General features: G+C 31.9%; 58 protein-coding genes (1 of these 58 running past the window's edge). 4 read left to right on the forward strand and 54 right to left on the reverse strand.

What is annotated here, in order from left to right:
• From JOC47_RS11385 to pcrA, 39 genes are all read right to left on the reverse strand, one after another.
• Positions 1-713 (reverse strand): hypothetical protein (locus tag JOC47_RS11385; protein ID WP_204702204.1); only part of this gene is annotated, 713 nt, incomplete at its 3' end.
• Positions 713-1477 (reverse strand): cytidylyltransferase domain-containing protein, encoded by a 765-nt coding sequence (locus JOC47_RS11390; protein ID WP_204702205.1) that lies wholly within the window; start codon positions 1475-1477, stop codon positions 713-715. The genes JOC47_RS11390 and JOC47_RS11385, both read right to left, overlap by 1 nt.
• 11 nt (positions 1478-1488) lie before the next feature.
• Complete coding sequence (locus JOC47_RS11395; RefSeq protein ID WP_204702206.1) at positions 1489-2661, reverse strand: sulfotransferase family protein; 1173 nt, start codon at positions 2659-2661, stop codon at positions 1489-1491.
• Between the two features lie 59 nt (positions 2662-2720).
• The gene (locus tag JOC47_RS11400; protein WP_204702207.1) at positions 2721-3245 is read right to left on the reverse strand and encodes a GNAT family N-acetyltransferase; all 525 of its coding nucleotides are present in this window, start codon (positions 3243-3245) and stop codon (positions 2721-2723) included.
• The gene (locus tag JOC47_RS11405; RefSeq protein WP_204702208.1) at positions 3238-4317 is read right to left on the reverse strand and encodes an N-acetylneuraminate synthase family protein; all 1080 of its coding nucleotides are present in this window, start codon (positions 4315-4317) and stop codon (positions 3238-3240) included. Before JOC47_RS11405 ends, JOC47_RS11400 begins: the two co-directional genes overlap by 8 nt.
• A 5-nt stretch (positions 4318-4322) precedes the next feature.
• Positions 4323-5240 (reverse strand): SDR family oxidoreductase, encoded by a 918-nt coding sequence (locus JOC47_RS11410; protein WP_204702209.1) that lies wholly within the window; start codon positions 5238-5240, stop codon positions 4323-4325.
• Positions 5241-5256: 16 nt separating this feature from the next.
• On the reverse strand, positions 5257-6537 hold the full coding sequence (locus JOC47_RS11415; RefSeq protein ID WP_204702210.1) for a DUF4910 domain-containing protein: 1281 nt from the start codon (positions 6535-6537) through the stop codon (positions 5257-5259).
• Positions 6538-6563: 26 nt separating this feature from the next.
• Positions 6564-7535 (reverse strand): UDP-N-acetylglucosamine 4,6-dehydratase (inverting), encoded by a 972-nt coding sequence (pseB, locus tag JOC47_RS11420; protein ID WP_204702211.1) that lies wholly within the window; start codon positions 7533-7535, stop codon positions 6564-6566.
• A gap of 23 nt (positions 7536-7558) precedes the next feature.
• Entirely contained in the window at positions 7559-8065 is a 507-nt protein-coding gene (locus JOC47_RS11425; protein WP_204702212.1) for a flagellar export chaperone FlgN, read from the reverse strand.
• Entirely contained in the window at positions 8052-8468 is a 417-nt protein-coding gene (gene fliS, locus JOC47_RS11430; RefSeq protein WP_204702213.1) for a flagellar export chaperone FliS, read from the reverse strand. The genes JOC47_RS11425 and fliS overlap by 14 nt, the downstream gene beginning before the upstream one ends.
• 26 nt (positions 8469-8494) lie before the next feature.
• Positions 8495-8917 carry a DUF8042 domain-containing protein gene (locus tag JOC47_RS11435; RefSeq protein WP_204702214.1) on the reverse strand — a complete coding sequence of 141 codons (423 nt, stop codon included), beginning with the start codon at positions 8915-8917 and terminating at the stop codon, positions 8495-8497.
• 31 nt (positions 8918-8948) lie between these two features.
• Positions 8949-10889, reverse strand: coding sequence for a motility associated factor glycosyltransferase family protein (locus tag JOC47_RS11440; protein WP_204702215.1), 1941 nt, complete (start codon positions 10887-10889; stop codon positions 8949-8951).
• 88 nt (positions 10890-10977) lie between these two features.
• Positions 10978-12759, reverse strand: coding sequence for a flagellar filament capping protein FliD (fliD, locus tag JOC47_RS11445; protein WP_204702216.1), 1782 nt, complete (start codon positions 12757-12759; stop codon positions 10978-10980).
• A 79-nt stretch (positions 12760-12838) separates the two neighbouring features.
• Positions 12839-13948 carry a flagellin N-terminal helical domain-containing protein gene (locus tag JOC47_RS15755; RefSeq protein WP_204702217.1) on the reverse strand — a complete coding sequence of 370 codons (1110 nt, stop codon included), beginning with the start codon at positions 13946-13948 and terminating at the stop codon, positions 12839-12841.
• A gap of 109 nt (positions 13949-14057) precedes the next feature.
• Positions 14058-15158 (reverse strand): flagellin N-terminal helical domain-containing protein, encoded by a 1101-nt coding sequence (locus JOC47_RS15760; protein WP_204702218.1) that lies wholly within the window; start codon positions 15156-15158, stop codon positions 14058-14060.
• 109 nt (positions 15159-15267) lie between these two features.
• The gene (locus JOC47_RS15765) at positions 15268-16374 is read right to left on the reverse strand and encodes a flagellin N-terminal helical domain-containing protein (protein ID WP_204702219.1); all 1107 of its coding nucleotides are present in this window, start codon (positions 16372-16374) and stop codon (positions 15268-15270) included.
• A 108-nt stretch (positions 16375-16482) separates the two neighbouring features.
• Positions 16483-17577: a flagellin N-terminal helical domain-containing protein gene (locus JOC47_RS11465; RefSeq protein ID WP_204702220.1), complete on the reverse strand. Its 1095-nt coding sequence runs from the start codon at positions 17575-17577 to the stop codon at positions 16483-16485.
• Positions 17578-17884: 307 nt separating this feature from the next.
• Entirely contained in the window at positions 17885-18121 is a 237-nt protein-coding gene (gene csrA, locus JOC47_RS11470) for a carbon storage regulator CsrA (RefSeq protein WP_239551158.1), read from the reverse strand.
• A 49-nt stretch (positions 18122-18170) separates the two neighbouring features.
• Entirely contained in the window at positions 18171-18611 is a 441-nt protein-coding gene (gene fliW / locus JOC47_RS11475; RefSeq protein WP_204702221.1) for a flagellar assembly protein FliW, read from the reverse strand.
• 25 nt (positions 18612-18636) lie between these two features.
• Positions 18637-19191 (reverse strand): DUF6470 family protein, encoded by a 555-nt coding sequence (locus JOC47_RS11480; protein ID WP_204702222.1) that lies wholly within the window; start codon positions 19189-19191, stop codon positions 18637-18639.
• 35 nt (positions 19192-19226) lie between these two features.
• Entirely contained in the window at positions 19227-20900 is a 1674-nt protein-coding gene (locus tag JOC47_RS11485) for a flagellinolysin (protein WP_204702223.1), read from the reverse strand.
• A gap of 129 nt (positions 20901-21029) precedes the next feature.
• Entirely contained in the window at positions 21030-21923 is an 894-nt protein-coding gene (flgL, locus tag JOC47_RS11490; RefSeq protein WP_204702224.1) for a flagellar hook-associated protein FlgL, read from the reverse strand.
• A 15-nt stretch (positions 21924-21938) separates the two neighbouring features.
• Positions 21939-23351 (reverse strand): flagellar hook-associated protein FlgK, encoded by a 1413-nt coding sequence (gene flgK / locus JOC47_RS11495; protein WP_204702225.1) that lies wholly within the window; start codon positions 23349-23351, stop codon positions 21939-21941.
• A 34-nt stretch (positions 23352-23385) separates the two neighbouring features.
• Complete coding sequence (locus JOC47_RS11500; RefSeq protein WP_204702226.1) at positions 23386-23838, reverse strand: flagellar protein FlgN; 453 nt, start codon at positions 23836-23838, stop codon at positions 23386-23388.
• A 13-nt stretch (positions 23839-23851) separates the two neighbouring features.
• Positions 23852-24142, reverse strand: a complete 291-nt coding sequence (flgM, locus tag JOC47_RS11505) for a flagellar biosynthesis anti-sigma factor FlgM (protein WP_204702227.1) — start codon at positions 24140-24142, stop codon at positions 23852-23854.
• A gap of 186 nt (positions 24143-24328) precedes the next feature.
• Positions 24329-24724, reverse strand: a complete 396-nt coding sequence (locus tag JOC47_RS11510) for a TIGR03826 family flagellar region protein (protein ID WP_204702228.1) — start codon at positions 24722-24724, stop codon at positions 24329-24331.
• A 274-nt stretch (positions 24725-24998) separates the two neighbouring features.
• The gene (locus JOC47_RS11515; protein WP_338035348.1) at positions 24999-25757 is read right to left on the reverse strand and encodes a ComF family protein; all 759 of its coding nucleotides are present in this window, start codon (positions 25755-25757) and stop codon (positions 24999-25001) included.
• Positions 25758-25784: 27 nt separating this feature from the next.
• Positions 25785-26135, reverse strand: a complete 351-nt coding sequence (locus tag JOC47_RS11520; RefSeq protein WP_204702229.1) for a four helix bundle protein — start codon at positions 26133-26135, stop codon at positions 25785-25787.
• A gap of 254 nt (positions 26136-26389) precedes the next feature.
• Positions 26390-28225, reverse strand: coding sequence for a DEAD/DEAH box helicase (locus JOC47_RS11525; protein ID WP_204702230.1), 1836 nt, complete (start codon positions 28223-28225; stop codon positions 26390-26392).
• 662 nt (positions 28226-28887) lie between these two features.
• Positions 28888-29046, reverse strand: coding sequence for a hypothetical protein (locus JOC47_RS11530; protein WP_204702231.1), 159 nt, complete (start codon positions 29044-29046; stop codon positions 28888-28890).
• 9 nt (positions 29047-29055) lie between these two features.
• Positions 29056-32382 carry a hypothetical protein gene (locus tag JOC47_RS11535; RefSeq protein ID WP_204702232.1) on the reverse strand — a complete coding sequence of 1109 codons (3327 nt, stop codon included), beginning with the start codon at positions 32380-32382 and terminating at the stop codon, positions 29056-29058.
• A gap of 20 nt (positions 32383-32402) precedes the next feature.
• On the reverse strand, positions 32403-33065 hold the full coding sequence (locus tag JOC47_RS11540) for a hypothetical protein (protein WP_204702233.1): 663 nt from the start codon (positions 33063-33065) through the stop codon (positions 32403-32405).
• A 16-nt stretch (positions 33066-33081) separates the two neighbouring features.
• Positions 33082-34134: a hypothetical protein gene (locus tag JOC47_RS11545; RefSeq protein ID WP_204702234.1), complete on the reverse strand. Its 1053-nt coding sequence runs from the start codon at positions 34132-34134 to the stop codon at positions 33082-33084.
• 655 nt (positions 34135-34789) lie between these two features.
• Positions 34790-35755 carry an Rpn family recombination-promoting nuclease/putative transposase gene (locus JOC47_RS11550; RefSeq protein ID WP_239551160.1) on the reverse strand — a complete coding sequence of 322 codons (966 nt, stop codon included), beginning with the start codon at positions 35753-35755 and terminating at the stop codon, positions 34790-34792.
• A gap of 78 nt (positions 35756-35833) precedes the next feature.
• A complete protein-coding gene (locus JOC47_RS11555; protein ID WP_204702235.1) occupies positions 35834-36058 on the reverse strand; it encodes a hypothetical protein in 225 nt (74 codons plus the stop codon).
• Positions 36059-36298: 240 nt separating this feature from the next.
• Entirely contained in the window at positions 36299-37873 is a 1575-nt protein-coding gene (locus JOC47_RS11560; protein WP_204702236.1) for a hypothetical protein, read from the reverse strand.
• 274 nt (positions 37874-38147) lie between these two features.
• Positions 38148-38447: a hypothetical protein gene (locus tag JOC47_RS11565; protein WP_204702237.1), complete on the reverse strand. Its 300-nt coding sequence runs from the start codon at positions 38445-38447 to the stop codon at positions 38148-38150.
• 120 nt (positions 38448-38567) lie between these two features.
• Positions 38568-39491, reverse strand: a complete 924-nt coding sequence (locus tag JOC47_RS11570) for a putative manganese-dependent inorganic diphosphatase (RefSeq protein WP_204702238.1) — start codon at positions 39489-39491, stop codon at positions 38568-38570.
• A 152-nt stretch (positions 39492-39643) separates the two neighbouring features.
• Positions 39644-41749, reverse strand: coding sequence for a DNA helicase PcrA (gene pcrA, locus JOC47_RS11575; protein WP_204702239.1), 2106 nt, complete (start codon positions 41747-41749; stop codon positions 39644-39646).
• A gap of 484 nt (positions 41750-42233) precedes the next feature.
• Here pcrA and JOC47_RS11580 point away from each other — a divergent pair, with 484 nt between their 5' ends.
• Entirely contained in the window at positions 42234-42671 is a 438-nt protein-coding gene (locus JOC47_RS11580; protein ID WP_204702240.1) for a TlpA family protein disulfide reductase, read from the forward strand.
• Between the two features lie 118 nt (positions 42672-42789).
• Here the strand turns inward: JOC47_RS11580 and JOC47_RS11585 are convergent, their stop codons facing one another.
• From JOC47_RS11585 to JOC47_RS11605, 5 genes are all read right to left on the reverse strand, one after another.
• Positions 42790-43047, reverse strand: coding sequence for an AbrB/MazE/SpoVT family DNA-binding domain-containing protein (locus JOC47_RS11585; RefSeq protein ID WP_204702241.1), 258 nt, complete (start codon positions 43045-43047; stop codon positions 42790-42792).
• A gap of 169 nt (positions 43048-43216) precedes the next feature.
• Positions 43217-44596, reverse strand: a complete 1380-nt coding sequence (locus JOC47_RS11590; protein WP_204702242.1) for an NAD(P)/FAD-dependent oxidoreductase — start codon at positions 44594-44596, stop codon at positions 43217-43219.
• Positions 44597-44913: 317 nt separating this feature from the next.
• Complete coding sequence (locus JOC47_RS11595; RefSeq protein ID WP_204702243.1) at positions 44914-45576, reverse strand: PrsW family intramembrane metalloprotease; 663 nt, start codon at positions 45574-45576, stop codon at positions 44914-44916.
• Between the two features lie 91 nt (positions 45577-45667).
• Entirely contained in the window at positions 45668-46687 is a 1020-nt protein-coding gene (locus tag JOC47_RS11600) for a hypothetical protein (RefSeq protein WP_204702244.1), read from the reverse strand.
• Between the two features lie 134 nt (positions 46688-46821).
• Positions 46822-47103, reverse strand: a complete 282-nt coding sequence (locus tag JOC47_RS11605) for a hypothetical protein (protein WP_204702245.1) — start codon at positions 47101-47103, stop codon at positions 46822-46824.
• A gap of 165 nt (positions 47104-47268) precedes the next feature.
• Between JOC47_RS11605 and JOC47_RS11610 the strand changes: the two genes are divergently transcribed.
• Positions 47269-47745: a hypothetical protein gene (locus JOC47_RS11610; RefSeq protein WP_204702246.1), complete on the forward strand. Its 477-nt coding sequence runs from the start codon at positions 47269-47271 to the stop codon at positions 47743-47745.
• 40 nt (positions 47746-47785) lie between these two features.
• Here JOC47_RS11610 and JOC47_RS11615 read toward each other — a convergent pair whose 3' ends face one another.
• From JOC47_RS11615 to JOC47_RS11645, 7 genes are all read right to left on the reverse strand, one after another.
• Entirely contained in the window at positions 47786-48133 is a 348-nt protein-coding gene (locus JOC47_RS11615) for a hypothetical protein (protein ID WP_204702247.1), read from the reverse strand.
• A gap of 5 nt (positions 48134-48138) precedes the next feature.
• Positions 48139-49353 (reverse strand): ParM/StbA family protein, encoded by a 1215-nt coding sequence (locus JOC47_RS11620; protein WP_204702248.1) that lies wholly within the window; start codon positions 49351-49353, stop codon positions 48139-48141.
• 37 nt (positions 49354-49390) lie between these two features.
• A complete protein-coding gene (locus JOC47_RS11625; RefSeq protein WP_204702249.1) occupies positions 49391-49579 on the reverse strand; it encodes a helix-turn-helix domain-containing protein in 189 nt (62 codons plus the stop codon).
• A 158-nt stretch (positions 49580-49737) separates the two neighbouring features.
• Complete coding sequence (gene queG, locus JOC47_RS11630) at positions 49738-50838, reverse strand: tRNA epoxyqueuosine(34) reductase QueG (protein ID WP_204702250.1); 1101 nt, start codon at positions 50836-50838, stop codon at positions 49738-49740.
• A 216-nt stretch (positions 50839-51054) separates the two neighbouring features.
• Positions 51055-51243 (reverse strand): ferredoxin, encoded by a 189-nt coding sequence (locus JOC47_RS11635; RefSeq protein WP_204702251.1) that lies wholly within the window; start codon positions 51241-51243, stop codon positions 51055-51057.
• Between the two features lie 63 nt (positions 51244-51306).
• Entirely contained in the window at positions 51307-52623 is a 1317-nt protein-coding gene (locus JOC47_RS11640) for a sodium-dependent transporter (RefSeq protein ID WP_204702290.1), read from the reverse strand.
• A 205-nt stretch (positions 52624-52828) separates the two neighbouring features.
• Complete coding sequence (locus JOC47_RS11645) at positions 52829-53623, reverse strand: carbohydrate-binding protein (RefSeq protein WP_204702252.1); 795 nt, start codon at positions 53621-53623, stop codon at positions 52829-52831.
• 222 nt (positions 53624-53845) lie between these two features.
• Between JOC47_RS11645 and JOC47_RS11650 the strand changes: the two genes are divergently transcribed.
• Entirely contained in the window at positions 53846-54697 is an 852-nt protein-coding gene (locus JOC47_RS11650; protein WP_204702253.1) for a mechanosensitive ion channel family protein, read from the forward strand.
• Between the two features lie 129 nt (positions 54698-54826).
• Here JOC47_RS11650 and JOC47_RS11655 read toward each other — a convergent pair whose 3' ends face one another.
• From JOC47_RS11655 to JOC47_RS15925, 3 genes are all read right to left on the reverse strand, one after another.
• Positions 54827-55252, reverse strand: a complete 426-nt coding sequence (locus tag JOC47_RS11655) for a CBS domain-containing protein (protein ID WP_369127967.1) — start codon at positions 55250-55252, stop codon at positions 54827-54829.
• 70 nt (positions 55253-55322) lie between these two features.
• Positions 55323-56162: a DMT family transporter gene (locus JOC47_RS11660; RefSeq protein WP_204702255.1), complete on the reverse strand. Its 840-nt coding sequence runs from the start codon at positions 56160-56162 to the stop codon at positions 55323-55325.
• A gap of 188 nt (positions 56163-56350) precedes the next feature.
• Entirely contained in the window at positions 56351-57361 is a 1011-nt protein-coding gene (locus JOC47_RS15925; protein ID WP_338035349.1) for an AEC family transporter, read from the reverse strand.
• A 140-nt stretch (positions 57362-57501) separates the two neighbouring features.
• Here JOC47_RS15925 and JOC47_RS11670 point away from each other — a divergent pair, with 140 nt between their 5' ends.
• Positions 57502-57671, forward strand: partial view of a hypothetical protein gene (locus JOC47_RS11670; RefSeq protein ID WP_204702256.1) — the 5' end (the start) only. The gene runs 733 nt beyond the window's last position; the window shows 170 of its 903 coding nt (coding positions 1-170); the start codon lies at positions 57502-57504; its stop codon lies beyond the right edge, outside the window.

Here is a 57671-nt window from a genome sequence, read left to right on the forward strand (position 1 = left end):
TTATTACTTTGTTTATACAATTCTATAACTAAAAAAGGAACAAAATATAAATTATCTTCATTAAATAATTTCCTTTTTAATTTATTATTCAATTTAAAATTTTCGTGTTTTTTTCTCTTAGTTAAAGCTACCATATCTTGTTTTTTAATTTCTTTATCAGTTTCAAAAACTATATTTTGGTTATTATAATGATACCTTTTCTTGACTTTTTCTTTTTTTAGTTCTTTATTAAAATCAAAATTAGTTAATTCATCAAAATATTTAAAGTTGTTATTAATCAATAAAAATTTAATCAATGAACTATAATTTTCAAAATCAATATTTATATATATATTCCCTTGAATATATTCATTATCAATTCCTATGAAATTTGATAAACGGTAATAAAAATCTGTATACATCTCTTTACCATTTAAAAAATCTTTATCTTCATCGATACAATAAACAAATTCATTTACTAAACTATTATAACAACGATACCAGGAAAAAATAATCTCTTTTACATTCGATAAAATAGTAATTCTTTCAACTTTATTTTTTACTTGTTCTTTAGCATGTTCTATATATAAAGGCAACTGACCAATATCAAATTCTGAATCGATACCATTAAAATTAACTATCCCATATCCTTCATTATCAAATTTATCAATTATTCTATTAAATTCTGTTTCATCTTTTACTTGATACGGAAAAACTAATAAAAGTTTTTTCATTATTCTATCTCCTCATTTACAGAAAGATTAGTCTTTTTTTGTTCTACATGCTCATTAATTTTTAATAGCTTCGGATTTTGATTCAACAAATCAATCACTTGTTCTAAATTAATTGGCTCATCTTCAATTCTAGTAATTATTTCTTTAATTAATTTAAAATCATCTTTTTCGTCTACAGTTATTCTAATATCTGGTCTTCTAAATTCACCTTCAGCTTCATAACTCATTATATTAAATTTATCGCGATGAGTAGTCTGAATATAGGGAACTACGTGTTCTCTTTCTGGCTGCTTATCAGCATTTTTATAAGCTTCTTCTAAAGCAGAAAATTTAAATACAGTAGTGTCTACTCCCCGAGGAAAAGTTCTTTTCAAATTATTAGCAACAAAATCTGCTTTTGGATTATCTAAAAAAGTTTCAATTACTTTATCTGTAATCTGATAATCAATCAAAGGACAATCACCTGTAACCCTCACTATTATATCAGCATCATATTCTTTAGCAGCATGATAATAACGACTTAATACATCTTCTTCACTACCTCTAAATAAATTAATCCCAAATTCAGTAGCAAACTCTTCTATAGCATCATCTTGGTCTAAAACTGAAGTAGCTAGCACAATCTGATCTATATATTTAGAATGTACTAGATTCTCTAATGTATATTGAATCATTGGTTTCCCTTTTATTTCTTTCAATACTTTACCAGGCAGTCTTGTAGATCCCATCCGAGCTTGAATAATACAAACTATTTTTGGACTCATTATTTCACCACCTATTTAAATTCTACTTTTTTAATTAGATCTAAAAAATCAGGTATTACAAATAACATTTCTAGAAATTCATCATCTATCTTTTCACTTTCACAATCTTGATAAACATAATAGCGAAGTAATTCATTTTTAATTGTAGTTAAATTTTGGTTTTCTTCTTTACTTTGAGCTTTAATCCAATCAGTATCTAATTTATCTTCAAATTTAACTTTAGAAAAAACAGATTCTTTTAAAGAAAGACTAGTTTGGCGCTCATAGCCTAATTTCATCATTTCTAAATGACACAAGTCTTCAATATATTGTAACTTAGCAGCAGGTAAAATTTCTTTCCATTTATCTTTAAATTTAGCTGTGATCTTATTTGTAGTAGAATAAGCGGAATTATCAGTCCAAGAATCACCTTTTCCATCACGATAAAAATTAGGATTAATCATCTTTTCCTCATAATCTATATTAATAAAATCACAGATATCTTTCATAGTTTCTTCTGGTTTAGAAGTCAAATTTTCATACTTAACTAACTTGAAATTATCACTATTATGATAAGAATTATATAATGCATAAGCAAAAGATTTCCTCCAATGCTTAATCATAAATAATAGCGGATAATTATGAGTCAATTGAGTAGTTTTAGTTCGCGAAGCCATTACTGCTCTAGGATCTCGAATAATCTGAACCACTTTCATTTTAGGAAAAGTATTTAATAGTGGTGTTACAAATTCTTCTACCCAAGTCTGTTTAAACCCTAGCATATTAGTATCTTGATCACCATAAGCTTTATCTACAACTTTCATCATTTCAGAAAATAATTCTTTATAAGTACTAGCTTCTATTTTTCTTACATAAGGAATTACTAACGGGGAATTAGGTTCAGCAAAATCTATGATTTTTTCTTTTATCTTTTGTAAATCTTGATTTTTTATCTCATGATTTAAAGCAGTATTGCTAATTTTATGTTTAGGCTCCAAATTAGAATCAAAAAAATGATCGTTTAAAGCCTTATCATCATCAAAACAATCTATATAATCCTTATAAATTTCATTTCTAAACTCCCTAAAAAAAGCAAAATAAGGGTCAGTCGGAACAGCAAGCTGAGAATGTGCATCAATAGCCCTAGAAATCAATGTAGTCCCTGAGCGCACCATTCCCGAAACAAATATATAATCTTTACTCATTTATATTCCCTCCATAATCTTTTAATAAATAAATTACAATCTATAAAGTAATCAAATAATTAAAATTCTGTTTCCAAAATAGATAACATTAAAGAATCCCACCATTGACCATCATAATAATTATTATCACGTAAAGCCCCATCCTGTTGAAAGCCTATATCAAAATATAATTCTTTCTTTTTATGATCATATTCATATATTTCTGTCCAAACCTTATGCAAATCTAAATTATTAAATCCATAATTTAATAGCAAATCGCATGTTTCTCTAGCATAACCTTGCTTATCAATATATAGATCATCATAACCTATATATAAAGATAAATCAGCATTACGATTAACCCAATCAATATAAGTTAACCCACAACAGCCAATAAGTGACTCAGTATCTAATTTTATTATGGCAAACATGATAATAGAATCATCATCATTAATCATACTAAACCATTCATTTTGCATAGTCGAATTAATTTCTCTGTATTCTCTAAAATATTTTCTGAATTCAGGCTTGTTTCTCCAGTACATCAACTTAGGTAAATCATTTTTTTCAATTGCTCGTAGACCTACCTTAGACCCTTTAATCATTGTCAAGATCACTCCATCTTACTAAATCATCTTCACTAACAGATTTATTAAGTTTTTGACCGACTACATCATCAATTTTATAAGGAGGAATTCCTTCTTCAGGAATAGGTCGTAATGGAAACAGATCTTCTTTTTTAATAACAGCACCGCTTTCTAGATTATTAGAATATCTAAGAGCTCTGCGTTGAACGATTACACTTTCTTTTTCATTATCCTCTATTTTCTTATTTCCATCACCAAGAGATTTATAAAGTTCTGTTGCTCTTTTTACCATTTCTGACCAACTGTCAGGAGTCATAGCAAATTTATGGTCTGGCCCTGTTCGATTATTATCATCAGTAAAGTGTTTTTCTATTACTCTTGCCCCCAAAGCAACTGCTCCCAATACTGCTGAAAAACCTTTAGTATGATCTGATAATCCTAAAATAGTATTAGGATATTTTTGAGCATACTTTTTTAATACATTCAAATTTATATAGTTAAAGTTCTTTGCATCAACCGTATAATTGGTATTACACTGCATTAAAACAATCTCATCAGTATGTTTTTTTATAGTTGTCATAGCACGCTCTACATCCTCCATCTCAGATGCACCTGTAGAAATTATAACTGGTTTGCCTTTTTGTGCTATATAATCAATAATATCCGTCCAAGTAATATCCCCCGAACCAATTTTATACGCATTTAAATAGTCTTCTACCTGGTCTACAGATTTAAAATCATAGGGACTAGTTAAATATTCTATGCCCACTTCATCACATTTTTCTTTTAATTTTTCTGTCCAATTATAAGGTACACTAGCTTCTTGGTATACTTCATAAACAGACTGCCCCCACGAAGACTGATGTGATAATTTGCCATTTAAAGAATTAAATCCTTTTTCACTTACGATTCTTTCAGCTTTGAAATTTTGAAATTTAGCAGCATCTGCTCCTGCTTCTTTAGCTAATTCAATTAACTTAAATGCTCTCTCTAATTCACCATCATGATTAGAAGCAATATCAGCAATAAAATATAATGGTTTCCCTTCACCAATAATTTTATCACCAATTTTAATTTCTGATTTGTTCATTTTTATTAGTCCTCCTTGCGATAATTTTTTAAATCATCTCTTAATTCTTTTAATCCCAAATCTAAATTAATATCTTCTTCGACATCCAAAGTTTGCTTTAATTTATCAATATTCAAAGTAGTATTTTTAGGTCGCTTCAAATTTGTATACAATCTTTCTATAGAAGAAGGCTCTATTAAATCTGAATTATAATCAAATAACTGGGCCAACTTTACTAAAAATTCATATTTGCTTATAAATTGGTCACTAGCAATATTAATTCGACCTTTATAATTGGTATTTTCAACTAGTTTCATTATTATTCTAGCTAATTGTTTAGTATAAACTGGATTAAAATAAGTATCTGTAAAACCATATATCGTTTCTTGGTTTTTCAAACTATCTAATCCCCATTCCACTAATGAAGAGCCCCAAGGAATATGAAATCCTACAATATTAGTTCTTGCTATAATCGCATTTTTATTTTGCTGTAAAATCTTTTTTTCTCCAGCCAACTTACTTTTAGCATAATTATTTAGAGGATTCTCTCTAGCAGCTTCATCGTAATTGCCCTTATCACCATCAAATATTGAATCAGTCGAAATATGTACTAATTTAGTTTTAGAAGGTTGATAAGAAGCTAATATTTTAGGAACATCAGCATTTATTTTAAATGCTGCTTTTTTATTATTTTCACACTCTTTAATATTAACATTGGCTGCACTATTTATTATTAAGTCAGGATTAATATTAGCTAAAACTGTTTCTAAATCTTGAAAATTAGTTAAGTCTAATGATATTAATTTTAATCCCTCTAAATAATTTGGCTTATCTCTAGCAATACCATAGATTTCATAATCAAAATTTTTTTTAATTATTCTAGCAATATCTTTACCTAACATCCCACTAATGCCTGTTATTAAAACTTTTTTATTAGATTGCATTATTCAGCCCTCCTTTTTATTTATCACTTGGAGGGTTTAATAATCCAGAATTAATCAGCTTATCTAGTGCCTCATCTAATTCATTAGCAACTACTCCAAGTTTATTGGCTATATCAATAATATCATTTTCTCCATCTGCATAAGCCCATAGGTGCATGATCTCTTTTACTCTATCTTCATTTTCTTTTTGACTTCCTAAAGTTGGATAGAGACCATATTTATCTAGTTTTGGCTCACAAAATTTATGATCAGTGGTATAAGTATCATTTAATTCCATTGTTTCAATAACATCTAAATAAGTCTTTATTGATTCTTTTAAAGCACTTTCAGAAATGAAATCTTTATTATCTAATGAGGTATGATATTCATCATAAGTACCATACATTGAACGCATTAAACTTCCTACTGGAAGATTAAAACCTAAACTACAATATTGTCGCTCATCACTACCAGTTGGAAACCAGTCTAAAACTTCATAATCTCTATTTGAATTTTCTAAAACATTTAATACAGCTCTATCAGCTAAGGTATCCCCTCTTCTACTCTTTTTATAGGTGAAAGGTGCATCATCTCCAATACAAGTTATAACATAACCAGCTACCAATTTTTCTTTCAATTGCTCACCATTTTTGCTCAAATAGGCTATAGATCCTATGGTTTCAGGTAAATATAAAAATCTATAATTATACTTTAAATCTTCTTTCTCTAGCAAATATTTATAAAGATAAGTTTGCACAATTGGCCCTGACAGTTCATTATTAGCCATAGAGGGATGACAAATATATGTTGAAAGTAATATTTCTTTATCAGATGTCCCTTCAATATAACCCTCACCAATCGTTAAATATCCATCTTCTAACGTTGAATCAATGGACACTTCATATTGATCATCTTCAAATTCTTCTAACCTATTATGTTCTACACAAAACCCCCATCTTTCTTCATAATAAGAGGTTAGATAAGGAATTGCATCAGGCATTTCTGGATTAGTATAAATATGGCCCATTAATTCTTCTTTAGATAAATTTTTATGAACAGGAGTACTATACCCTAACACATGTAAATTGCTTTCATTAAAATCTACTATTTTTTCTCCTTGACTATTTTTTATATATGCATCGTTTATATTCCATTCTTTTGGAATAGTCCAATCAAAACATCCCATCCCCGTCGGATATTCTTTCTGTTTAATAGGAGCAATCTCATCTAAAATATCCAAAGTTTTTCTTACTCCATCCCCAGTAATACTTCGACAAATTGGAAATAACCTATCTAGCAAATTCATAATCTTACTCATGTTTTAAATAATCCTCCCAAACTATACTATAATTTTTTTATTCGATTACGCATTTCTTCTATATCAAGCCATTGACTATTATTATCACTACTATATTTAAACCCTTCTTCTAATTCATTTCCACTTGCATTATTATCATCATTCCACCATTCAAAATCAGGTTCAATTACATAATGACTTTCAAATTCAATAGTATGTCGGGCATCTGATTTACTAATTAAGACCTCATGCAATTTTTCTCCTGGTCTAATTCCAATAGTTTCCTGCTCAGCTTCAGGAGCAATAGCTTTAGCTAAATCAGTAATTTTCATGCTAGGAATTTTAGGAACAAATATCTCTCCTCCTTGCATCTCATCCAAGGTTAAAAGTACCATTTCCACTGCTTCTTCTAAAGTAATCCAAAACCTTGTCATTCTAGGATCAGTTATTGTAATTTTCCCTTCTTTCTTTTGGTCTTGAAATAATGGGATTACACTACCCCTACTGCCCATTACATTCCCATATCTAACTACTGAAAACTTTGTCTTCTTACCCCCAGCATAAGCATTACCAGCAGTAAATAATTTATCTGAACATAATTTCGTAGCCCCATATAAATTAATTGGGTTAGCAGCTTTATCAGTACTTAACGCAACTACCTTTTCTACATTTTGATCAATCGATGCATTTATTATATTTTGGGCTCCTAATACATTTGTCTTTACTGCTTCAAATGGATTATATTCACATTCAGGCACTCTTTTTAATGCTGCTGCATGGATTACTATATCAACATCATCAAAAGCACGATATAATCTATCTTTATCTCTTACATTACCAATAAAAAATCTTAATTTAGGGTGGCCATTAAATTTTTCTTTCATTTGAGCTTGCTTCAATTCTCCCCGGCTGAAAACAATCACTTTTTGAGGATTACATTTATTCAAAATCAAACGAGTGAATTTCTTTCCAAACGAACCAGTCCCGCCTGTGATTAAAATAGTTTTATTATCTAACATAGCTATATCTCCTTTTAAATGATTTATCCCTTATTATCAAAGAATTTTCCTTCTCTATTATTATTCTTAATATTATAAGAATTATAAACTTTTTTTCCTTGCTTTAATTTATTCAATTCTTGTTGCAACTTATCTTTTTTCTCTTGTAATAGCTCCTGATTATCTTTATCTAATTTTTGCAACTTAGCAATTAATTCTACAATTTCATCTCTCAATTGTTTCATTTCTGACTTATAAGGAATATCCTCTTTTAATAAATTATGAATAAATTCTTCATTATTAACTAAATCAAATTCATCAGATAATTTTTTGCGTAAAGTATTAATCTTTTTCTGGATTTGTTCTATTTTAGTAATGATTTTCTGCTTTTGATCGGTGATTTCTTCTAAATTAATATAATCTTCATCAACAATTCTTTCATTTTGTTTTTGAGTTAAATTTAATAGCCTTTTATAATTATCATAGCAACTATTATATCGATCTAATAAATTAGATATCTCTTCTTCTAAGTTCAATTTATCCTTCAACACTAATTCCTTGGCCCCTTTCTTGTTTCTGTTTCTTTAATTTATTTGCTGCCTGCTGCCAAGTTTCTCGCAATTCTTTTAACATATCTAGTACTTCTTCAATTGGTTCTACATCATTTTCCACATTTGCCTCAATTAAACGCTGATTCATATAATCATACAAAGCATCAAGATTAGCTGTTAATTCAGGATCTTGGTCATGATCTAAAGTAGCTTGAAATTCAGATAGAATAGCTTGAACTCTATTTAAAGCATTGTTTTTTAATTCATAATTTTCTTCTTTGATTCCTTTAATAGCTTGTTTAGTAAATTTAATTGCTCCATTATATAGCATTAATAACAATTTTTCTTGACTAGCTGTTTCAATTTGAGTATTTTTATATTGTTGATATGAATTATTAACCATTATATATCCCTCCTATTTGCTAAAATCTAATTGTTGTTATTTAAATATTCTAAAAGAAAATTAAAAACTTTTTTATATTCTTTAATATGAATCTCTAATTCATAATTGATTAAATCAGAAATTCTTAAATAATCTTTATCCTCTATAGCAGTTATTAATTTATTAGATAAAAAGTCATTTAGGTGATTAATATAATTATCTAATTTTTCCCCTTGATATTCTAATTGACTATAGTCTAAATCTAAAATGCCTTCTATACTATATAACAAATTGTTTAGGGTTTCTATTCCATCAATTAAATTCTCGAATTCCTGCCAAGCAGTTTCATAATCTTCGCTATCTAATGCATCAGAAATTATTTCTTTCTTTAATAAAATTTTATCCAAATAATCTACTGCTCCTTTTAATGGATCAAAAATTTCTTCTTTTTCAACTTCTATATCTTCCATGACAAGTCAACTCCTCTAAATATGCACTTTATTATATTTCTTCAATTAAATTAGATAAATTATCTAATTTATTCTCGAAATTTATCTTACTAGAATCATCATATTCATTTAAGTCCTCTTTTCCTTGATCTAAAAGATTTATTAAAATATCTGTGATCTCTTTTATATCGTTTAATTTATCTATTTCATAATTACACCATTTTTTGAATTTATTTACTGTATTAATTGATAAATCCCCTAACTGTACTTTATATCTTTCTATTTGAACAATAATAGCTTGACAAATAAAGAACAGCACATTATCCATCTGAGACATTTTAGCAATTTCAGTATTTATATTACCAAATTCTTGTTCTACAAAACTTCCAGGTTCTAATATACTTTCTACTTTTTCTCTATCTTTTTTCAATATATCAAGTATGTCTTTTATCTTATCTTGAATTTTTTTCAAATTATCTATTTTCTTTTTTATTTTTCCGTTTAAATTACTTATTCGTTCTTTAATTTTATCTTCTGGAACTTCATTTATTTTATTACTAAAATTAGGTAGATCCTCTATAAAATATTTATTAGCAGTTTCTTGTAAATTTTTCACTTCAGTACCTTCAATATAAGCACCACCTTCAGTCGCATCAATACAATTAACATCAACTTCTACAATTCTATATTCAAACCACTCTTTAAAAACTTTCCACCATTTTCTTGTTTTTAGTTTTTCTCCATTATACCCTTCGACATCTACTATCTTCCATTTGTCTCTTTCTTCTCCTAATTCATCATAACCTGTTCCTGTAGCATGTCCTTCTCCATCATTAGAAAGAGCTAAATCTTGACCTATAAAAACAATTGGATCACATCCTAAACGCAAAGCAATACTGAAATTCAAATTAGCTACTGAATTACCTGTATCAAATGATGTAATATCTCCTACTGCTTTTGAAAACCAATCTTCAGAATGAACAGTATCTCTAAATACAGTCACCTTTTTTCCAGGATAATTATCAAAAATTTTAGGATGAATAACTCCCTCGGCTATTAACGTAGTTTCTTCAGGTAATCTATCTTCTTCAGCTAACTTCTTGAAAAAATAATTATAAACAGATTCTGTTCTTTCTAATACTCCTACAATATCAGGAGTTATTCCATAATTAAGCAATTTTTCTAAGATAGTATCAGCTGCAATAATTAATACTTTATCTTGATATTTCTTTAATATATCTATATTTTTATCTAGTGAAGGTCCAGCAGCTACACAAACAGCAGGCTTATTTTCAAAATAATCGATATTATCCAAAGTAGGGCTCTGGAGAACATATTCTAAATTCGAGAAAGCATGTTCTAAACCTAATATACTATCTCCAGGATCGTTACCCATTATTTGAATTATGAAATTAAGAGTAGAAAAAAACTTTTTCCTAAATTCAATATACTTTTCATTTTCTACATCTTGGAGTACTGGAGTTTTAAAAAAATCTACATTGCCTGCCACCAAAGCTAAATAATCTATTCTTCTCAGATTATTTTTCATTTTAGAAATGTATTTTTTATCTGAACCATCAAATATTTGTATATTTCTCTTTTGATCCAAAATATCAGTTAAATCTTTCTTTTTCATTACTTCTTTTAAAATATCAAGGCGATTTTCAATAATTACCACTTGAGATTCAGAATTGAATTCCTCTAAAATTTCTCTAATATAATGACCACAACCTATTCCAGCTACTCCAATTAAATTATAATAACCTAATTTCAATTTATTAATTGTTTTCTGAGCTTGTATTCTGGGATTATAGCAACTATGAACTAATCGTTCTTGATCATCTTCTATTATCTTCAAAGTATAATCTTGTCCATTTTGAATAGGTTCTACTACAAAATCATCTTGCCTTGTTTCTAATTCATTAACTTTTCGAGCTAAGTTGGGATTAATATTATTCAATGCTGCTAAATTATTCTTATAAATCTGATTCATTCCAATCTCCTTTCTTAAACTTTTAACATTTTTATTCTAGATATCAAATATAATTCCTATTGTGAATTTTATTTAAAAGTAGCAATAATTACTGACCTAATCCCATACTAGATATTTGAGAACTCAACCACGAACTTTGACTATTATATTGCTGCATTATCGTTTCCATTTGAGTAAACTGTTCTTTCATACGTTCCATTTTCATCTCTACATTATCTCGATGATCTTCAATATCTTCATTAATTCGATCAATTTCATCTCCTAATCTATCAGTTCGATTAGGAATAATTCCTTCTGATTCTATTAATGAATTAGTATAATCTTTTAATTTAGTTGCTAATCCATCATAAGTGTAATTATCATCTTCACTAGCATCAGGTGCCAAAAATTCATGAACTTGATCTGGTTTATTCTTAATTGCTTCTTCTAACTTTGAGCTATCAAGAGTTAATTTGTTATAATTACTATCATCAAACTCTAAACCAATTTCTGACATATAATCAATTTCATTACCTGTAGGAATAGTATCTAATAAGGTTGACTTCATCTTACCAGCAATTCTATTAGCTGTTCCATCTCCTTGTAATATATTTCCTTCTGCATCTTCACCTGAACCAGTTACACTAGTCTTGTTAGAAATAAAATCTACTACGCTATTATATTGATCTACTACTTTTTGAATTGCTTTTTTTGCTTTTCCTGTATCAGCATTAACATCTATTGTAACAGAATCACCAGCGTTAGCAGAACTCGCAATGTTGAAAGTTACACCATTAACTGCATTTTCAAAACTATTATCAGAACTAGTAATACCACTAATTCCATTAACAGTAATTTCAGCATCTTGAGCTGGTTGGTAACCATCTTCTGCATCATCAGCAGTAGTATCTTCTGTTCCATCAGTTCCCCAATTATTTACATTTCCAGGACCATCACCATAAACCCCTAAATCATCTAACAAATTACCACCATTTTCATTTAAACTCATCTCATTATCTTTCCCAGTTTTATTACTTTCTAAAACAAAGCGATTATCAACTATAGAAGCATTAACTTCCACATCACTTTCATTAATCTTATTTACTAAATCAGATAGAGTATCATTAGCAGTCATATCAATGGTTGTTCCATTAATTGTAGGGTCACTACCTACAGTATCATATAAACTATTTTGAGTTAAAGTATTTTGTTGGTCTCCATCAGTACCATGCATCTTTAAAGTAGTTCCAATACTGACTTGATAACCAAAATCATATTCTTCTGTAGTAAGATTAGAACTACTTATACTCCCATCATCAGCACTTGAAGATTCTAAAGAAGTATATTTATCACCATTTTCACTCACGGCAACCACATTACCACTATTATCTGTTAGACCATATTGATAGGTAGTTCCATCAATTGTAGCATCAGTAATATTTGTTACATCATAGGTCTTACCGTCCACCATAGCAATATCACTGGCATCACCATCAGCAGTTGTAGCATCTTCAGTGCCACTAGAAACAGCTTCTGCTATTTTAGTACTACCTACTACTCGCTGTGCTTGGGCCTTTTGATTTATGGTTATATCATAACTACCTGTATTAGCTTCAGGATCAGCACTAGCAGTCATTATTTCTTCATCATTTGAAGAAGTTGTCATACTATTATAAGTTTCTTGGTTTTTAAGATTATCAAGTAAATTATCAAGCTTAGATATACGAGAATTAACGTCTCTCCAAGCATCTTTTTCTGTTTTAATTTGAGAAATATCATCTTCCATATTCCGAATGGGTCTTTGTTCTATATATCTCATTTGAGCTATGATCTGATCTGTATTAACACCACTCGAACTCATACCTAATTGAGTTAAACTAGTATCAACCATTTTAACTCACCTCCTGTTTGAATTTTAAATAAAACAGCCAGCCGGAAAACCGGCCGGCCATTCTGTAAATTTAATATAATTACCCTAGTAAAGAAAGTACTCCCTGTGACTTCTGATTTGCTTGTGCTAACATAGAAGTACCTGCTTGTTTTAATACTCTAGATTTACTCATTTCCATCATCTCTTTGGCCATATCTACATCTTTAATTCTTGACTTTGCTGATGTCAAGTTCTCTTCTGATGCACTTAAGTTATTAATTGTACTATTTAATCGATTCTGTTTAGCACCTAACTTAGAACGCTCTCCTGATACTTTTCCTATTGCTTTATCTATAACACCAATTGCTATTTCTGCTGAAGATTGGCTTTTTACATTAATATCACCAGTTGCTACTTTTAAATCATCTTTACCCATTGCTTGAATATCTAAGTTAGTATCTTGTCCACCGTTCGCACCTATTTGGAAAGTCAAGGAATTATCAGCACCTGCACCTCCAGAAGTACCACTAGTTACATTAACATCAAGAGTAGTACCCGAAGCACTAGCAGTAAATTCTACATTATCAAATGTAACACTAGTTCCACCTGTATTACTTGCTACAACTTCATCATTCTCGTTTAAAACTTCTACAGTACCACTAGTCTTTGTTCCATCACCGTCAACATCCATTGCTTGCACAGTATAATCACCATCAAATTCCACTGCTCCACTTCCAGTACCATAAGAACCAGCAGCACCAGAAACAGTATATTGAACAGACTTATCTTCTTGTGAACCATCAAGTAAATTTTTAGTGTTAAATTCAGTTGTATCAGCAATTCTTTCGATTTCATCACCTAATTGAGTCATCTCTTTCTGTATTTCTTCTCGATCAGCATCTGTATTACTATCGTTTGCTGACTGAACAGACAATTCTCTCATCCGCTGCAGAATGGAGTGTGTCTCCTTCATTGCCCCCTCTGCTGTCTGGATCATTGAAATACCATCTTGAGCATTTCTCTGTGCCTGCGCTAACCCTTTAGTCTGTGACTTCATCTTTTCACTAATTGCTAAACCTGCTGCATCATCTGCTGCCTTATTAATTCGTTGACCAGATGATAACTTTTCTAATGAATCATCCATCGCTTGATTTGTCTGTTTCAATTGATTATACGAATTCAATGCTGCTACATTTGTATTTATTCTCATTATAAATTCCTCCTTGAGGTATTGTATTCTCCAGCTTCCTTGCTGGAATTTATCTTATAGCGTTTAGCTAGTAAATTTACTAGCTAAACGCTATAATTAATATTAATTATTATCCTAGTAAAGAAAGTACTCCCTGCGACTTCTGATTAGCTTGAGCTAACATAGAAGTACCTGCCTGCTTTAAGACTCGTGATTTACTCATTTCCATCATCTCTTTGGCCATATCTACATCTTTAATTCTTGACTTCGCTGATGTCAAGTTCTCTTCAGATGCACTTAAATTATTAATTGTACTATTTAATCGATTCTGTTTAGCACCTAACTTTGAACGTTCTCCTGATACTTTGCCTATTGCATTATCAATAACTCCAATTGCTATTTCAGCTGAGGATTGACTTTTTACGTTAATTGTTCCTGTTCCTACATTTAAATCTTCAGATTTCATAGACCTAATGCCTAAACTTGTATCTTGACCGCCATTTGCACCTATCTGAAATGTTAAAGAATCATCAGTGCCACTAGTATCTGCTCTACCTGCTTCAATAGTTACAGTTCCACTTTGAGCAGTAGCATCAAAAGTCATACCATCAAAACTAGCAGTACCACCTGTATTTTTGGCAACTACTTCATCATTTTCATTCTTAACAATAGTTCCTGTACTAGAAACACTTTCAAGAGTATAAGTTGCATTAAACTCTACTTCTTCATTAAAAGCTACTGCTCCACCACTAATACCACTAGTATGGTTAGAAGCTGCTGTATTAATACTTCGAGCTACACTTTTATCCTCTTGTGAACCATCAAGTAAATTTTTAGTGTTAAATTCAGTTGTATCAGCAATTCGGTCAATTTCTTGACTTAATTGTCCCATTTCTTTTTGTATCTCTGCTCGGTCAGCATCTGTATTACTATCGTTTGCTGACTGAACAGACAATTCTCTCATCCGCTGCAGAATGGAGTGTGTCTCCTTCATTGCCCCCTCTGCTGTCTGGATCATTGAAATACCATCTTGAGCATTTCGCTGTGCTTGCGCCAACCCTTTAGTCTGTGACTTCATCTTTTCACTAATTGCTAAACCTGCTGCATCATCTGCTGCCTTATTAATTCTTTGACCAGATGATAACTTCTCTAATGAATCATCCATCGCTTGATTTGTCTGTTTCAATTGATTATACGAATTCAATGCTGCTACATTTGTATTTATTCTCATTATAAATTCCTCCTTGAGGTATTGTATTCTCCAGCTTCCTTGCTGGAATTTATCTTATAGCGTTTAGCTAGTAAATTTACTAGCTAAACGCTATAATTAATATTAATTATTATCCAAGTAAAGAAAGTACTCCTTGCGATTTCTGATTAGCTTGCGCTAACATAGAAGTACCTGCCTGCTTTAAGACTCGTGATTTACTCATTTCCATCATCTCTTTGGCCATATCTACATCTTTAATTCTTGACTTCGCTGATGTCAAGTTCTCTTCAGATGCACTTAAGTTATTAATTGTACTATTTAAGCGGTTCTGCTTCGCACCTAACTTTGAACGTTCCCCTGATACTTTTCCTATTGCTTTATCTATGACACCAATTGCTATTTCTGCTGAAGATTGACTCTTTACATTAATATCACCAGTTGCTACTTTTAAATCATCTTTACCCATTGCTTGAATATCTAAGTTAGTATCTTGTCCACCGTTAGCCCCTATTTGAAAAGTCAAGGAATTATCAGAACTTATATTTCCTGAAACTTGACCAGCAGTAACTTCTACTTCAGATGTAGCAGTTCCTCCAACACCACTAGCATCAAATACAACTTCATCAAATTCAACTGTAGCGCTACCACTAGCTTGAGCTACAATTTCATTGTTTTCATTTTTCACTATTACTCCATTACCTGCCGTATCAAATCTACTTACTTCATAAGTACCATCAAATTCTACTGTAGATGCTCCACTAAAAGATGCTGCTGCAGCACCAGTGTCAGATATAGTAGCACTTATACTTTTATCCTCTTGTGAACCATCAAGTAAATTCTTAGTATTAAATTCTGTTGTTTCAGCAATTCTCTGGATCTCATCACCCAACTGAGTCATTTCTTTCTGAATTTCTCCTCGATCAGCATCTGTATTACTATCGTTTGCTGCTTGTACAGATAACTCTCTCATGCGCTGCAGAATGGAGTGTGTCTCTTTCATTGCCCCCTCTGCTGTCTGGATCATTGAAATACCATCTTGAGCATTTCTTTGTGCTTGGGCCAAACCTTTAGTCTGTGACTTCATCTTTTCACTAATTGCTAGACCTGCTGCATCATCTGCTGCCTTATTGATTCTTTGACCAGATGATAACTTTTCTAATGAATCATCCATCGCTTGATTAGTCTGTTTCAATTGATTATACGAATTCAACGCTGCTACATTTGTATTTATTCTCATTATGAATTCCTCCTTGAGGTAGTTTGTATTCTCCAGCTTCCTTGCTGGAATTTATTTTTCTAGCATTTAACCATTTAACTTGCTAAATGCTAGTAGTTAACATCATAATTATCCAAGTAAAGAAAGTACTCCTTGTGACTTCTGATTTGCTTGAGCTAACATAGAAGTACCTGCTTGCTTCAAGACACGCAACTTACTCAATTCCATCATTTTTTGTGCCATATCTACATCTTTAATTCTTGATTTCGCTGCTGTCAAATTTTCTTCTGAAGCACGTAAGTTATTAATTGTACTATTCAAACGATTCTGTTTAGCTCCTAATTTAGCACGTTCACCTGATACTTTTCCAATTGCATTGTCAATAACTCCAATTGCTTTTTCTGCTGCAGATTGAGTTTCTACATTAATTGTTCCTGTTTGTACATTTAAATCGGCAGCTTTCATTGATCTAATACCTAAACTAGTATCTTGACCACCATTAGCTCCAATTTGAAAAGTTAATGCATCATCAGTACCACTAGTATCTGCTCGTCCTGCTTGAATAGTGACTGTTCCAGTATTTCCGCCGCTGCCATCAAAAGTCATGCCATCAAAAGTAGCAACGCCACCTGAAACACCACCTTCACCTTGAGCTACTATTTCCCCATTATTATTTAAAACAGTGGTAGCACTAGCAGCACTATCATACTTTACAGTATATGTGGCATTAAATTCTACCTGCCCATTAAATGTTACAGCAGCAGATACACCATCAGTTACATCTCGCTGAATTGATTTGTCTTCTTGCGATCCATCAAGTAAGTTTTTAGTGTTAAATTCTGTTGTATTAGCAATGCGATTGATTTCCTGCGTTAATTGACCTATTTCTTTTTGAATTTCCTCTCGGTCTGAATTTGTATTACTATCGTTTGCTGCCTGCACAGATAACTCTCTCATCCGTTGTAAAATTGAATGAGTTTCTTTTAATGCACCTTCAGCAGTTTGAATCATTGAAATACCATCTTGGGCATTCCGCTGCGCTTGGGCCAACCCTTTAACCTGTGATTTCATTTTTTCACTAATTGCTAAACCTGCTGCATCATCTGCAGCTTGATTAATTCGCTGACCAGAAGACAACTTTTCTAGTGAATCATTCATCGCTTCGTTAGTCTGCTTCAACTGATTATAAGCATTCAAAGCTGCTACATTTGTATTTATCCTCATATATATCAGCCCTTTGTTTAACTTGAAGCAAATACCTAACCTGAAACGATTCTTTTCAGCTTCTTTGCTGAAAATTTAGACTTAAAATCAACCTTACCCGGCCGGGATAAAATTGATTTTAGTAATCACTGCTACCTTGAAAATAGATTCAAGGCACCACCAATTACTAAAATTTTTCTTTCTATTTTAATTATCGACAAATAACTTGATCTTTTAAAATTGATTAAAACCCAAATAATCTAATTAAATCTATTTATAGAGCTTTAACACTCATTTACTAGCTTATTACCCCTTTTGACTTAAAATCTCATTTTTCTTGCTTAATACTTTTAGTTAAATCTTTTAGATTATCAACATTTATAGCAGAAGCTTTCTTATTCTCTTCTTTAATCTGCTCATATATTTCTTCGCGGTAGATATCTATATCCCGCGGAGCTTCTATCCCTAACTTTACTTGTCCGCCGCTATCTTCTAACACCATTATTTTAATATCATCACCTATCATGATACTCTCTTCTTCTTTACGAGTTAAAACCAACATCATTACATCCCTCCTTGGATGATTAAACTTCCCTGTTTATTATTTTTGTTAATTAAGCTAAAGCTTCTTCATCATCTAATAATTTATACTTAACTGGATAATCTCCTTCATTTAAAATAATTTGTTTAGCTAATTTATCATCTTTATTAATTATTATTGGAGCTTTTAAATTCATTGTCATTTCTCTTGGTTTATTATTAGGTACTGTAATCATATTAACTACTAAAACTTCTTCTTTGTTATCTAAATTCAATTTTTCTTTAACATTATCATTAAGGTCAAATTCATAGTCTTCATAAAATGTCCATGGTTCACTAACTACAAATGCTAAATCTTCGTCTTCAACTGACTGCAACCAAAATAACGATGAATCTTCCTCGGCTAATAAAACATAATCAGTTAGTTCTTCAAAACCATAAGGCCCCACTATAAATTCAACAATCTCTTCTTTATTTATTTCTATTTCACCAAACTTATTTGTTCCTATTTTCACTTTACCGCCTCCTACTTAAAATAATTTATGCTTTAACATCAACTGCTTGTACTTCTAATTTAGGCTCAGGGTCTAAATAGCCTTCTACTTTCCCCCAATTTAATTTACTTTTCGGCCAGCTAGATTGCGTGTTAACTTTTAATTTTGCTGGTGTATAATCGGTCTTAACCTCGCCAAGAGATGCTTTTATTTGAGGACTAGGCTTCCACTTTAAGGTTAGTTCTTTCTTGCTATCTTTATAGTTAGATTTTATCTGACTAATTAAAGGGTTACCATTGTTTTCAATTCTAGCTAGTTGGTCTCCTTGCTGGGCATACCTCTTAATCCCTTGCATAGACTTTTGATAACCTTCTTTAGCAATTTTATCACTATACATAGGCTGAGTTCTATGATTAAGTACGGCTCGAGTTTGATCATAATTGATCTCTACTTTAGCATGTCTAGTATTAATCTTTAATTTACCCTCTTGTTTATCAATACTAAACTCAGCTGAAGTATCAGTCTGTAAAGACATTTCAGGAGGCTTAATATTTAATTTAAGCTTAGCAAACTGTTGATTAATCCTTAACTCAGTAGACATACATCACACCTCCTAAAAAGTTATCCTCTCTAATATTAACTTAATAATTGCAAAACTCCTTGTGATTTTTGATTAGCTTGACTCAACATTGATGTTCCCGCCTGCTTCAAAACACGACTTCTACTCATATCAACCATTTCCTGTGCCATATCAGTATCTTTAATTCGTGATTTACTAGCAGTTAAATTCTTAGCTGTATTATTATTCTGATTAAGAGCATGTCCTAATCTATTTTGCACTGCTCCTAATCTAGACCGAGTCGAAGAAATAGAACTAATTGCTGTATCAAACTTATCAATTGCTTCTGAAGCAGAGTTGACTACATCAATATCACTTATCGCTAAGCTATCTGAAGTAACACTAGTCATTCCAATCTCCATTGTCTGACCACCATTAGCCCCAATCTGCATTTTAAAAGGGTCGACTTCATCAGTTTCAGGATAGATCGCAGTAAAATTATTCATATTATTATCTGAACCATCCATTAATCCACTAGAAATATCTTCAGCCGAAGTATTATTATTACCTATAGCACCAACTCCAGTTTCAGAGGTCACATCACTACTATAAAAAGATGCTCCATTTGCCTGCAAATCTGAAGTAAAATCTGCCTGTGAAGAATAATTACTACTTTCAGCAACTATTGCTCCAATTGTATTATCAGTTGTATCATTGTTATCATCTATACCTGAAATAATGTTTTGCATAGAAGAACCATCACTTTCCTGCAAATACTTCACAGATAAATAAGATGCAGAATAATCTTCACTAGTGCCATTCCAAGATGCACCATTAATTAAGTCAACTGCTCTATCTACAATATTTTGAACATCTCCAGCATTTGCAACATCATTTTCTAATCGTTCATTGGCACCATGAGCATATTCTGCTGCTCCTTCTTTAAACCAAGTCGGCATATCAAAGAAATCATCACCCATATTATCAGCCATCACTGTATGCACCATTTCATGAGCAATAATACGATCGTTATAGACTGAACCTCCATTTTGAGTTATAGAGTTTTCACCACTATCACCAGTACTAGGGTCAAAATCAGCCAATTCGATGTCCAAGGTTAAATCCTGCAAAGTAGCTGAATCACCAGCAACACTCCACTGCTGATTAACAAGAGCAGCCACCCCACCTTCAGACCCTTCTCTAAAACTAACATTTAAGTCTTTTGTTCCGGTTCCACTTAGACCATAGGCACTAGACACTAAATCTTCGCCCTGCCGCAGCCAACCATCTTTTAATTTATCAGTAATTTTTTGCTGTAAATCAGCATTAGCAGACGTTTTATTTAATAGTTTCTGATTATTAAATTCAGTTGTATTAGCTATTTTAGTTACTTCTTCATTAATCTGGTCAACTTCTGCTTGGATTTCTTCTCTATCTGCTTTAGTATTAGTATCATTAGCAGCCTGAACTGCTAATTCCCGACCTCTTTGTAATAGTGAATGGACTTCTTTCAATCCACCCTCAGCCGTCTGAACCAATGATATAGAATCTTGTATGTTACGGGCTGATTGATTAAGTCCTTTAATCTGCGACTTCATCTTTTTAGAAATAGCAAGACCTGCAGCATCATCTGCCGCCTTATTAATTCTTTTCCCGGACGATAATTTTTCAAGTGAATCCTGCATCATATCATCTGTTTGCCGTAATTGATTATAAGAATTCAAAGCTGAAATATTAGTATTAATTCTCACTTCTCTATCCTCCCTTCAACTACATACTTTTCTTATTAGCACCCCCGAATTACTATCAAAACTTCATCTATTTTAGTGCTTCTATTCTCTCTTTACTCATTACTAATTTCTAATTACTGCTTTTTTATTCTATTTAATAAAGTCTACCAAACTAGGCTGAATAATTCTTCCCCCTGAAGATAATGCTGCTCGATAAACATTTTCACTCATCTTCAAATCCATAATTGTCTTAGCAATATCAACATCTTCATTTTGAGACAATAGCTTTTGGAATTTAATTTTATCTTCTTCTAATTTATTCTTAGTTAACTGCATTCTTTTTTGTCGTGCCCCATTTTCAGACCTCATTTGTAAAATTGTATCTAAATCTTCATCTAATTCATCAATTCTATTATTAGAAATAGATTTAGCATCATCATTACGCAGATCATTTTCCAAACTATTTAAGTGATCTAATATATCTTCAAAATTTTCTCCCGATTGGTTAATCTTAAGACTAGACTGAGAGGATATTTTTCTGTTAATATCTCCATTATCTCCATTATATCCATCTCCAGATGGATGAGCTGAAAAATCATTAATTCCTTTATAAGGTTTAATTTGTGTTTTTTGACCACTAAAAATATAGCGATCATTATAAGTAGTATTAGCTATCTCCACTACATTTTCTCGTAATTGATGAATTTCATCAGCTACGGCTTGACGATCAGCTTCATTTAAAGAACCATTAGCCCCTCGGGAAGCTAGTTCTCTAGCTCTCTGCACTACTTCAGTCATTTGACCTAAAGCAGAATCAGTAGATTCACTCCATCCAATTCCCTCATCAATATTCCTGATATTTTGTTTATTTTGCTCAATTTTAGAATCCAAGTTCATACTAGTAGCTACACCAGTTGGATCATCCGATGGCAAATCAAACTGTTTCCCAGTAGACAGCTGTTCATTATACTCATTCAATTTTTCTCTATTTTCATTCAAATTTTTTATTAAATTATTTGCCATATATTCATTACTAATTCTCACCAATCATCCCTCCTTCTATCTCTTTAAACCATTAATTACAGTTCCTAAAATCTCATCCATTGTAGAAACAACTTTCGCTGCTGCATTATAAGCATGTTGATATTTAATCATATTATTCATCTCTTCATCTAAAGAAACACCTGAGATTGATTCTTGTTTTTGCTCTAAAGAAGTTATAAGAGTATCTTGATTATCAATCATTCTTTGGGCTCGCTGACTTTCTACCCCTAATTGAGCAATATTAGAGGCATAATAATCACTAAAAGTGGTAGTCCCAGAATTCATAGTACCAGCATTACGCAATCCAGACAGAGCAGATGCATTACTACCATCACCAGCATAATCATTCGTTCCATCACCATTACTATCTGCCCATTGACTTGCTGCTGCAATCTTTTGAATTCCAGCATCTTCTTTCAATTCATCTATTAAATCAATACTACCTGCATCTGAACCAGTAAAAAAGTCACGTTGGACGTTATCAGTTAATCCATAACCTTGCTGATGCTGAGCATTAACTTCATCAATTAATGTTTTAGCCATTTCATCTAATTGAGATCTATACTTAGATATATCTTTATCCCGCACTTCCAACAATCCTTCTAATTTTCCATCTTTTAATGTAACATCATTTCCATCACTCCACTGAACTTTATATAAATCATCATTAGAAGGATTAGATTTCACTTCTAATTCTGTAACATTCTCACCTTGCACAAGTCCTCGACCACTGATACTGATCCTCATTGATCCAACCTCATTTTCACTGACTTGAATATTAGTTAATTCAGACAATTTACCAACTAACTGAGTTCTTTTATCTCGCAAATCATTAGCATCTTGATTATCGCTTTCCACTCTAACAATTTGCTTATTCAAATCTGCAATTCTTTTAGCATGAGAATTAATATCTTGAACTGTTGTTTGTACTCGCGAATCAACTGATAATTTATAATCATTTAACTGTTCATCAATATGATTAAAAGTATCAGTTACTGCTAAAGCACGTTGTCTAACTGTAGCCCGCACTGCTTTACTTTCAGGTTTATTATTTAAATCTTCCATTGCATTCCAAAAATCACTCATTGTCTGCTGTACACCTTGGTCAGAAGGTTCATTAAAAATAAGTTCCATTTCTTTAAGGGATTCTTCTTTAACTTCCCAATATCCTTTAGTCCGTTTTTCTTTTCTTACTTGTTCATCAACAAAGTCACTTCGCACTCTTCTAACTTCACTAACTTCTACTCCCGTTCCCATCTGTCCTGCCCCTGAAACACTAAGTGGGTTAGTAGCTGTTTGAATCGCTTCTTGCCGACTATAACTATCATTATTAGCATTGGCTATATTATGACTTGTTACTTCTAATGACTTTTTCTGAGCCCATAAGCCCTTTTTCCCAATTTCTAATCCACTAAAAGTTGATCCCATCTTATCACCTCGAATTCTTTTCAAATTTTCTAAATTATGCTTTATGATTCAACATTGATTCAGAGCCTTGTTCTTCTGCCATAGAACCTTTTTTACCATAAGTTCCTTGCTTGCTATTGTTAGTCAATAAATTTATATTCAAATTAGTTAACTGCAGAGCATTCTTTAATAATTTATTATTTAATTGATTAGTTTCTCGTAACTTAGTAGTTAGATTTAATAATTTATTTCTTAAATCTTCTAAACGCTCCTTAGACTGAGGGTTAGTATCATGTATAAATTCCGTTAAACTACGTTCCCCGGTCAAATGCTGTCGTTTAGCTTCTAACTGTTTTACTTGCTTAACTAATTTTTCTTCTTTAGCAATCACATTTTCTAACTTTTCTATTTCTGCATCTACTATTAAATCTGTTTTCCTATCTGCTAAATTATATAAATCTTGGTATAAAGTATACTCTCCCTTTAAAATATCAACCAACTGTTGCAATCACATCATCTCCTTAAACCAGTTTGTTTAATTTAGCCTGGTTTAACATCTTTTCTGCTACTTCTTCTCCCGAAACATTATAAGTTCCTTGTTCAACCTCTTTTTTTAGCCTTTTAACTTTTTCTTGACGTGCTTCTGAAATCTTATTCATTTCAGCCTTAGCCTTCTGTAATTGCTGCGCACTTTCAGAAATACTAAAACTATCTTTTTTAGAACCAGCCTCAGTTTTGTCTGTCTTATCATTTTTATTTTGATTATTATACTTACTCAATAATTTGGAAACTCCTACAGAATCGATTTTCATCTTCCCCACCTACCTCGATTTAAAATTTTATTAAAAGGGTTAAAATTACATAATAATATAATTTCACATTACTGTTATCGAGGAAAACAAAAATTGTTTAATTGTCATTTGAAATAAAAAAAAGGGTTTAAAACAGATTAAGTCTACTATAATCGACTATTCTGCATTAAACCCGTCATTTTATATTTAATCTCTTGTAAACATTTTTTCTTGTTTATTTCTTTTACTTTTATTTTTCTTCTTTTTAGATTTGCTTTTTTGAATATCATTAGCAAGTTCATTACTACACTCACTGCAGAATTTACCCTGGCTAATTGGCTTGCCGCATTTTTGACATTCTACTTTTATATTTGAACCCTGCACTTCAACTAATCGTCCTTCACGAACAAACTTCTTTATAATTGCTTCTCCCACATCTGTTGCCTCACTCACTTGAGGAATAGTTGCTCCTGGATGATCCCATAAATAATCTTTTACTCTTTCGAATTTAGCCTCTTCTTCAGCTAAACAGTCTGGACAAATTTTTTGTCCTTTTGCAGCCGCAAATATCTGCCCACAGTTAGTACATTTTTTTAAATCCATTATCCCACCCCCGGAAGCATTAAGACTAAGATTAAGGTTAAACAAAAGTAAAAACTCAAAAAAGAATTAATCTCAAATCTAGATCAAATTGATACTCAGTCTTAATCTTATTTTTTATTGCTGATTATTTTATTTACGATCTTAAATTTAATTCCAATAATCTACTTAAGCTCAAACTAATATTTTAACTTAAGTTTAAGATCTTAAACTTTTACTCAGACTCAACCTTATACTTAGCCTTAGACTTAAACTCATACTTATATTAAATTATTCGTCAAAATTCCGCAATTCCCTTGTTTAAATTTAAATCTTTTCCAGTGGCGAGAGTAATTACTTTTATTTCTTTTGCTTTTGCCCTCAATAAAACTTTACTAGCCTGATTAACTGTTGCTCCCGTAGTATAAATATCATCAACTAACAGTATCTTTTGCTGATTTATCTGCTGATGATTTATAACTTTAAACTGCTGTTTCAAATTTTTTCTCCGGGCCAACTTCGACAATTTGCTCTGCTTAACCGTAGCTTGCTCTCGCATTAACAAACTTAGCAAGGGCCAATTGAAATAATCGGCTATTTCTTTAGCCAACAAATAAGCCTGATTAAAGCCCCGCTCTTGCATCCGACTCTTATGTAAGGGAATATAAGTTATTAAATCAAACTCCCGTGGGTCATAGAAGCGCTCAATATAAATAATCATCAACTGGGCCAAGCTTTTTGCCAGCCGTCGCCGTTTCTGATACTTAAAGAACTTAATATACTCTTTTAATCCCCCATCATAAACTCCAACTGTTCTTGCTGTAGTAAAATATCGCTCATAGCTTTTACAGTCCACACACAATTCTGTATTCTCATCTACAACCTTACCACACTTACTACAGTAATCTTCATAGACAAAGTTTATCTTCTCAATACATTTTTCACATAATTCTACTTCCCGTGCTTCAAATTCATTCTCACAAACAGGACATTTAGGAAACTCAGGATAGATCAAATCACACAATTCATTAAATAATCTTGATAAAACATCAATCACCTCATTTAATGTTAATTGAAAATTGCTTTACAGCGCTTTTTTCATTCCACTTAAAATCCGATTTAATTGATTAATCCGGTGCTGCAGTCCGGCATGTTTTTGCTCCTCTAAATACTCTAAATCTTTAGCTAACATTAAATAATATTCTAACTGTCCTAATAAAATTTTTGACTTATTAACTGCTTCTTTATATAATTCCGGAGAGTTCAATTGACTCCCCGCTAATAAGTTAGCATTAATATCTTCAGCTCTATCACGAATTTTAGAACCTAAACCTTGTCTTTGCTCACCAACAAACTCCGCTGTTAATTTATAAATCTCCAAAGTCAGATCATGGGCCAATTTAAATGATTCCAAATCTTGTGCACAATTCATCATTATTCACCTCTATTTTATCAATTGATAATAGACAATCTAAAACCTTTAATCAAATTCAAAACCTGGACTTGGCATGCCAAGTCCCTACAATTTTTTATCTTTTTCCTTTTTGTTTTTCTCTTTTTTCTTTACTTCTTGCTTTTTAATTTTTATCTTTTATTTTTACTCTTTAATCTCTTCTCATCACTTTTTTCTTCTTACTTTTTTTCTCTTTACTGCTTTATTCTTGTTACTCTTCACTGTTTGTTTCCTCTTTACTCCTTATTATTAACTGTCCTTAAATACCCTTTTTTTCTGGCCTCTTCATTAAGCGTCATAATTTGTCTCTTAGCTATTTCCATCGCTTCACTAATTTCCTCTCCTATAAACCAGACTCTGCCTTGAGGATACTTAGCCGACCGACCTGAACGACCAGCCATTTGCACTAAAGTCTGCTCATTAAACACAAAATCATAATCAGCAAATAAAACCATCACATTCGCCTTTTCAACCGTAATCCCTCGTTCCATAATCGTAGTTGACACCAAAATCGGATACTCTCCGGCCGCAAATGATTCTCTTTTTTCATCACGATTCTTATCTTGAGAGTGGCTACCCTGCACCCAGCTTTGACCATTGACAACTGGAAATCGAGGTTCTAAAAACTGAGTCACTGACCGCACTAACTTCTTTGTCGGTACAAATAAAAACACCTGGGCCAAGTCTTGTTCCACAGATAATTTCAAGCGAGCAATTACTTCCTCTGTTATGTATATTTCCCCACTATCTTGATTATATTCTAAATCAGCCGTAATTAATTCTGGCTCCGGCAAGGGATGACCATGATAGCGCGAGGGTAATTTAACTATCGGCATTTGAGAATCAAGCTGCGCCTGCTTAGGAGTGGCTGTCATATAAATTAATTTCCCCAATTTCTTTTTGGCCTGATATAAAGCCCGCTGCAGCATTGCACTACCTTGATAAGGAAAGGCATCCATCTCATCTAAAATAACTAAATCAAAAGCTCGGTGATAGCGTAATAATTGATGAGTAGTAGCAATTACCAAATCCGCCTGTTGATAGCGTTCAGTAGTGCCCCCATATAAAGCCTTGATTTTAATATCTGGAAAAGCTTCTTTCAATCTTTGAGCTAATTCAATCACTACATCTTTGCGAGGAATGGCAAACAATACCTGCCCCCCTTGAGCTAAACACTCCACAATTACATTAAAACTCACTTCAGTTTTCCCCGCCCCACAGACCGCCCACAGCATCATCTCTTCTCCTGGCTTCCACAAAAAATCAACCAACTGCTCTGAAATCTTACTCTGTAGTTTTGTTAATTGAAAGTTCAATTGTAATTGAATACTCTTAAATTCAATTTGGTTGTCGCCTGGTATTAAATACAAACCCCGACAACCTCTGGCTTCACCTAATAAAGTACAATCTTGACAATAATAATCTTGAGCATAACAATAATTGCATTCTACTTCTATTATATTAGTACTACCACAACGTTGGCAGATTAATTCCTGACCTCGATACTTAACTGATGGAACTAAAGCTAACTTATTAGTTAAACGCAACTGCAGTAAGGTTTGATCTAAATTATCAATTACACTATCATTCTCTCTCACTAATTTTATAATTTCAGTCTTATATAATTTACGCCCCTGAATTAAATGATAAACTTGATTTAATTCTTCTCGCGCAGCTAAATTAACTTTTGTTACTTCTTCAGCAGCAATCTTTTGTAAAGCCAGCTTGTCCTCTAACTCTAATTGAGTTAATAACTTTCTGAGCTGTTTTTTCTTATGGTCTAATACTCCACCTAAACTATCCATTTTGATAAAAAAATTAAATATCCTTAATCCAAAAAAATCACTATCAAAATGCTTCCACTGCCTTTCTTCTTCAGTACTAAACTTTCTATATATATAATCAGCTTTCAATAAGCTTAATTTCTCAGTCAATAAAAACAAATCCCAACTATCTTCTAACATCCCTTGCTCTAAATAATACTTAGCGTCTAATTCTGGAAATTGTGAAACTCCAACTCTATATTTTTTCTTATCTCCTACTAAATAAATTATAAATCCAGGCATATTCATAATTCTCTCCTCCTTCCATTGATTATTTTACCATTATTTTGAATTTAATTCAACTATAGGAAACAAACGCAAAAAAAATAAAAAACAACCACTTAAGGTTGGTGAGATTAATCTATATTAAGTTTCACTTTATAGTTAAGCAGTAAGACAGTTAAAGTCAAACCCAAATGCACAATCAAAAATAAGCAACCCCAAAATGGTATCTCCCTGCTCCCACACTTAAAGTAAAACTATCATTAGATGCCTGAGTAAGTTTTTCGTAGTGGCATTAAATTTAGGATGCTAATGAGTCTTAATGAAGTGAAAGAAAAATCAATTCTGTATTACTTAATTTCCAATTTAAATTAAGTGGAATTGATTTTTTCTTGAACGAATTTTAGACGAATCATCCTAAATTTCTAAACGAAGAAATGCTTGCTCAGGCATCTCGAAGCTACACTTTATATAGATTATTCTTCAAGAATGCTCTGGCCGGGTCAACAATTTTAATCTGTCCACTATAAACACAAGTTAATTTTAAACTTTCCAATAATCTCATATAAATCCTAAACTACATAATTCAGACTAAACCATTGTCTCTTTTTTTGCTACAAAAAATAGTAAATGAGTCAACAGGATCTCTCCCACTAACTCAGTCTAATTCCTTTTGCTTCACACACTTGTCACCCACAAAAATTAATACTATCTTTTTTTAAGTTTTCTCTTGAATTCAATTCATCTGCTTGCTTATATTTTAATAGTTGCTCTTTAGCTTTCTCGATTTTTTCTTGGACTATACTCGCACCTTGATCATCATATTCACTCTTCTTTATATATTTCAATTCAATCTTTTAAACTAAAAATAAAAAGTCCTTCCAATACCAGTGTTTTGAATAATCCACTCCTGAGGTTAAAAGACTAATACTATCTTCAAGGTAATAATTCCAATTTGAATATACTTTATAAGATTTGGCTACCTTCTCATCTGCTAATTTTTTTAATAAATAATCATCAATATACCCATAGTCACCAATTCGTTTTTTTCGCCCCGCTAACCAACGATAGTTATTCCTCCAACTATAGTTCATTTTTCCCCTGAGTTTTAACTTATCGCGATCTACCATCTTTTCCAATACAAAACTGGCTTCAACAGTTAATCTAGATTGCTTTGATGGGTTTAAAAATTCTTCTATAGTGCTATTATAAGGATTAACTAACATTGATTCTTTAAGATCAAATGTTAGTCTTTCACCCGGCTTAAAATTTGGCTTAGAAAAAACTCTACGATTTATTTCCCAGACCAAATTTTTATCAATTTTTAATTTAAGTTCTACTTCAGCAGTCTTAACTGCATCTAACCCTCTTAATTTTTTAGCATCAACTCGCTTCTGATTATACATACCGGACAAGTAGTCTTCTAACATTTCTGCTATTATCGGCTTCTTTTTTCTCTTCGCTTCACTGATCACTATTTGGGCTGCTTCTTTGATTTCGTCAACTGAGCTTTTATTATTTAAAGAAATTATTATCTTTTTGTTCTTGCTAAATTTAGGGCTCGGTGTTGTTTTTTGAGCTGCAATAATTTTCTTTTCTCTTTCGGCTAACATTTCCTTTTGGATTTCTGAAATATTATTTTGGGTTTTAGGTTGTTCTTTACGAGCTGTATTAGCTATTTTTTCTTTATTTTCTTTTTCTTTAACATACAACTTTAAATTCCCGCCTATTATTTCATCACAAGGATTATATTTATACTCTAGTTTCTTTTTATAATCCCTATTAAAAGTAATTGAGTGAGTAGCGTTAGGATACTCTTTATTCCCTTGTACTTCTTTAATTTGATAACATTTTTCTAATAATTGAGGATTATTTTCTATCTGCTGCATTACTCTTTGATAGTAGTTAAAAAAAACTGTCTTATCAAATTTATTAATACTACCAGCATAAGCAGCATTTCTAATTTCCCTACACTGCACTTGATTAATTATTTTTAAAAATTCTTGATTAATCTTTTTCTTTTCTCCTGAAATATTCTTTAATTCTACCTCAAAATCATGTTTGTATTCTTTTTTATAGTCTTCTACACCATACTTAACTTTTGAAATTGCATTTTTATTTTTAGCCGTCGAGGTTGACCCTAACAGCGAAGGAGAAATAGAACGATCATAAGACATTGATTTATAATACCCTTCATCTTTTACTTCTTTATACTTCTGCAACATACTCTTAACCATACTTGCGATATAATCTTCTCTTATATTTTTTCCTAAATCCCCTGCTGCTTGGGAATTCTTATTCCCTTGTTTAATATAAGGCATAAATATAGATTCATTAACTGTTCCTAAATCATCAATTCTAGTATCTTCTTGCTCTACTGAAGAAATATTTTTCGCAATTTTTATCCCTTTCTCTATAGGAAAAATGATCTCGAAAATTTCATGCTGCATTTGATATACCCGCTGCATTTCTCCAAATAGACGTAAAGTCTTTCCTAGTAGTTCATACTCTTTTAATTTTTCTTGTACTCTTTTAAAATCATCTTTTTTTATTTTAAAATATTGCTCTAAGTCTTTCTTTTCCTGCTTATTCAAATCACTATTCTCTTTTAACTGCTTGATTTTTTTATTTATCTCAGATAAAGGTTCTAAATCAATTTCATAAAAAATCACAGTATCAGAAACACCTTGATTATCAATGATATCAGGATGCACTTCTGCTAAATATTCTTTATAGTTTTCTTTTGCTTTTTTAAGTTCTTTAGCTTGCGGAAATTCAGTAGCATAGTTTTTATTAGTTTTGATAATACTTTTTAGTTGATACACATTATTGTCTTCATTTTTAATAAATCTTAAAAAATTATTTCGCTCCCCTATCATTCTCACAAAAATTGTAGACTCGGCTGTGGATAGATCTAATTTGGATTGTAAATTTCTGTCAGTAATATAAATTCCATATTTGGCTTCAATATCTACTTTTACAGCCTTCTTTTCATAATTTTGCAATTGATAAGTTGTTAGCCTAGCTTTATTCTCTTTTAAAAAACAATCTGTAATATAGCCTTTAATTCCCTCTTTAGTTTCATCTCTGCTAAGTAGTTTAAGCTCTTTTAAAAGTTGATAATACTCCTGTAGCTGTTGATTATTCCAAATTTTCAGTCCTAATAACAAACCTAAAACAACACTGCTAAATATCAAACCCGCAATTGAACCCACCACCAACATATTTCCAGCTGAGGTAGCTAAACTTAAAGATTTCACTTTTAATATTGTTTCTAACAACGAACCTGGAATATATGAACAAGCTAATAAACTACTAAGACTATTATATCCTAATACTATAAAAGTCAGCAGCCTATTATTTCTTAGCGCATTATTAAATATTCTTCCCAACATAGAAGTAAGTAAAAGACTAACTGCACCTTTAGCAGTATTTTTAAGATTCCCTTTTACTCCTTTTATAGCAAATTGAATCCATGGTTGATAATCCGCATCTAAATTGTGCTTACTAAAACTCAAAAACTCTTTCATATTACTTGCTTGATCATAAAATAATGCAGCTTTAATTTTATTAGCTTCTAAAGGATCATAATACATTTTTTCGCCCGAATAAATCAAATTATCATCTCGGGTAAAAGCAGTTCCATCTTTCTTCTTTAGCTTCCCCTGCCAATCACTACCAATTAACTTTTTCCCTTCGTCTATGACAGTATCTCCAGACTTAATTTGATACTCCCTCCGCTGATTAGAAAACAAAGTATTAATAAAAGCTAAATCTGCTCCACCATTACAACCAGTAAATGTTATTTCTGCATGAGGATATTTTGCTGCCATTTGAGCATATACGATCTGCAAACCTGTGAATTCGTCCGGTAAAACTTTTTCAGAGCCTAATTTATGACCATTATAGGCAATTACTATTTGATCATTCTCCGCTAGTCTCTTTTTTAACACTAAAACTCTAAATTCCTGTCCATAATTTTCATCTTTGTATCTTTCTGCATCATATAAATCTATTTTCTCAGTTAAATTAATTCCTTCAACATTATCTTCAGCTAGAATTTGATTTAAATTTTGAAAATCATCATTATCTTCTACAAGTTTCTTATACTCTTGAACTACATTATGTAAGTTTTCTAAATTTTCAGGCGCTTCTAACAACTTTGCAATCAAATACAAATTCACATTAATCTCTTTAACCTCAGTTAAAATATTTTTTTAACAGCTTTCTCTAATTTAGCCTTAACCTTAGCTCCTAATTCTTCTAAAATTGTTACTCTGCCGCCAGGAACACTACTAGATATCATATCTGCTGCTACACTTATCCCTACTTTTTTAGTCAACGCTTTAAGACCCAACTTAGCTTCATGCTTTTCTTTTAAATCATCCCGCGAAGCATACGGTGGTTCATTTGGAACTTTCTGTCCTTCTTTCTCTAATATTTTCTTAATCGGTTCCCAGCGTTGGTCAATATATTCTTTCATAATTTTATATTTATCTGCTCCATAAATTACTTCCCAATCTCCTAAAAAGTCACCTTCTGCATTTCCCGCTTCCATCTTTTCTTTATATTCCATTGCTACTCCGGCTTGACTTCTCATTTGAACTAAACCGTTTTCAATATCTTCATTAGTTAATTCTTCCCTTTTTTTGACTTCTTCTATGTAACAGTATTGCTCTACTTCTCCTTCTTCATTTGTTTTTGCAAATTGTTCTGGGGTTAATAGGTCTTCGAGTTTATAATATTCGGGTTCTTCACTATCTAATTCCATATTGTTTTCCTGTTTCAATTTAACAAATTCCCATTCTAAATTTGTTAAATTGCTAAAAGTTAATAATTCTTTATGTTTTACTCTAACTTTATCCATTCTAATAATCTCCTCTCTAGTTTTTATAAATGTATTTTAAATTATTCCCTAATCTGACATGCTTTAACTTGCTATAGTCTCTATTCCTGTCTCTATCTTCTATGGATGAAGAATATTTTTCTTTAATCATACCCCAGGAATAAATATATGTTGCCTTCTGTCCATTATTTTCAATTAAATTATTTGCGTTACTTTTCTTAATTTGATTAATCTTCTCCACTAATTCCTTTTGACTCATTTCATCTATTTCTTTCTGTAATTTCTTTGAAAATTCTTTACGCAATTTCATTGGCGGGAGCACAACTTCTTTCTCATCTATCTCTTCCTTTACTTGATAAGTATTCTTTATTTCATATTTGAAATCTTCATAACTAGGTGCTAATACTCTCTCATCCACAAATATTATTCCTAATTCCAAATACTCAAAAAAACCTTCGTCCTTCAAATACTGCACGAATTCAAATATATCTTTTCTCCGTTTTTCTTTTTCGGTTTGATTTTCTATCCTATCAAACACATATACATCAAGGTTTAATTCAATTCTATTATGCTCAGGGTCATTATTTACTTCTTTTCTCATTTCTTTTAAGCTTTTTGATTTATAACCAGCCCACCAACTTCCGTCTCCGGTGACTTTGTGTTCTACATCAACTTTTAACAGAACTCTTTCTCCAAATTGACTTTTAACTTGCGGCAGTAAGTACTTTTCCAGATCTATATTTCGAGCTACATAGCTGTAACTATCTCCTACTTCTCCTAATCTACCATACGATAATTTATCTACTGTTGCACTAGCATAATAATAGTCATCCCACTGTTTCTTGCTTCCAATAATTGCTTTGGGATAAATTCTTGCTTGGTAAAATACTTGCCCTCGACTGCTTCTAGTTCCTATCCTATCTACCATAAACTCTTTACCATATTTCTGATAGAGATGACTCTTCATTTTTGCTCTCACATCTTCTTTATTATGATATCCAAAATAGCTAGTCACATCTCCTATAATTGAAGGAAGGATTAAAATGATTAATATAACATATATAGCAGGTTTTAAATTTAGTTTCCCCATTCCTTTTTCACCTCTACTAATTAATAATTTGCAGCCTTCTCTATTTATTATTATATAACTTGCTTACATTTTCCTGCTATTAATTGTTATATTTTTCTATCTTTTCATGGTTATTGCATTAGTTGTCAGAAAACCTTAATGGGCTTGCCTTTGGGCTGAATGACAACATTTTAGAAATAATTGAATATTATTTCTAAAATAAGATATACTAAATATAAGTCAAAAAAATGAACCCCTACGATAAAGAGCAAGCGACAACCAAGCTGCTCTATAAATTCACAAAGGGTAAAAAAAATATAATACATTACCGTCGGGCTGACGGGAATTAAAGCTTCTGGAGGCGTTGTAAGTTGCCTCAACCAGTCTTTTGGCTGGTCTAGAAACTGTAAGACCTGATTTGTCTTGCCATTTATGGTAGGTTCAGATTAGGCTCGTTTTAATGAATGAAGAAACCTGAACGGGCTTGCCCTTCAGGTAGGTCATTAGTCACCTTATTAGCACCCAAAAAATAGTAAATGAGCCAGCAGGACCTCTCCCACTGGCTCAATCTCATATTCTTTCTTCTTTTGTGATCTTGAAAATAGTACTACTCTCGGAAAACTAATTCTACTATCCTATTTCATTCTTGAGTTCTTTGACTTCTTCTTTTGATAGTTCACTTGATTTGACTATTATATCTACTGTTACACCATTCTTCAACATATTCTTGACCATCTCTCTTTTCTTTTTCTGCTTTCTTTCTCTCCTCTTTTCTACCTTCTTCCTTGCCTTTTTTTCTACCTTCTTTCCTACCTTCTTTCCTACCTTCTTTTCTACCTTCTTTCTTACCTTCTCTTCTGCCTTTTTCCTCTCCCTTTCGTTTTGCTTCTTCCAAATTACTGATATGGTCATGGATAGCCTTCTGCCTAGCCTCATATTCTTCTCTAGCATCTTCATCATGACTCAACACTTCTAGAGATTCGGCAGCTTCTTTCAGCTCTGCAACTCTTTCCTCAATCATCTCTACCACCTCACTCTCAGGATTTTTGAGAAATAGCAGCCAAGGTATTAGATCATTTTCAATCTCATCTAGACTCTCTATCTCTTGATACTCAGTATCATCAAATTTAGTCAATTCAATGAAATGTATCTCTTCTAAGTCAGTTAGAACTTGATTAGTATCCTTCTCTTTGAGTAAAAAAGCGTTATGATATCCATCCATCGCCTCTAGATAATCAAAGTTTAAAATATTGATTGCTACTGTCTTATTTAGTTTGCGATAAGGATCTCCACTCTTTATTTGAGAAGTATATAATCGCGCCCAGTAAAAAAGGGATCTTCTTTTCATATTAAATTGGTTCTCTAGCTGTATCTCTACATTGATCTTAGTTTTATCATTTGCAGTAGCCTTGACATCTAAACGGGATAGTTTATCATCATCCCAAGTCTTATTGATTTCAGCATTATCTATCTCTATTTTCACTATCTCTTTTTCTGTGTTTTTAGTTGCAAATACTGCATTCAAAAAAGCAATTAAAATATTAGGATGCTCTTCAGAACCAAATATATTCTTGAAGACAAAATCAACCTTCGGATCCATTAATTCTTGATCTTCTTTATCTTCTATTATAATCTTATTCATTAAATTCTCCTCGTATTTACATTATACCTTATTCTTAAGGGTTTTAAAAGGTCATTTACAAATCCTATATTCTTTATTTTACCTCAAAATATATTTTGTATACCTGAAAATCATAGCAAAAAATGAAAACTTCCGAGCGTTAACCTCAGTTAAAATATTTTTCTTAATAGCTTTCTCTAATTTAGCCTTAACTTTAGCTCCTAATTCTTCTAAAATTTTTACTCTACCACCCGGAACACTATTAGATACCATATCTGCTGCTACACTTATCCCTACTTCTTTAGTCAATGCTTTAAGTTCCAACTTAGCTTTACCCTATATGTTAGGATAGTTGAAAATTTATTGGCAGTAGATGTAGAACTGGATAAAATAGTTGAAGCCAGCGAATTATCAAAAGAACAAATAATGAGGATAAAGAAAAAATCTCAGCACTAATTATATATAAATAAGATCCCATTTTTGAAAAAATGGGATCTTATTTATTATCACAATTTACAATGTGCTCTAAAAAAGGTAGCAAGATTACTCCTACTAGCTCATTACTTATTCTTGATTCCTCTCCCATAAATGATTAAATAGTTTTAAATTATTTAATATTGCTTTACATGTTTTATTGATTGATTCATTAGTTGCTTTAATAATAAGCAATCCCCATACTCTATCATAAATATATTGCTTATCAATATTCTTTTCAATGAACTCCCAGGTGTTTTTAGATAAATAAAAATACCTATTATTTTGCATTAATAATCTCATTCTATCTAACTTAGAATAATCTTCAAATATCATATCATGTTTAGATACAGAATCTTCTACAAAATCCTTAATCTTCGTTAAGATTTTTTCGACTTTTGGATGAATCGTCTCTCCTGGTTCCCAAAGCATTAAACCATCTAAATCTTCAATGTCATATTCCTGCTTTTGACTCTCATTTTTCATTTCCTCCATCATCTCTAACATCTCATTATTAATTTCAACTTCATCATCAGAAGATACAACCTCATTGTAAATCTCTTCTAGATTACATAAATGATTAAGTTTCTTCTTAAAAACTTTCTTTGCTTCCTCTGAAGATATATCTATCTTAACACTATTACTGAGGCCAGACATCTTTAGAAAAGTCTTTCCAAAAAGCGAATCTATTGTCTCAGGCGCCTCAGAATCAGCATCATTAATATCAAGATTAACTCCACCGTCTTTTGTTTTCTCATTCTTATTAATAAATTTAAGCACTCTTTCAACAAAAGCAGCCGCATCATATTTACAGCCATCATCATCCAAAATACATATGTCGCAAAGCATCTCTAAATCAAAACCGAGCTCTAAATAATTTTCAAGATAATTACCAAAACCTATCTGCCCTATCTCATAACTATTCATTTTTGCAGTATAATATTTCCTGACTGCTGCAGTGGTGAAATGATTTCTAACAAAATCCCCTAATTCTTTATCTTCTTGATTGATAGTTAACTCAAAAAAAGCCTGTAATTTACTATATTCTCCTTCTAATTGTTTCTCTAATCTTTTTAAAAGTTTCTCATTATTAGCCCGCTCAGTCAGGTTAACTGGTTTCTTTAGTATGCTATTAACCCATTCTATAGACTTTTTCATTTGGGCTTTTGTCACATCTCCATTGACGTATGCATATTGAGGAAAACGACTTTCGATCAAACAAGCAATAGCTAAAATATACATATGATAAGGATAGCCCTGTGTTTTTGCATCAAATACATTTATCTTTCCCACAGTTAAATTTTGAATCTCTTCACTCATTTGTGACTGCCAGTTAATCCGTGAAATTAAAATATCATCACAGTCAGATTCTTCCCTAAATCTATCATAATAACTCAAATCTCTTAATAACATAAAATCTTCAGCACTCTTCATTGTAGTCATATCACCAAAAGTATACCAGCCTAATCGATTGTCATAAGAAGCAAACTCCCGTTCCTTGCTACGGGTAGTATAAGACCACTTATAATCATATTTTTCTTCATCTACTATTTCGTCCATAAAATCATATTCCTGCAGCAAAAGAAGTGTTTCTTCATACACACTTTCCCATTCATCATCATCAATTTCTTCTGGAATTATATCTAATGTGATTCTAACTCCCATACTATCTCTCCTTAATTAATTATTTGATTTTATTAGCTGTGATAATTATTAGTATACCATGATTAAATAAAAGATAGTATAGCAATTCTTAGCAATAATTTCCGATAATCTCATATAAATCCTAAACCATATAATTCAAACTAAAAAATTGTCTCTTCTTTTGGCAACAAAAAATAAAAAAGAGCCAGCAGGGTCTCCCAGCACTGGCTCAGTTTAATATCCCTTCTTCTTTTGTGGTCTTGAAAATAATGCTACTCTCAGAAAACTAATTCTACTATCCTATTTCATTCTTGACTTCTTCTTTTGATAGTTCACTTGATTTGACTATTATATCTACTATTACACCATTCTTCAACATATTCTTGACCATCTCTCTCTTTTCTTTTTCTGCTTTCTTCCTTTCTTCTTCCCTACCTTCTTCTTTTCCTTTTCGTTTTGCTTCTTCTAGATTACTGATATGGTCATGGATAGCCTTCTGCCTAGCCTCATATTCTTCCCTAGCCTCTTCATCATGACTCAACACTTCTAGAGATTCGGCAGCTTCTTTCAGCTCTGCAACTCTTTCCTCAATCATCTCTACCACCTCACTCTCAGGATTTAATACCACTATTTAAATACCTTATATGTTAGGATAATTGTCGCAAGGAATAAAAAAACCAGCCCTCATTACAAGGACCGGTCCTCATCCAATCATCTATTGTGTTAAATAATCTGATAATACAGGAATTACCTGTTTCTTTCTTGATAGCACATCATCTAAATAAACCTCATTATTCTCTACTGTCACATCAAAAGCATTTTCTACTACTTCAATCCCACTATCACTTACCATTAGCAGGCTACCTTCTGCTAAAATATCAGTTACTAATAGAACTAAGAATTTATAGTCATTCTCCTCTACCAATTCTTCAATACTAGCTAAGATATCATCTTTGATACCGTCTACTTCATCAACATCCATAACTTCAATTTGACCAACACCAATTGTATCGCCTGCAAATTGATATTCTTTATAGTCATTAGTCACTAGTTCTTTTGGCTCTAATTTCTTAACTACTGAGCCAGCTTTAAACATCCGCACACCATAGTTTTTAATATCTACTCCTAATTGTTCGGCTAACATTTCAGCAATTTCTTTATCAGTCTCTGTACAAGTTGGAGACCGGAAAATAACTGTATCAGATAAAATAGCAGATAATAATAGCCCAGCCATCTTATCACTAATCTCTACATCATTTTCTTGATATAACTTAGTCACAATTGTAGAAGTACAACCTACTGGTTCATTACGGAAATAGATTGGATTCCCTGTCTCAACATCACCAATCCGATGATGGTCAATAATCTCTAAAATTTCTGCCTCTTCAATTCCTTCCACAGCCTGACTCTTTTCATTGTGGTCGACTAAAATAACTTGATCATCAGCAGTTACCTCTTCTACTAACTCAGGTTCATCAACATCAAATTCATCTAAAATAAATTCCGTCTCTGCATTAATCTTTCCTACTCTAATTGCTTCTACATCCGCACCTAACTCCTGCTTCAAATTAGCATATGTAAGTGCTGCACAAATTGAATCCGTATCAGGATTCTGATGTCCTACTACATAAGTACTCATCTTTATTTCCCTCCATTTTTTAATTTATAATTGATTTATATTTTAATTGTCATTATTTTAACTGTTTCACTGTCTCCTCTTCAATTGTTTTTTCTCTTCTCTATTTTCTTTTTACTTGTTTTTCCATCTCTTTACTTCTTACTCTTTACTTCTTACTGTTTTTGCAAATTGGCAAATTCTAAGGCTAACTTTTTAATCCCTTGATTCGGAAAAGAAACCGTAACTTGTTTCATACCACTATCTTCATCAAAACCTACTACAGTGCCCTCACCCCAATGAGGATGATAGACCTTATCACCAGCTTTATAATCAACTGCATCCATCTCTTCAGACTCTGGCTCTTCTTCTCCTTTGGAAATCAATTTATCAGGTATATCACCTAAAAATCTAGACGGCAGCCTAGATTTAACTTGTCCATAAATTTTGCGCGTATTAGCATGAGTTAAGAATAATTTTTCTTCTGCTCTAGTAATCCCCACATAACAAAGTCTCCGTTCTTCAGCCAGTTCTTCTTCATCACCAATTGAACGACCGTGTGGTAGATACTCTTCTTCCATCCCTGCTAAAAAGACTACTGGAAATTCAAGTCCTTTAGCACTGTGCAACGTCATCAAGACTACTGCTTCTTGGGATTGATCTAAGTTATCTACATCAGCAATCAAAGCAACTTTTTCTAAGTATTCTCCCAATCCTGCTACATCATTATCTTCAGTAAACTCTTCCATATCAGATAATAACTCTTTAATATTTTCAATTCGATCACGGGCATCATCAGTATTTTTCTCACGTAAGTTCTGTAAATAACCTGTCTCATCTAATAGTTCTTTAGTTAGTTCTGCTACTGAAAGTTCCTCTTTTCTATCATCCAAATATTTAATCATCTCAGCAAATTGATTAACTTTATTGCTAAAGCGAGTACTAATCGTCTCAATTTGCTCCACTTGATAGACTGCTTCTAATAAATTAATATTGTGCAGACTAGCATAGCTCTTTAATCTCTCTAAAGTAGCCGGGCCAATGCCTCGGCTCGGTTCATTAATAATCCGCTCTAAACTAACATCATCATCAGGATTATATAACACCTTTAAATAAGACAATACATCTTGAATTTCCTTACGTTCATAAAATTTAAATCCGCCAATAATCCGATAAGGAACATTCTCATTCAATAATCTTTCCTCTAAATTTCTCGACTGGGCATTAGTGCGGTATAAAATCGCAAAATCATCAAGACTATGTCCTTCCTCATCTTGTAGTTCTTGAATCTTATTGACAATATAACGCGATTCATCTTTACCATTATTCGCCTGATAGACTTTAAGATCATCACCCTCAGGATTTTCAGTCCACAATTCCTTCTCCTTACGATAAGGATTATTAACTACTACATTATAAGCAGCATCCAATATCTTTTTAGTCGACCGGTAATTTTGCTCTAATCTAATCACTTCAGTATTCGGATAATCTTCTTCAAACTCTAAAATATTGCTAATATCAGCACCTCTAAATCCATAAATCCCTTGGTCATCATCGCCCACTACACAAATATTATTATACTTTTGTGATAAGAGATTAACTAATTTATACTGGGCATGATTAACATCCTGATATTCGTCTACTAAAATATATTTAAACTTTTCTTGGTAATGGTCAAGTACCATATCATTATCTAAAAACAATTCTACTGTTTTCATAATTAAATCGCCAAAATCAAAGGCATTATTAGCCTGTAGTCGTTCTTGATAGATTGGATAAACTCGCTTAACCTTCTTTTCCATAAAGTTTTCCGGGGTAAAGTCATCCGGGCCAACTAACTCATTCTTGGCACTAGCAATCCGATATAAGCAATCTCGAGCATACTTCTTAACATCAATATCTAAATCTCGCAAAATATCCTTGATCAACTGTTTTTGATCATTAGTATCGAAAATAACGAAATTAGAATCATAATCTAATTTAGGACTTTCCTTCCTTAAAATCCGCACACACATCGAATGAAAAGTACTCATCCAAATTGGGTCACTATCTTTTTCAATCAATTTATTAACTCGCTCTTCCATTTCATTAGCAGCCTTATTCGTAAACGTCACTGCCACAATATTCGCCGGATTAACCCCATAATTATGAATCAAATAAGCAATCCGGTGCGTTAAAACTCGTGTTTTTCCACTCCCTGCGCCTGCTAAGATCAACAGTGGTCCGTGATTATGTTTAACTGCCTTCTTTTGTTCAGGATTTAACCCCTTTAAAATATCCATCATTTGCCTCCTGTTACAGATTTTATTTTAGTCACTATCTGTAATTGAAATTTATTTATTCATCTACAGTTTCCAATACTTATACAGTCTTAATTATATATTAAATTACTACACTTGTCTAATCACACAAGAGCTTAATTTTAATTAAATAATCATATTTTTATCACTCATAAATATATCTATATAAAGTGTCACTATCGTGCCACTAGCTAATAGATGAAAGCTAGGAGCTAGTAGTAAATTCAAAACCAAAAAACAGTTCATAGCTTGGAATTATTGAATACTAGGTTAATGTTTTAGGTTTTGAATTTGATTTTATGTTTTTAACTACTAGCTCCTAGCTACTTACTTCTAGCTATAAAGTTGCACTTTTAGTGCAACTTTATATAGAAAAAGAGGTGATAATATCAAAAAGCTATTTATTTTCTTTTTCATCTTTATTTTAATCTCTTCCTTTTTAATTAGCAGTGCAGTTAATTTTGTTATGCATCGTCAATCAACTGCTGCTAAAAAAACAACACTACCCCAAATTAAATTAAAGACTTTAGAAGGCAAAAAAACATCACTCCATCAACTTTCAACGCCAACTCTAATTTTATTTTATCTACCTCAATCTGTTACTTGTCAGCAGCAGTTAAAGATTTTATCTGAACTTCAACAACAATCACCACAGCTTAAAATTATAGCAATTGCTATTGGAGATATTAAAACTGATAAACTACTACAATTAAAAAAAGAGGATGATATTCACTTTACATTTTTAATTGATACTACAGCTCAATTTTCCGAAAAATTACAGATTTCCACAATTCCTACTTTAGTTTTTTACCATCCCAGTAAAAAACTAAAGTTTAAGGAAGGATTATCTAAGGAAAAAGCTCTCAGTAAAAGCATTAGGCAGGAATTAATAGCAAACAATTAAAAAATATTTTATTACATTGTTCTATTTTTTTCGACAATTTTTTTAGACAAAAAAATAAAAAAAGTAGTGACTAGAAATTGCACTTCCCGGTCACTACTTTTAAGTACTGTTTTTAATTTTACGCTGATTCTTCAGAACTTTCTTCCATTTCGCCTAAGCATTCTTCACAAATAATCTTACCTTTAAACTCAATCGTGTCCCCCGCGTTACCACAGAAGATACAAGCCGGCTCGTACTTTTTCAAAATTATTTTATCTCCATCTACATAGATTTCTAATGGATCTTTCGTATCAATATTTAGCGTTCTTCTTAATTCAATTGGAATAACCATTCGTCCTAAACCATCTACTTTTCTTACAATACCTGTTGACTTCATGCTCAAAACCCCTTTCAACATTTATTTTTTTAGTTTGACATCATTCGACAATTGCTATAAATGAATTGTATCAGTTATGTCAACTTTTGTCAAGTTTTTTCCAAAATAAATATTAATTATGTTTAATTTGAGGCTTTAAGCAATTTTAAGCATATTAATCCTTAAATTGTTAATTAAGTAAAATATCTCTGGCAATTACAACACCTGAAGAAGAAGCCTGCATTAATCCTCTAGTAATCCCTGCTCCATCTCCGGCTACATATAAATCATCTATTTGTGTTTCTAGATTATCTTGAACTTCTAAGCGCGAAGAATAAAATTTAACTTCAACTCCATATAATAATGTATGACGCGAATAAACTCCTGGACAAATTTCATCTAAAGCTTCTAGCATTTCATCAATTGCTTTTAAATGTCTATATGGTAAGACCAAACTCAAATCACCAGGTGTCGCATCTTTTAAAGTTGGTTCCACAATACTTCTCTTAATTCGTTCTGGAGTAGACCTTCTACCATCTAAAAAGTCTCCCAAACGCTGCACTATTACTCCCGCTCCTAATAAGTTCGCTAATTTAGCAACATCTTTACCATAAGTAATTGGTTCTCTAAATGGTTCTGTAAAAGTTTTACTGACTAAGAGAGCAAAGTTAGTATTATCTGTCTTTTCTGTAGCATGACTATGACCATTAACAGTAATTAAACCATTATTATTTTCATTAACTACTTCTCCATTAGGACACATACAGAAAGTTCTAACTTTATCTTCAAACGTCGGAGAATGATAAACAAATTTGGATTCGTAGACTACATCCGTTAACTCTTCCATCACTGCTGCAGGAAGTTCAACTCTTACTCCAATATCTACCGGATTAATAGCCATTGGAATACCTAATCTTTCTGCCTCTCCTGATAACCACTCTGCATTTTCTCGTCCTGGTGCTACAACTACTTTATCACCCAAAATTTCCTCACCTTGGCCAGTTTTAATACCTGTAGTCCGGCCAGCTTCAGTTAAAATTTGCTCAGCTTTAGCTCCAGTTTTAATTGTTACACCCTGCTCTAATAAATGTTCTTTCATCTTAGTTAAAACACTTTTACTATGACCAGTTCCTAAATGTCTAATCTTCGAAGGAATAAAATTCAACTCTGCTAAAGCAGCATCACTTTTGATCTCTTCAATTTTTTCATCACTTGGACCATAAACTTTTTCTGGGGCTCCAAATTTACAGTATTTTTGGTCAGCATAACTAATTAACTCAATTAATCTTTCTCTGCCTATATATTCATCTAAATTGCCACCAATCTCAGGTGATAAAGTTAATTTACCATCACTATAAGCTCCAGCACCACCCCAACCACAAACAATAGAACAATTTTTACACTTAATACAATCTGTTCCCTGGGTCTTTTTAGGACATTCTCGATCTTCTATATCTCTACCTTTTTCTAAAATAACTATATCTAAATCACTCTTGTCTGTTAGTTCTAATGCTGTAAAAATTCCGGCTGGCCCAGCACCTACAATCACTACATCATAATTCTCTGACATCAAATCAGTCCTTTCTAGAATTAAATTTAAAAATTAAGACTAAGACTAAGGCTAAGGCTGAGTTTTATTCTGAATTTAAACTTATACTTAAGCTAAACTCAAACTTAATACTTATACTTAATCCCTCAACAAAGCCTTAACAATATTACCATATTATATAGTTAATATCAAGTTAAACCTGAACAAAATCTTATTAAAAACAAAAATAGTTCATTTTTATCGTATCTGAATCTTATTCCACCAAAAGAAAAAGCCAGCTCTTGCTGACTTCAACAAAGACAAAAAGACGGTTGCCCGCCTTAAGAAATAATTTAATTTTATTTAAAAGTAGAAACTTGCAAAGCTTTTTTTATCAACCTGGCTAAATAAAAGTAAAGTAGAACTACTAATACAACTACAAAAGAAGTAGAAATTAATCCGCCCATGACTAAAAAATCATATAAGCCATGCAGGACTATTACCTGGACTAAACCAATATAAACTAAATTGGGGCGAGATTCTAATTTACTTCTTCCTAAATAATAACCTAAAATCCCTGAAAAAGAAGCATGAACTAAGCTAGTAATAAATGCTCTCATAAGCCCTACTTTAAACCCCAACACAGAAGAATAGAGTAAATTTTCAAAGGCAGCAAAACCCAAAGCTGCTGAAACTAAATAGATAATACCATCTACAACTTCATCAAATTCATCCGATTTATAAATTGTATATCTAATCACTACATATTTCATTACTTCTTCTACTAAACCAATTACCAAAATAGTCAATACTAGCAACATCAATAAATTAGGTGGGTTGGCTATTAGATTATGAAAGGGATATTCAAATAAAACAGCTGGAAAAACTGCTAATATACCATATACAAATGACTTTAAAACTAAAGCAATAGGCTCTGGGTCATACTTATCTTTGCGGTAAAAGAAATAGACCCATAATAATCCCGGCACAAAAGAAACAACTAAGAGCCAAAACAAATTCATTGTTTTCCTCCTATCTATAAGTATATACTATATAGTATATACCAGCAGCAAATTTATTATTAATAATAGGAGTTTAAATCTAAATTATTAATTATAAATACAACAGAAGTAAAATAATAATTATAAGAAATAAACCTACTATAGTAACTATTAATTTAGTGTCATTATTATCTCTTGAGTTAGAACTTACTTCATTATTCAAATCACTTGCTGCCACATCGCCCTTAGCTTCAGGAAAAGACAGCATTACCTTCGGTCCTACTACTAACTGGCCATAAATTCTATCTCCCAATTCTACTAATACTTTATAACGGTCGACTTCTTCTTTATATTCAATCTTTTCAATAGTTCCTACTCCTAAACCATTAGAAACTTTAATCTTATTTTCTAATTCCCCAGTTAAATCACGTCTATCTGTAATTCTAACTAAAATTTCATCTCCAATATCAAAAGAAGTAATTAATTTTCCACTAATAGCTGAAATAACCGGCGAACAATTTAACTTAATTTCAGCATTTAGGCCTTCTTCCACTCCTTCATAATCACTTAAACCTTCTAATTCCTCATCAGATAAATCTCCTCCACTATCTTCAGCATCATCTAACTCAAAGCGATCAGGATAAATTTTTATCAACTCAGAACGAGATAAAAAGCCCCAATTTAACTCTAATTGAATTTCTTCTTGAACTTCATCTTCAATTTTTTCTTTAATTAACTCCTCAGCTTCTTCTTCCTGACCTTCAGTTAATAACTCCATCACTTCTGGAGCTGCTAATCTTTTTCTCATTTTCTTGGTTATATTCTTATCCTGGCTATTAGCAATGTCCACTAATTGCTGTAACTCATCGCGAAATTCTTGATTACTTAAATCAAGAAAAAGATCATAGATCTCATCAGTACTAGAAGAGCCCAAATCTACATAATTAAATTTAGCAGCAGCCGGCTCAGATATCAGTTCAAAAATTCCATAGGTCTTGTTTCTACCACCATACTTATAACGACCCCTAATCACCAAAAATTCTTCTTCTTGATTAGTGTCTATGTTATTATCTTGATTTACTTCTTGTTCTGTATTTGTTTGCTGTGTTGATTCTTGTTCTTGATCAGTCATTATTTTCACCTTCTTTATAAGAGGTTTTAATTAAATATCATGAAATTATCCTTTACCTGCTCCTTTAAATTGTTTCCACATCTAGGCTCTATTTTCCTGCACAAAAAGGTAGTAAATTTAAAATATTTGTAGAATTAATTAAGAATTTGCTTAGGCATTTGACTTGCTTGATCTAATGCCTGTAAGGTAGCATCAGCAGCTTCTAAATAAGTTTTAACATTATTAGCTTGTTGATTTAAAAACTGCAAATGTTCAGAAAATATATCTCGCTTAGAAAAAAATATTAATAAAATAAACAATAACAATAATAACTCTTGATCTATAAAACCATTCGGGATTATTCCTTGTTCTCGCGAGCTATTTCCCTCTTGCTGCTCTGTACCTTCTTCTTCATTTGAAAAATCTTCTTCAACCATTGCTTACCCCCCTCAGTATCATCTTCTTTACCCAGTCATTAATTAAATTTCTGATAGTTCTATTTATTATATCATACGAAAAAATCAAAAAAATGTTACTTTTTAATCAATATATCACCTTTTAATTAATATATTTAATAATATGATTGAAAGGGGGACGATAAAGTGGGGCAAGATAATGATTTATTTTTTCCTGAAGGTGAAACTGTAGATAAATTGCTGAGTGTCTTTAATATTCAATCAGAAGAACAACTACAGCCTAATAAAGTAATTAATATTTTAAGCTTATTAAACTTATTAAATATCACTAGCTCTAGTTCGCAATCAAACCCTTTAATGGACGATAATCAAACTATTAATACTTTAGTTAATAACCTCAAGTCACAAAATAATAATCAATTACAAGAGGCACTTAATTCTCTTACTAACAACTCCAATAATAATTCGGGCTTAAATAATTTGTTTTCTTCCGCAAATAACAGCCAAAATAATAGTTTAGACCCTACTCTAGTATTAAAATTAATGAATCTAATTAACCAATTCAAAAGCTCTTCTAGCTCAAAAAACAATACAGAAAAAAAAGAAGCAAATAATGAACCAGTAAAATCAGAACCTAATAATTCTAAGGAAGATGAAAAATAAAAAGTTATGCCAAACATATTGTTTGGCATAACTAAATTAATTAAAACTGTTCTAATAAACTAAGCGCCTGATTAGTTTTATTAGTTTGCTTTTCTCCTTGGTAGGCTGCTGTAGCCACCTGATTACTTTCAATTTTTTTTGTTCTACCACTGCTTATTTGCTGCAGCAGAAAATTATTTTCTTCTAACAGCTTTTTTAATTCTGCAGTGGAAACATTATTTTTTTCTAATTCTACATCACAATTATTATGCTTTAAATAAAATTTAATTATTTTACGCATGAATTCAGATTTACTATTAAAAGAGTCTAATTCCCGCTCTAAACATTCTATTTGAGCAGTTGAAAAATATTTCTCTGTAATTCTAACACTAAATAATAATTTAGTCATAATAATTAATCTCCATTACTGCTTGCTGCTTCTTTTTTACTATCTGCTATTTCTTTCTTACTTTTCTTTACTTGCTTTTTATCCTTAGCATTTTCTCTTTTTTGATCTAATTTTTCTTTTAATTTAGCTTTAACCTTACGCTGTAGAGCTTTACCCAATTTAACATAACCACGACAGTTACTAAACTGAGGCTCAAGATTTATCTGTTCACACGGAAATCCTGCTAAATGCTCCTCTAAAGAATCAAATAATAATATAGAAGCACCACCTGTAATCAAAATTTTATCAATCATTAAATAGGATTCCCACCTGTTTTGAATCTGTAGAGCAATATCTCGGGCCAACTTATTAATCTCTTCTTCTTTGACTTCTTTAAAATCATAAATTTGCCCTCGCACCTCAATATAATCTTCGCCTTTTAAAATCTGTTTTTTAATAATATCTTGCGATACATCAATATCTAAATAGTCTTGAATCTTTTTAAATATTCTTTTCCTAATGCCCTCACTAAAAGAAATAGGAGATCCTTTAATCAACTCTCCTTTATTAAAGGCTACACAATCAATAGTTAAGCCTCCTAAATCAACTATACCTAACCCACCTTCTATATTGGCAGTAACTTGTCCTTTCTCATCCATGATGAAATCATAATAAGATGCTAAACCTTGGGGAATAATTGTAGTTTTCTTGATATTGATCTTTTTAGAAACAAAGTTGTTATTAATATTTTTTAATTTTACTTTAAAGGTTTCAGTTAACTTATTTTTGAATGTATCTTTATGATTTTCATAATATTTAATCGGTAATCCCGTGACTAAATGGTCAATATTAATCATATCTGCTTTAGGGAATAAAAGACTAATTCCAGCTAACAATTTAGCAAACTCCTCTGGTTGCTCATACTTATCAACTGCTAAAGAGTATCCCACTGAAGAAGAATTTTGATTTAATACATAGTCTCCTACTCGATAAGCACTAAACTCTTCACTATCTTGTCCATTAATCAAATCTGATTGAATTTTAACTATCATCTTAGCAGGATCAAATTTTTCTACTAAATTGCTCTGTCTTTTTAATACCTCAAAAGAAGTATCAGATAAGACTCCCTCATCTTCAATTTCAGCTAGAGAGGGAAATAATAATTGCTGGCCATTAGCCAATATTTTGACTGAATCATAGCCTAAATCTACACCAAGTACATCAATTTTTTCTCCTCGCATCTCTCGCCCTCCTATAGAATATTCAAAACATTCCTAATTACATTGAACTCTGCTGCTCAGCCATTTTATTATCTAAAAAACTATCTAAATCCTGTTTTCTGACTATCCATTTCCCTCCTAATTTAATACCAGGAATTTCTCCCTGATTTAGCATATTATAAATTGTCGTCTCAGAACGATTTAAATATTGTGCGACTTCCCTAACTGTAAGATTAGAATTTTTCATCTTATAAATTCCTCCTAATTAGTTTTTATTTCTGCCTACAGTTATATAATATAAAAAAATACCATTTTTTTCAATAGGTTTTTGGAAAAAATTTCTTGTAGGTGGTATTAAGCCGTATTTTTTTTAATTTACTGCCAAAAAATAAAAAAAGACCAGATTTATCTCTGGCCTCGTTTGATTTCTGCTCTTACCTTTTTATCTTGCTCAAAATCTAATGCATCTTTTAAAGCTTGCTTAGCTTGAGCAGTCCCAATTTCTCCTAACGCCCAAGCCGCATGACCACGCACTATGGCCTGAGGGTCTTCCTTTAAAGTAGTTATCAAATCTGGTACTGCTGCTACTGCTTTTAAATTTCCTAAAATTATTGCAGCATTTCTTTTAATCGGTCTCTTCCCCCTCCAATTCATCACTGTCGAAGAAAATTTTTCTCTAAAATCTTGATTAGTCAACTTTAATAGAGGTAGTAATTTGGGATAAACCCCTAGATTTTGCGCTTTAAACTCTGGCTGATGACTCACTTTAACATCTTGATTATAAGGACACACTTCTTGGCAAGTATCACAGCCCCAGACTCTGACACCTATTTTCTTTCGCTCTTGAATACTTAAGTATCCTTTAGTTAAAGTAACTTGCCCTAAACATTCTTCAGCATTTAATGTATAGTTATCCTTAAGGGCTCCCGTAGGGCAATTATCTAAACAACGGCTACAGTCTCCACATTTATTCTCTAGTGGTTCATCTATCTCTAATTCTAAATTAGTAATTAAACCACCAATAAAAATCCATGACCCATACTGAGGATGAATAATGCTACAATTTTTTCCCTGCCATCCTACTCCAGCTTTACGGGCCAAAGCCCGGTCAACAGTAGGAGCAGTATCCACAAACTGATAAGTTTCCACTCCTGTTTGCAACTGCTCTACAAAATCTGCTAACTGTTCTAATTTTGCTTCTAATACCTGATGGTAGTCTTTTCCTTGAGCAAATTGTGATAATTTTCCTTCTAAGGAACCACGTTTTTGCTGTGGGGGATGATAATAAGATATAGCTACTACTATAACTGATTTAGCCTCCGGAAGTACCTCCCGTGGACTAGTAATTAAGTCTAAATCACTTTTCAAAAACTTTGATAATTCTCCTGCTTCTTTGCGCTCTTTTAAAAACTCTTCTACTTCATCTAAATCATCAGCATCAGTAATCTTAACTTCATCCAAAGAAATTTCTGCTCCATAATTTTTAATATCTTTTGCTAAATTCACAATTCCACCTCTAATTATTTTTTTGCTTCTAAAATTTAGAAAAACTCATCTTTAGCTACTGACTTAGAGACTATTCAACAAAAAATAATTTCTTCTATTTATCAATTTCAACAAATTAAAATTAATTCCTGTTTTTAATAAAAAATGGACTCCTGCTTATTTAACTGCTTAAAAACAAAATAAAATAGCGGCCCAGCCAGGACCGCTAAAAATAATTTACACCTTTTCAATTGCATCAGTCGGACAACTATTAAGGGCATCTTCAGTAGCCGCCTCTTTGTCTACCGCCACTTCATCAGTAATAGCTTCTGCTTTTTCATCATCATCCCAAGAGAACACCTCAGGCACATTATTAACACATAATCCACAACTAATACAATCTTCAGCAATTACTTTTACTTTCATCTTATATGGACACCATCCCTTCTTAGTTACAAGAATATGGTCCCCTAGTTAAGATAAAAGTATTCACCCAATGCCGCCAAAAATTATTCCTAAGATCAAGACTACTCCCGCTACAATAGTGAATACATACTTAGCAAAAGGTTCCCACCAAGTTCCTAAGGGATTGTCTGAACCTTGATTAATCGCCTGCCGGGCTTTAGTAATATCATAAACCCAAAAGTAAGTAACAGCAGCCATTACAGCTCCAATTGGTATCAAATAAATGGTCACAAAATCTGCAAAGTGACCAAATAATTTCATACTCAAATCAAGGGGTAACCCCACTGCAAAAGTTAAACCTCCCACTAATATAACACTCTTTTTTCGACTTATCTTCAGCCGCTGCATTAATGCCTCAACAGGTACTTCCATCAAATTCATAGTTGAAGACAAAGCTGCAAAAATAATACTTAAAAAGAATAAGACAGAAAAAATATAACCTCCGGGCATCTGCTTAAAAATATTAGGTAGAGTAATAAATAATAATGGCGGCCCTGCCTTAGGGTCCAATCCAAAAGCAAATACAGCTGGAATAATCACAAAAGCTGCTAAAAACGAAGCCGTTGTATTAAAGATAACAGTTTGTAAAGCTGAAGCAGGAATATCAGCATCCTCATCTAAATAACTTCCGTAAACTAACATAGCTGCTCCACCTAAAGATACAGTAAAGAAAGCTTGTCCTAAAGCCATAATCCACGTCTTTGGATTGGCTAATTTTGACCACTCTGGTACTAATAAGAATTTAATTCCTTCTAAAGCACCTGGTAATGTAAGCGAACGGAGCAAGAGAATAAATAAAATCACAAATAAAGTCGGCATCATTACTTTATTAATTCGCTCTATTCCATCTTTAACTCCTAATCTTAAAACTAAGATAGTAATTATTATTGCTAGCAAATGCCAAATAATAGTTTTAGGAGTCCCAGCAAAAGAGCCAAAATAAGCTGGTAATTTATCAATCACTGCAAATTGACCCTGCAGGGCCAAGACAAAGTACTTCAAAATCCACCCTACGACGATAGCATAAAATACAAATACTCCAGTCACTCCTAAAACAGGGATAACCCCCAATTTATCGCCCCAATCAATTCCTCGTTCAGCATAAACTTCTTTAAAGGCCTGAATTGCTCCTGCCTTTCTTTCTCTGCCAAAGGCAAACTCTTCCATCAATCCAGTACTTCCTAATGTGATCACAAAAAATAGATAAGGAATCAAAAATGCTGCGCCCCCATAAGCACCTAAGCGCCAGGGGAAAAGCCAAATATTACCTAAACCAATTGCTGCTCCCACACACGATAATACAAATCCTATCCGACTAGACCACGTCTCTCTTTCATTCACACTCATCTTATTCCTCCTCTATGCTATTCTGTTCTCATCTATTATATTCTTTTCTTATAATAACTTATTTTTTAGAATTATGCAATAAAAATAGGCTAATGTTAATTTAATTGTCAACTTATTCTTTATCGAGTATATTTTTTTGAATCATTAAATAATAAAAAACCCCTAGGATATCCCGGGGGCTTTTTATTCATTCTAGTTATTAATTAGTCTGGTAGTCTCTACCAAAGTTATTATCCCAATAAGTTTTACCGTTAACATTATACTTAATACGATATTTTACATTAGCATCAGCAGGAAGATTTCTCACAACAAAGCCCCACTTTTCTAATTGATTATCATAACTAGTATAATAATTAGCAGTTATAGTTTCAGTAGTAGCCCAATTATCAGTAGTATAAACTACCTGCACATTTTTATTATAGTCTAAATTTTTGACTACTATTTCCCCTAATAAAGTTGCACTATCATTATACTGATGGTATCTAGAATCTTCTAATAATACATTGTTAGAACCCATGATAATCGGTCGATTAGAAAAATTAGGGACATTAGTCATACGAAGAAAATAATTTTCTCCTCCATTATTAGCCCAATAATTCTGACCATCTTTTTTATAATTCACAGCAAACTCCGTAGTGAACTTATAATAATGGAAACTTGGCTTATTAGCAGGAGTTTCAAACTCCCAAATTTGATGTCCCTCTTTATTTGTACCTACAAATTCACCTTTAACCTGTTTCCAATTATCATAACCATAGCTATAATGAACTACTACTTCTTCATTATAACCACTCTCTTTAATAACTACACAACCAGTTGTCTTATAACCTTCTAAGACACCTCTTTTAGTATACAACGGAGTAATTTTAGCAGAAGATAACTCTACTGCGTTAGCTGCCGCCTCTGCTGTTGAAAGAATAACTCCACCTGCCAAAACTAAGAATAAAAGACTTAAGAACAGACCACCCTTATAGAACTTTTTTGATGTATCCACTTTAAAAAAATTCCTCCTTATAGAATTTTAGTAGTAAAAGATTATTCTATCTTTTACTTTCATACAGATTATACAATATAAGTAAATTATTGTAAACCATTTTTTGATTTTTATTGGCTTAACTTTTCTAAACATAAAAAAACTATATCTAATAAGAAGGATTACTACTATTTATCAAGAAATTAAGACAAAGAGATTCATCTATAAAAAGGAGGGTTTTTAATGGATAAACTAAATTCTATTTTTGGAACTGAAAAACTTATCACAGTAGATATGTTAAAAACAGCTGGTAGTGTAATCCTACAGTTAATTGGAATCTTCATCATTGCTAAATTATTATTCAACTTTATTAATTATTTAATTGATAATTTATTTGATGAAAAAGATGAATATGACAGTCAAACTATTCAACGCAATAAAACATTAAAGACTATTTTAAGGAGTGCCCTCAAATATTTATTTTATTTCATTGTCATCACTATGGCACTACAAGTATTAGGCATTCCAATCTCCTCAATTCTAGCTGGTGCAGGAGTATTTGGGCTGGCAATAGGTTTTGGAGCACAAAAATTGGTTGAAGATGTAATTACTGGTTTCTTTATCTTATTTGAGAATCAATTTGGAGTTAATGATTATATTGATGTTGCTGGAGTAGAAGGTTTTGTACAGAATGTAGGATTAAGAACTACTACTTTACAAAACTTAGATGGGGATGTACATATTATTCCTAATAGTAATATTCAACAAGTAACGAATTTAACAGCAGACTTTAAACGAGTTAAAGTCGATGCTGCTATTGAATATGAACAAGATATTGGACAAGCAATTGATGTGTTAGAAGATATCTCTGATGAATTAAAAGAAACATATCCAGAAGTAATCAATGAAGGGCCAAAAGTCTTGGGCGTGCAGGATTTAGCTGCATCTAGTGTTAATATCCGTGTCATTGCAATGGTTGAAGCACCAAAAATGTGGCAGATGGAACGAGTTATGAAACAAAAGATTAAAGAAAGATTTGATGAAGAAGGAATTGGCATTCCATACGATCACTTAACTATTGTTAATAAGGAATAAACTTTGAACCAGGAGCTAAAAACAAATAAATACGCCAACATGAAAAGCCCTTGCCGCAAGCGGCAAGGGCTTCTAGCTTCTAGCTTTTAGCTTCTAGCTTCTAGCTTCTAACTTCTAGCTTCTAACTTATTACTGTGGTTGACTCGGTTGAGAAATTGTTGATAAAGCTTCGCCTGCTTCCATATCTGTTTGAGAAGCAACTGCTAAATCACCTAAAGAAACAATTCCTACTAAATTATTATTTTCTACAATCGGTAAACGTCTAATCTGTCTTTCCCCCATTATCTGTGCTGCTTCTTCTACACTCATCTCAGGAGACCCATAAATTAAATCCTGCGACATCACCTGATTGACTGGTGTATTAAAATCTTTATTTTCAGCAACATTACGGATTGCAATATCGCGGTCTGTAATCATCCCTATCGGCTGTTGTCCTTTACAGACTGGTACAACACCTACATTTAAATCGCGCATTACTCTAGCAGCATCAACTACAGTAGAATTAGAATCAACTGTAGTCACTTGGTCTGTCATTAAGTTTCTAATTTGCATGATTATATCATCCCCCTCTAAAGTTAAAATGCGCAATTATTAGAATTTTAATCATTAAAATCAATGTTAGTTTTTACCTCCAGACTAAATAACATCCAGATAAAATTAAAGCACCGCCTAGCACAGTCATCATAGATGGAATTTCGCCTAGAAATAAAGCCGCTAAAATAATAGCACTAATCGGGTCAATATAACTTAAAACTCCTACATCCTGCACTTTACTTAAACTAAGCCCTTTCACATATAAAACTAATGCAACTGCAGTATGTATAATTCCCAGTACAGATAGTAAAAACCAACTTTTAAGACTACTTGGCTGCGAATAATTATAAATTAAAGGTAGTAAAATTAAAATTGCTACTCCTGTTTGACCTAAAGTTAAGACCCGCGCTGAAACATCTTTGAAAAATTTATTCAAAACCATAAATAAAGCATAAAATAAAGCTGCTAATAGACCATAAGCAATACCTTTAAAACCACTAAAAGATAACTGACTAATATCAGAAATTATTATGATCCCCGTAAAACTCAAAGCTAAAGCTAATAAATTATCTTTAGTTAAATTTTCATCTAAAAATAGAACCGATAGAATAGTAGCTAAAATTGGCGCAGTATAATAAGCTAAAGTAGCATTAGCAATTGTCGTAGTTTTTACTGCTTTAAAAAAGAAAACCCAATTAACTGTTAGAGCTCCACCAGTAGCCAAAAGCAGTATCGTATGCTCTAACAACTTAATCAAACTTAATTCTTGACTGCGGCTAACTAAAAGAAATAAAAATATAAAAGCAAATAAAACTCGATAAAAAACTATTAACTGTGATGATAAATCAATAAAACGAACTATTAACCCAATACTCCCCCACGTTACCATTGCTAATATAATATATAAGTAACCTAATTTATTCTTTTCCATTTCACTCCCCCCTAAAAAGATATTAGTTATGAGTGACGAGTAAATAGTAATCAGTTAAATTCAAAATCAAAAACACTAATTCAAAATCAAACAACATAAAATCAAAACCTAGACTTGGCGGTGCCAAGTCTCTACATACAATATCTAAAATCTAATGTTATATTTATTGTTATCATTTTAACACTGTTTCACTGGATTTGCGTGATATAAACAATCAACGGAATTGTTAACACTGACAATAATGTAGTCAAAAACACTGCTTCTGAGGCTAATGCCTCATCTCCGCCAAATTCTTGGGCAAAAATAGCCGTATTTGCAGCAGCAGGCATCCCGGTTAAAACTATTACCACACCCAATAAGGTAGCTGATAAATTAAAGGCTGGGATTAAGATACTTAATCCCTCTAAAATACCTAATACTATTAACGGCAGCAAAATCAATCTTATAGCCGTGACCAGCCATAACTTTAAATTAGAGAAAATATCTTTAATAGTCACTTGGGCCAAGACATTACCAACCACAATCATCGCTAGAGGAGTTGTAGTCTCTCCAAGCATCTCAAAAGTATGACTAATTGCTGATGGCAACTCTATAGAAAAAAGAAAGATCAAAAATCCAATTCCAATCGAAATAATACCAGGGTTAATCAATTGACTTAAATCCAATGTAGCCTTTTGGCCCTCATCTTGTCTACTATTACACATAATCAGCACTCCTAAAGTCCACAGCACAATATGAAATACCAGATTATAAATTGCTGCTAAAAAGACCCCCTGCTGACCAAAAATCACTTCGACTACAGGATAGCCCATAAACCCTACATTAGCAAAAATCAAAATGAAACGATAAATTGCTTGTTCACTACTATTATCAGTCAAGAGAGAACTAATCCCCCACGAGAGGGCAATCATAATTCCAAAAACACCTACAGCAATAACTAAGACAATCCCTAATTGATTTAATCGTTCTAAACTAAAATCATAATCCATAGAATTAATAATTAGAGCAGGTAACGTCACATATATAATTAAATTAGTCAAATTATCATTCAAATGACGATCTACAATCTGCAATCTTCGAATAGTAAATCCAATCATTAATAAGAAAAATAAAATTAATGTCTGATTAAAAATTGTAGCACTTTCCCTAAAAACCACAATAATTTGCTTAAATAAAGCTAAAATACTAATTTTAATCACCCTTTCAACACTAATTATGTTGTATTTTCTAATTATATATTATAAACTATGTTATATCTCATTGTAAAAATATTAATTCTAAAACAAGGAATTAATTTAGTTATCCAGAATGTGATAAACATATAGAAGGAGGTTTGATTATGGAGCAACTTGTTAGCATTAATCAATTAGCTGATTCCTTTACCTTACATCCTAAAAAAGTTAAACTATATATCAATCAATTAAAAGATAATACAGACTTAATCCCTAAACAGCAAGATAATAAAGTTTTACTATCCGAACAGGCTGAAGAATATTTTAATGAAGTAAA

Source organism: Halanaerobacter jeridensis (assembly GCF_016908315.1).
Lineage (GTDB): Bacteria > Bacillota > Halanaerobiia > Halobacteroidales > Halobacteroidaceae > Halanaerobacter > Halanaerobacter jeridensis.

Bases quoted from the DNA above. Each gene is read 5' to 3' on its own strand.
- JOC47_RS11390 (WP_204702205.1), bottom strand. From the start codon at position 1,477: ATGAGTCCAAAAATAGTTTGTATTATTCAAGCTCGGATGGGATCTACA.
- JOC47_RS11395 (WP_204702206.1), bottom strand. From the start codon at position 2,661: ATGAGTAAAGATTATATATTTGTTTCGGGAATGGTGCGCTCAGGGACT.
- JOC47_RS11400 (WP_204702207.1), bottom strand. From the start codon at position 3,245: ATGATTAAAGGGTCTAAGGTAGGTCTACGAGCAATTGAAAAAAATGAT.
- JOC47_RS11405 (WP_204702208.1), bottom strand. From the start codon at position 4,317: ATGAACAAATCAGAAATTAAAATTGGTGATAAAATTATTGGTGAAGGG.
- JOC47_RS11410 (WP_204702209.1), bottom strand. From the start codon at position 5,240: ATGCAATCTAATAAAAAAGTTTTAATAACAGGCATTAGTGGGATGTTA.
- JOC47_RS11415 (WP_204702210.1), bottom strand. From the start codon at position 6,537: ATGAGTAAGATTATGAATTTGCTAGATAGGTTATTTCCAATTTGTCGA.
- pseB (WP_204702211.1), bottom strand. From the start codon at position 7,535: ATGTTAGATAATAAAACTATTTTAATCACAGGCGGGACTGGTTCGTTT.
- fliS (WP_204702213.1), bottom strand. From the start codon at position 8,468: ATGGTTAATAATTCATATCAACAATATAAAAATACTCAAATTGAAACA.
- JOC47_RS11435 (WP_204702214.1), bottom strand. From the start codon at position 8,917: ATGGAAGATATAGAAGTTGAAAAAGAAGAAATTTTTGATCCATTAAAA.
- JOC47_RS11440 (WP_204702215.1), bottom strand. From the start codon at position 10,889: ATGAATCAGATTTATAAGAATAATTTAGCAGCATTGAATAATATTAAT.
- fliD (WP_204702216.1), bottom strand. From the start codon at position 12,759: ATGGTTGATACTAGTTTAACTCAATTAGGTATGAGTTCGAGTGGTGTT.
- JOC47_RS15755 (WP_204702217.1), bottom strand. From the start codon at position 13,948: ATGAGAATAAATACAAATGTAGCAGCATTGAATTCGTATAATCAATTG.
- JOC47_RS15760 (WP_204702218.1), bottom strand. From the start codon at position 15,158: ATGAGAATAAATACAAATGTAGCAGCATTGAATTCGTATAATCAATTG.
- JOC47_RS15765 (WP_204702219.1), bottom strand. From the start codon at position 16,374: ATGAGAATAAATACAAATGTAGCAGCGTTGAATTCGTATAATCAATTG.
- JOC47_RS11465 (WP_204702220.1), bottom strand. From the start codon at position 17,577: ATGAGGATAAATACAAATGTAGCAGCTTTGAATGCTTATAATCAGTTG.
- csrA (WP_239551158.1), bottom strand. From the start codon at position 18,121: ATGATGTTGGTTTTAACTCGTAAAGAAGAAGAGAGTATCATGATAGGT.
- JOC47_RS11480 (WP_204702222.1), bottom strand. From the start codon at position 19,191: ATGTCTACTGAGTTAAGGATTAATCAACAGTTTGCTAAGCTTAAATTA.
- flgK (WP_204702225.1), bottom strand. From the start codon at position 23,351: ATGGGATCAACTTTTAGTGGATTAGAAATTGGGAAAAAGGGCTTATGG.
- flgM (WP_204702227.1), bottom strand. From the start codon at position 24,142: ATGAAAATCGATTCTGTAGGAGTTTCCAAATTATTGAGTAAGTATAAT.
- JOC47_RS11510 (WP_204702228.1), bottom strand. From the start codon at position 24,724: ATGGATTTAAAAAAATGTACTAACTGTGGGCAGATATTTGCGGCTGCA.
- JOC47_RS11520 (WP_204702229.1), bottom strand. From the start codon at position 26,135: ATGATGAATTGTGCACAAGATTTGGAATCATTTAAATTGGCCCATGAT.
- JOC47_RS11525 (WP_204702230.1), bottom strand. From the start codon at position 28,225: ATGAATATGCCTGGATTTATAATTTATTTAGTAGGAGATAAGAAAAAA.
- JOC47_RS11540 (WP_204702233.1), bottom strand. From the start codon at position 33,065: ATGGATAAAGTTAGAGTAAAACATAAAGAATTATTAACTTTTAGCAAT.
- JOC47_RS11545 (WP_204702234.1), bottom strand. From the start codon at position 34,134: ATGGGGAAACTAAATTTAAAACCTGCTATATATGTTATATTAATCATT.
- JOC47_RS11550 (WP_239551160.1), bottom strand. From the start codon at position 35,755: ATGAATAAGATTATAATAGAAGATAAAGAAGATCAAGAATTAATGGAT.
- JOC47_RS11560 (WP_204702236.1), bottom strand. From the start codon at position 37,873: ATGGGAGTTAGAATCACATTAGATATAATTCCAGAAGAAATTGATGAT.
- JOC47_RS11565 (WP_204702237.1), bottom strand. From the start codon at position 38,447: ATGATTGAGGAAAGAGTTGCAGAGCTGAAAGAAGCTGCCGAATCTCTA.
- JOC47_RS11570 (WP_204702238.1), bottom strand. From the start codon at position 39,491: ATGAGTACTTATGTAGTAGGACATCAGAATCCTGATACGGATTCAATT.
- pcrA (WP_204702239.1), bottom strand. From the start codon at position 41,749: ATGGATATTTTAAAGGGGTTAAATCCTGAACAAAAGAAGGCAGTTAAA.
- JOC47_RS11580 (WP_204702240.1), top strand. From the start codon at position 42,234: ATGCATCGTCAATCAACTGCTGCTAAAAAAACAACACTACCCCAAATT.
- JOC47_RS11585 (WP_204702241.1), bottom strand. From the start codon at position 43,047: ATGAAGTCAACAGGTATTGTAAGAAAAGTAGATGGTTTAGGACGAATG.
- JOC47_RS11590 (WP_204702242.1), bottom strand. From the start codon at position 44,596: ATGTCAGAGAATTATGATGTAGTGATTGTAGGTGCTGGGCCAGCCGGA.
- JOC47_RS11595 (WP_204702243.1), bottom strand. From the start codon at position 45,576: ATGAATTTGTTTTGGCTCTTAGTTGTTTCTTTTGTGCCGGGATTATTA.
- JOC47_RS11600 (WP_204702244.1), bottom strand. From the start codon at position 46,687: ATGACTGATCAAGAACAAGAATCAACACAGCAAACAAATACAGAACAA.
- JOC47_RS11605 (WP_204702245.1), bottom strand. From the start codon at position 47,103: ATGGTTGAAGAAGATTTTTCAAATGAAGAAGAAGGTACAGAGCAGCAA.
- JOC47_RS11615 (WP_204702247.1), bottom strand. From the start codon at position 48,133: ATGACTAAATTATTATTTAGTGTTAGAATTACAGAGAAATATTTTTCA.
- JOC47_RS11620 (WP_204702248.1), bottom strand. From the start codon at position 49,353: ATGCGAGGAGAAAAAATTGATGTACTTGGTGTAGATTTAGGCTATGAT.
- JOC47_RS11625 (WP_204702249.1), bottom strand. From the start codon at position 49,579: ATGAAAAATTCTAATCTTACAGTTAGGGAAGTCGCACAATATTTAAAT.
- JOC47_RS11635 (WP_204702251.1), bottom strand. From the start codon at position 51,243: ATGAAAGTAAAAGTAATTGCTGAAGATTGTATTAGTTGTGGATTATGT.
- JOC47_RS11650 (WP_204702253.1), top strand. From the start codon at position 53,846: ATGGATAAACTAAATTCTATTTTTGGAACTGAAAAACTTATCACAGTA.
- JOC47_RS11660 (WP_204702255.1), bottom strand. From the start codon at position 56,162: ATGGAAAAGAATAAATTAGGTTACTTATATATTATATTAGCAATGGTA.